53 protein-coding genes are annotated in these 55,145 nt (G+C 74.4%); 18 read left to right on the plus strand and 35 right to left on the minus strand.

Translation table 11 applies throughout. The features are described 5' to 3' along the window. The 7 genes from ACWDBB_RS05415 to ACWDBB_RS05445 all read right to left on the minus strand — a co-directional run. Positions 1–1,632 (minus strand): DoxX family membrane protein (locus ACWDBB_RS05415; protein ID WP_449788310.1); only part of this gene is annotated, 1,632 nt, incomplete at its 3' end. Positions 1,633–1,836: 204 nt separating this feature from the next. Then, on the minus strand, positions 1,837–2,829 hold the full coding sequence (gene rlmB / locus ACWDBB_RS05420; RefSeq protein WP_449788311.1) for a 23S rRNA (guanosine(2251)-2'-O)-methyltransferase RlmB: 993 nt from the start codon (positions 2,827–2,829) through the stop codon (positions 1,837–1,839). 137 nt (positions 2,830–2,966) lie between these two features. Further along, complete coding sequence (gene cysS, locus ACWDBB_RS05425; RefSeq protein WP_449788312.1) at positions 2,967–4,361, minus strand: cysteine--tRNA ligase; 1,395 nt, start codon at positions 4,359–4,361, stop codon at positions 2,967–2,969. A gap of 94 nt (positions 4,362–4,455) precedes the next feature. Then, a complete protein-coding gene (locus tag ACWDBB_RS05430) occupies positions 4,456–4,851 on the minus strand; it encodes a PPOX class F420-dependent oxidoreductase (protein WP_449788313.1) in 396 nt (131 codons plus the stop codon). Positions 4,852–4,992: 141 nt separating this feature from the next. Further along, positions 4,993–5,523: a 2-C-methyl-D-erythritol 2,4-cyclodiphosphate synthase gene (gene ispF / locus ACWDBB_RS05435; RefSeq protein WP_449788314.1), complete on the minus strand. Its 531-nt coding sequence runs from the start codon at positions 5,521–5,523 to the stop codon at positions 4,993–4,995. Then, positions 5,513–6,268: a 2-C-methyl-D-erythritol 4-phosphate cytidylyltransferase gene (ispD, locus tag ACWDBB_RS05440; protein ID WP_449788531.1), complete on the minus strand. Its 756-nt coding sequence runs from the start codon at positions 6,266–6,268 to the stop codon at positions 5,513–5,515. The genes ispF and ispD overlap by 11 nt, the downstream gene beginning before the upstream one ends. Positions 6,269–6,565: 297 nt before the next feature. Then, positions 6,566–7,048, minus strand: a complete 483-nt coding sequence (locus ACWDBB_RS05445) for a CarD family transcriptional regulator (RefSeq protein WP_014136563.1) — start codon at positions 7,046–7,048, stop codon at positions 6,566–6,568. Between the two features lie 427 nt (positions 7,049–7,475). Between ACWDBB_RS05445 and ACWDBB_RS05450 the strand changes: the two genes are divergently transcribed. Next, complete coding sequence (locus ACWDBB_RS05450) at positions 7,476–8,132, plus strand: DUF461 domain-containing protein (protein ID WP_449788315.1); 657 nt, start codon at positions 7,476–7,478, stop codon at positions 8,130–8,132. Positions 8,133–8,233: 101 nt separating this feature from the next. Here the strand turns inward: ACWDBB_RS05450 and ACWDBB_RS05455 are convergent, their stop codons facing one another. Further along, complete coding sequence (locus tag ACWDBB_RS05455; RefSeq protein ID WP_392867887.1) at positions 8,234–8,929, minus strand: response regulator; 696 nt, start codon at positions 8,927–8,929, stop codon at positions 8,234–8,236. Between the two features lie 2 nt (positions 8,930–8,931). Then, positions 8,932–10,317, minus strand: a complete 1,386-nt coding sequence (locus tag ACWDBB_RS05460; RefSeq protein ID WP_449788316.1) for a sensor histidine kinase — start codon at positions 10,315–10,317, stop codon at positions 8,932–8,934. 306 nt (positions 10,318–10,623) lie between these two features. Here ACWDBB_RS05460 and phoU point away from each other — a divergent pair, with 306 nt between their 5' ends. Beyond that, on the plus strand, positions 10,624–11,313 hold the full coding sequence (gene phoU, locus ACWDBB_RS05465) for a phosphate signaling complex protein PhoU (protein WP_449788317.1): 690 nt from the start codon (positions 10,624–10,626) through the stop codon (positions 11,311–11,313). A 219-nt stretch (positions 11,314–11,532) separates the two neighbouring features. Continuing rightward, positions 11,533–11,712, plus strand: a complete 180-nt coding sequence (locus ACWDBB_RS05470) for a hypothetical protein (protein ID WP_030288526.1) — start codon at positions 11,533–11,535, stop codon at positions 11,710–11,712. Positions 11,713–11,796: 84 nt separating this feature from the next. On the opposite strand, the gene ACWDBB_RS05475 is transcribed toward ACWDBB_RS05470, so the two are convergent. Both ACWDBB_RS05475 and ACWDBB_RS05480 read right to left on the minus strand, forming a co-directional pair. Then, positions 11,797–12,393, minus strand: a complete 597-nt coding sequence (locus ACWDBB_RS05475; protein ID WP_449788318.1) for a lytic polysaccharide monooxygenase — start codon at positions 12,391–12,393, stop codon at positions 11,797–11,799. A gap of 276 nt (positions 12,394–12,669) precedes the next feature. Further along, entirely contained in the window at positions 12,670–13,428 is a 759-nt protein-coding gene (locus ACWDBB_RS05480) for a phosphoglyceromutase (RefSeq protein ID WP_449788319.1), read from the minus strand. 149 nt (positions 13,429–13,577) lie between these two features. Between ACWDBB_RS05480 and ACWDBB_RS05485 the strand changes: the two genes are divergently transcribed. Further along, positions 13,578–14,867, plus strand: a complete 1,290-nt coding sequence (locus ACWDBB_RS05485; protein ID WP_449788320.1) for an MDR family MFS transporter — start codon at positions 13,578–13,580, stop codon at positions 14,865–14,867. 9 nt (positions 14,868–14,876) lie between these two features. Here ACWDBB_RS05485 and ACWDBB_RS05490 read toward each other — a convergent pair whose 3' ends face one another. Then, complete coding sequence (locus ACWDBB_RS05490) at positions 14,877–15,473, minus strand: YbjN domain-containing protein (RefSeq protein WP_449788321.1); 597 nt, start codon at positions 15,471–15,473, stop codon at positions 14,877–14,879. A gap of 71 nt (positions 15,474–15,544) precedes the next feature. Further along, positions 15,545–16,918, minus strand: a complete 1,374-nt coding sequence (mshA, locus tag ACWDBB_RS05495; protein WP_449788322.1) for a D-inositol-3-phosphate glycosyltransferase — start codon at positions 16,916–16,918, stop codon at positions 15,545–15,547. 214 nt (positions 16,919–17,132) lie between these two features. Here mshA and ACWDBB_RS05500 point away from each other — a divergent pair, with 214 nt between their 5' ends. Continuing rightward, on the plus strand, positions 17,133–17,966 hold the full coding sequence (locus tag ACWDBB_RS05500; protein WP_449788323.1) for a class I SAM-dependent methyltransferase: 834 nt from the start codon (positions 17,133–17,135) through the stop codon (positions 17,964–17,966). Between the two features lie 259 nt (positions 17,967–18,225). Here ACWDBB_RS05500 and ACWDBB_RS05505 read toward each other — a convergent pair whose 3' ends face one another. Beyond that, positions 18,226–18,789, minus strand: a complete 564-nt coding sequence (locus ACWDBB_RS05505; protein WP_449788324.1) for an O-acetyl-ADP-ribose deacetylase — start codon at positions 18,787–18,789, stop codon at positions 18,226–18,228. Between the two features lie 234 nt (positions 18,790–19,023). Here ACWDBB_RS05505 and ACWDBB_RS05510 point away from each other — a divergent pair, with 234 nt between their 5' ends. Then, on the plus strand, positions 19,024–20,520 hold the full coding sequence (locus ACWDBB_RS05510; RefSeq protein ID WP_449788325.1) for a PP2C family protein-serine/threonine phosphatase: 1,497 nt from the start codon (positions 19,024–19,026) through the stop codon (positions 20,518–20,520). Positions 20,521–20,647: 127 nt separating this feature from the next. Here the strand turns inward: ACWDBB_RS05510 and ACWDBB_RS05515 are convergent, their stop codons facing one another. The 8 genes from ACWDBB_RS05515 to ACWDBB_RS05550 all read right to left on the minus strand — a co-directional run bounded on the left by ACWDBB_RS05515 (position 20,648) and on the right by ACWDBB_RS05550 (position 28,564). Further along, positions 20,648–20,917, minus strand: coding sequence for a DUF2516 family protein (locus ACWDBB_RS05515; RefSeq protein WP_392868765.1), 270 nt, complete (start codon positions 20,915–20,917; stop codon positions 20,648–20,650). A 198-nt stretch (positions 20,918–21,115) separates the two neighbouring features. Next, positions 21,116–21,631 carry a hypothetical protein gene (locus tag ACWDBB_RS05520; protein ID WP_449788326.1) on the minus strand — a complete coding sequence of 172 codons (516 nt, stop codon included), beginning with the start codon at positions 21,629–21,631 and terminating at the stop codon, positions 21,116–21,118. Positions 21,632–21,633: 2 nt separating this feature from the next. Beyond that, on the minus strand, positions 21,634–22,041 hold the full coding sequence (locus ACWDBB_RS05525; RefSeq protein WP_449788327.1) for a helix-turn-helix domain-containing protein: 408 nt from the start codon (positions 22,039–22,041) through the stop codon (positions 21,634–21,636). Between the two features lie 138 nt (positions 22,042–22,179). Continuing rightward, on the minus strand, positions 22,180–22,983 hold the full coding sequence (locus tag ACWDBB_RS05530; protein ID WP_449788328.1) for an alpha/beta fold hydrolase: 804 nt from the start codon (positions 22,981–22,983) through the stop codon (positions 22,180–22,182). A gap of 61 nt (positions 22,984–23,044) precedes the next feature. Then, positions 23,045–24,199, minus strand: a complete 1,155-nt coding sequence (locus tag ACWDBB_RS05535) for a DNA polymerase III subunit beta family protein (protein WP_449788329.1) — start codon at positions 24,197–24,199, stop codon at positions 23,045–23,047. Continuing rightward, positions 24,196–25,143: an RNA polymerase sigma-70 factor gene (locus ACWDBB_RS05540; RefSeq protein WP_449788330.1), complete on the minus strand. Its 948-nt coding sequence runs from the start codon at positions 25,141–25,143 to the stop codon at positions 24,196–24,198. Before ACWDBB_RS05540 ends, ACWDBB_RS05535 begins: the two co-directional genes overlap by 4 nt. A 41-nt stretch (positions 25,144–25,184) precedes the next feature. After that, positions 25,185–25,391, minus strand: coding sequence for a hypothetical protein (locus tag ACWDBB_RS05545; RefSeq protein ID WP_449788331.1), 207 nt, complete (start codon positions 25,389–25,391; stop codon positions 25,185–25,187). Beyond that, complete coding sequence (locus ACWDBB_RS05550; RefSeq protein WP_449788332.1) at positions 25,388–28,564, minus strand: SNF2-related protein; 3,177 nt, start codon at positions 28,562–28,564, stop codon at positions 25,388–25,390. Before ACWDBB_RS05550 ends, ACWDBB_RS05545 begins: the two co-directional genes overlap by 4 nt. A 182-nt stretch (positions 28,565–28,746) precedes the next feature. Between ACWDBB_RS05550 and ACWDBB_RS05555 the strand changes: the two genes are divergently transcribed. Continuing rightward, positions 28,747–29,361, plus strand: coding sequence for a YceI family protein (locus ACWDBB_RS05555; protein WP_449788333.1), 615 nt, complete (start codon positions 28,747–28,749; stop codon positions 29,359–29,361). A 103-nt stretch (positions 29,362–29,464) separates the two neighbouring features. On the opposite strand, the gene ACWDBB_RS05560 is transcribed toward ACWDBB_RS05555, so the two are convergent. Further along, positions 29,465–30,454, minus strand: coding sequence for a LysR family transcriptional regulator (locus tag ACWDBB_RS05560; RefSeq protein ID WP_449788334.1), 990 nt, complete (start codon positions 30,452–30,454; stop codon positions 29,465–29,467). Positions 30,455–30,569: 115 nt separating this feature from the next. On the opposite strand from ACWDBB_RS05560, the gene ACWDBB_RS05565 reads away from it, so the two are divergent. Continuing rightward, positions 30,570–31,853 (plus strand): MFS transporter, encoded by a 1,284-nt coding sequence (locus ACWDBB_RS05565; protein ID WP_449788335.1) that lies wholly within the window; start codon positions 30,570–30,572, stop codon positions 31,851–31,853. Between the two features lie 9 nt (positions 31,854–31,862). Then, the gene (locus ACWDBB_RS05570; protein WP_449788336.1) at positions 31,863–32,342 is read left to right on the plus strand and encodes a macro domain-containing protein; all 480 of its coding nucleotides are present in this window, start codon (positions 31,863–31,865) and stop codon (positions 32,340–32,342) included. Between the two features lie 21 nt (positions 32,343–32,363). Here the strand turns inward: ACWDBB_RS05570 and ACWDBB_RS05575 are convergent, their stop codons facing one another. After that, positions 32,364–32,936 (minus strand): N-acetyltransferase family protein, encoded by a 573-nt coding sequence (locus ACWDBB_RS05575; protein ID WP_449788337.1) that lies wholly within the window; start codon positions 32,934–32,936, stop codon positions 32,364–32,366. A 32-nt stretch (positions 32,937–32,968) separates the two neighbouring features. Here ACWDBB_RS05575 and ACWDBB_RS05580 point away from each other — a divergent pair, with 32 nt between their 5' ends. Together ACWDBB_RS05580 and ACWDBB_RS05585 are read left to right on the plus strand one after the other, a co-directional pair. Next, entirely contained in the window at positions 32,969–33,106 is a 138-nt protein-coding gene (locus ACWDBB_RS05580) for a hypothetical protein (RefSeq protein ID WP_449788338.1), read from the plus strand. Between the two features lie 10 nt (positions 33,107–33,116). Next, positions 33,117–33,929 (plus strand): TetR family transcriptional regulator, encoded by an 813-nt coding sequence (locus ACWDBB_RS05585; RefSeq protein ID WP_449788339.1) that lies wholly within the window; start codon positions 33,117–33,119, stop codon positions 33,927–33,929. A gap of 62 nt (positions 33,930–33,991) precedes the next feature. Here the strand turns inward: ACWDBB_RS05585 and ACWDBB_RS05590 are convergent, their stop codons facing one another. Together ACWDBB_RS05590 and ACWDBB_RS05595 are read right to left on the minus strand one after the other, a co-directional pair. Then, entirely contained in the window at positions 33,992–35,272 is a 1,281-nt protein-coding gene (locus ACWDBB_RS05590) for a GNAT family N-acetyltransferase (RefSeq protein ID WP_449788340.1), read from the minus strand. Positions 35,273–35,313: 41 nt separating this feature from the next. Further along, positions 35,314–35,835: a GNAT family N-acetyltransferase gene (locus tag ACWDBB_RS05595; protein WP_449788341.1), complete on the minus strand. Its 522-nt coding sequence runs from the start codon at positions 35,833–35,835 to the stop codon at positions 35,314–35,316. A 127-nt stretch (positions 35,836–35,962) separates the two neighbouring features. Here ACWDBB_RS05595 and ACWDBB_RS05600 point away from each other — a divergent pair, with 127 nt between their 5' ends. Further along, on the plus strand, positions 35,963–36,289 hold the full coding sequence (locus tag ACWDBB_RS05600) for a hypothetical protein (RefSeq protein WP_449788342.1): 327 nt from the start codon (positions 35,963–35,965) through the stop codon (positions 36,287–36,289). Between the two features lie 89 nt (positions 36,290–36,378). On the opposite strand, the gene ACWDBB_RS05605 is transcribed toward ACWDBB_RS05600, so the two are convergent. The 7 genes from ACWDBB_RS05605 to ACWDBB_RS05635 all read right to left on the minus strand — a co-directional run bounded on the left by ACWDBB_RS05605 (position 36,379) and on the right by ACWDBB_RS05635 (position 47,778). Further along, on the minus strand, positions 36,379–37,644 hold the full coding sequence (locus ACWDBB_RS05605) for a C40 family peptidase (RefSeq protein ID WP_449788343.1): 1,266 nt from the start codon (positions 37,642–37,644) through the stop codon (positions 36,379–36,381). 309 nt (positions 37,645–37,953) lie between these two features. Next, positions 37,954–39,036, minus strand: coding sequence for a hypothetical protein (locus tag ACWDBB_RS05610; protein WP_449788344.1), 1,083 nt, complete (start codon positions 39,034–39,036; stop codon positions 37,954–37,956). 88 nt (positions 39,037–39,124) lie between these two features. Continuing rightward, the gene (locus ACWDBB_RS05615; RefSeq protein ID WP_449788345.1) at positions 39,125–40,879 is read right to left on the minus strand and encodes a threonine/serine exporter family protein; all 1,755 of its coding nucleotides are present in this window, start codon (positions 40,877–40,879) and stop codon (positions 39,125–39,127) included. Between the two features lie 206 nt (positions 40,880–41,085). Further along, complete coding sequence (locus ACWDBB_RS05620; protein ID WP_449788346.1) at positions 41,086–41,739, minus strand: DedA family protein; 654 nt, start codon at positions 41,737–41,739, stop codon at positions 41,086–41,088. Between the two features lie 202 nt (positions 41,740–41,941). Next, entirely contained in the window at positions 41,942–44,299 is a 2,358-nt protein-coding gene (locus tag ACWDBB_RS05625) for a hypothetical protein (RefSeq protein WP_449788347.1), read from the minus strand. Positions 44,300–44,360: 61 nt separating this feature from the next. Then, positions 44,361–46,316 (minus strand): ATP-binding protein, encoded by a 1,956-nt coding sequence (locus ACWDBB_RS05630; RefSeq protein ID WP_449788348.1) that lies wholly within the window; start codon positions 46,314–46,316, stop codon positions 44,361–44,363. Positions 46,317–46,572: 256 nt separating this feature from the next. Then, the gene (locus ACWDBB_RS05635; RefSeq protein ID WP_449788349.1) at positions 46,573–47,778 is read right to left on the minus strand and encodes a TetR/AcrR family transcriptional regulator; all 1,206 of its coding nucleotides are present in this window, start codon (positions 47,776–47,778) and stop codon (positions 46,573–46,575) included. Between the two features lie 202 nt (positions 47,779–47,980). Here ACWDBB_RS05635 and ACWDBB_RS05640 point away from each other — a divergent pair, with 202 nt between their 5' ends. Further along, positions 47,981–49,138, plus strand: a complete 1,158-nt coding sequence (locus ACWDBB_RS05640; protein ID WP_449788350.1) for an acyl-CoA dehydrogenase family protein — start codon at positions 47,981–47,983, stop codon at positions 49,136–49,138. A 90-nt stretch (positions 49,139–49,228) separates the two neighbouring features. Here ACWDBB_RS05640 and ACWDBB_RS05645 read toward each other — a convergent pair whose 3' ends face one another. Further along, positions 49,229–49,495 carry a hypothetical protein gene (locus tag ACWDBB_RS05645; protein WP_449788351.1) on the minus strand — a complete coding sequence of 89 codons (267 nt, stop codon included), beginning with the start codon at positions 49,493–49,495 and terminating at the stop codon, positions 49,229–49,231. Positions 49,496–49,676: 181 nt separating this feature from the next. Between ACWDBB_RS05645 and ACWDBB_RS05650 the strand changes: the two genes are divergently transcribed. Continuing rightward, positions 49,677–49,994 carry a cupin domain-containing protein gene (locus ACWDBB_RS05650; RefSeq protein ID WP_392914342.1) on the plus strand — a complete coding sequence of 106 codons (318 nt, stop codon included), beginning with the start codon at positions 49,677–49,679 and terminating at the stop codon, positions 49,992–49,994. Here the strand turns inward: ACWDBB_RS05650 and ACWDBB_RS05655 are convergent. Beyond that, complete coding sequence (locus ACWDBB_RS05655; protein ID WP_449788352.1) at positions 49,984–50,589, minus strand: TetR/AcrR family transcriptional regulator; 606 nt, start codon at positions 50,587–50,589, stop codon at positions 49,984–49,986. The two genes, ACWDBB_RS05650 and ACWDBB_RS05655, sit on opposite strands and share 11 nt — an antisense overlap. A gap of 83 nt (positions 50,590–50,672) precedes the next feature. On the opposite strand from ACWDBB_RS05655, the gene ACWDBB_RS05660 reads away from it, so the two are divergent. The 4 genes from ACWDBB_RS05660 (at position 50,673) to ACWDBB_RS05675 (ending at position 55,100) form a co-directional block, all read left to right on the plus strand. Next, entirely contained in the window at positions 50,673–52,223 is a 1,551-nt protein-coding gene (locus ACWDBB_RS05660; RefSeq protein WP_449788353.1) for an MFS transporter, read from the plus strand. A gap of 196 nt (positions 52,224–52,419) precedes the next feature. Next, a complete protein-coding gene (locus tag ACWDBB_RS05665) occupies positions 52,420–52,989 on the plus strand; it encodes a methyltransferase family protein (RefSeq protein ID WP_449788354.1) in 570 nt (189 codons plus the stop codon). A gap of 240 nt (positions 52,990–53,229) precedes the next feature. After that, a complete protein-coding gene (gene tatA, locus ACWDBB_RS05670) occupies positions 53,230–53,514 on the plus strand; it encodes a Sec-independent protein translocase subunit TatA (protein WP_449788355.1) in 285 nt (94 codons plus the stop codon). Between the two features lie 149 nt (positions 53,515–53,663). Next, entirely contained in the window at positions 53,664–55,100 is a 1,437-nt protein-coding gene (locus tag ACWDBB_RS05675; RefSeq protein WP_449788356.1) for a hypothetical protein, read from the plus strand. The last annotated feature ends 45 nt before the right edge of the window (positions 55,101–55,145 follow it).

Below are 55,145 nucleotides of genomic sequence, written 5' to 3' on the forward strand. Positions count from 1 at the left end.
GGCCCGACCGCCGGACAGGTCGGGCAGCGGCGCGCTGCCCAGCACCCCGCCGAGCAGCCCGCCGGGGTTCGGGCTGGCCTTGGAGCCCGACCCCGCGCCGCCGGCGCCCGGGGTGCCGCGCGACGCGGGAGCGGTGCCGCCCGAGCCGCCCGCCGGGGGCGACGCGGCCGGGGAGGTGCCCGACCCGGCGTCCGCCTTGCCCGGGTGCCCCTTGCCGCTGGGCGTGGGGGTGGCCGGCTTGGCGGACGGCGTGCCGGGCGGCGGGGTGGTCGCGCTCGGGGTGGGGGTGGCGGGGCGCGGCGCGGCGGGCGGGGGCGTGGTGGACGTACCCTTGCCGCCGGGGGCGCCGGACGGGCTGCCGGACGGCCAGACCGGAGTGCCGTAGTCGGTGGCCGGGCGGTCCGGCGCCTGGTGCGCCCGGGCGCCGGTGCGGACGGCGGCGCCGAGCATCGAGCCGAGCAGCAGGGTCAGCCCGACCACGACCGTGGTGACGACGGCGCCGCGGCGCAGCACCCGGCGGCGCAGCGCCCCGGGCGCGTCCGCGCCGAACCGGCGCCAGGCCTCCAGGTTGAGCCGCCCGTCCAGCGAGGCGAACGGCGCCCCGGCGATCAGCAGCGGGCTCCACGCCGCGAGGAAGATCAGGTCCGGGGTGTCGTAGACCGGAACGGCCCGCCAGCTGACGGTGAACAGCAGCGCGGCGGAGAGCGCCATCGCCGCACCGGCGGCGAACCGCTGCCAGAGGCCGAGGACGGTCAGCACGCCGACCACGATCTGGGTGAACGACACCACCAGGCCGGCGCCCACCGGGTGCGCCATGGCGAAGGCCAGCAGCGGCTCGGCGACCTTCCAGGGGTGCAGCGAGGAGAGCCAGCGCATCATCGAGCCGCGTTCGCCGCCGTCGAAGTACACCGGGTCGCAGAGCTTGCTGAACCCGGCGTAGACCGAGAGCGAGCCGAGGACGGCGCGCAGCGGCAGCAGCACCAGGCCGAGGTCGACCCGGCGGCCCGGGTACCAGGGCTGCCTGCCCTCGGCGTCGGCGGCGGAGACCTCGGGCAGCTCGCCGCTCGGGGCCCAGCCGTGCGGCTCGCCGACCGGTCCGACGCCCGCGTGGGTGGCGGTGCCGGCGCCCTCGCGGGGCTGGCGCGGGAGGGTCCTGACGCCCGCGAGGGAGGGGAGCACCTGGGTGTCCGCCTCGGCCAGGCGGACGCCGCCGGCCGGGGTGCCGCGCACGGCCTCCAGCAGCCGGGTGGCCGCCATGTCCCCGGGGGGCGCCTGGCCGGTCCAGGTGACGGCGGTGACCCGGCCCTTGCGGCGCGGCGCGCCGCCGGCCCCGGCCCCGGCCAGCGCCGGGACGGCGGAGGCGGGCACGACGACCTGCGGGGTGACCAGCGGACGGCGGATCAGGCCCTGGTTGGCGTACGGGTCGCCGAACGCGGCGCCGGTGGACAGCAGTCCGGCCGGGGCCTCGATCAGCGGCGCCACCGGGGCGCCGAGCCGGAGCCGGAAGCTCGCCTGGGTGCTGCTGAGCCGCGAAGGGTCCGACTCCACCTTGACGGTGTTGAGGCCGGGGCCCGCGTCTATCCCGGTGCTGCCGTCGCCGAACAGGGGGCGCCGAGGTGTTCTGGTGTCCACGCCCGTCTAACCGGGTGACGGCCGCTTAGGACACTCTCCCGAGTGGATGGACGGCACACACTTGAAGTGATCATGAAAAAAGCGATCGGGCCCGGTCGGGCCCGATCGCCTTCACTCTGTTTGCGGGGAATTCGGAAGATCGCCTGCGTTCCGGACCCCGGCCGTGCTGGGCCCCGGGCGCCGCTCAGCGGCGCCCGACGGTGCTCAGCGCTTGGCCCGCAGCCGCGCGGCCTCGTACAGCACGATGCCCGCCGCGACACCGGCGTTCAGCGACTCGGTCAGGCCGGACATCGGGATCCGGACCCGCATGTCGCAGGTCTCCGAGACCAGGCGGGACAGGCCCTTGCCCTCGCTGCCCGCGACGATCACGACCGGCCCGTTCAGCAGGTCCAGGTCGCCGATCTCGGCCTCGCCGTCGGCGGCCAGGCCGACCACCATCAGGCCGGCCTTCTGGTAGGCCTCCAGGGTGCGGGTCATGTTGGTGGCCCGGGCGACGGGCAGCCGGGCCGCGGCGCCGGAGGAGGTCTTCCACGCACCGGCGGTCATGCCGGCCGCGCGGCGCTCGGGGATGACCACGCCGTGCGCGCCGAAGGCGGCTGCGGAGCGGACCACCGCGCCCAGGTTGCGCGAGTCGGTCACGCCGTCCAGCGCGATGATCAGCGGGTCCTGGCCGGCGTCGGCGGCGTCCGCCAGCAGGTCCTCGGGGTGCGCGTACTCGTACGGGGGCACCTGGAGCACCAGGCCCTGGTGGTTCATCCCGCCGGTCATCTGGTCCAGCTGGGGCCGCGGGGCCTCCATCAGCGGGATGCCGCGGTCGTTGGCGGCCTGGAAGGCGTCGCGGACCCGGTCGTCGGTGTCGATGAACTGCTGGACGTACAGCGCGTTGGCCGGCACGTCGCCCTGCAGGGCCTCGACCACGGAGTTGCGGCCGAAGACCAGCTCGGCGCTGCCCGCACCGCCGCGGCCGCCGCGACCGCCGCCGCCGGCCCGGCGCATTCCGGCCCGGGCCTTGGCGTCCCGCTCGCGCTTGAGCGCGGCGTTGGCGGCGCGCTGCTTCGGGTGGCCCTTGCGCTCCTCGCCGGGAGGGGTCGGGCCCTTGCCCTGGAGGGCCTTCCGGCTGTGCCCGCCGGTACCGACAGACGCGCCCTTCTTCGATCCGGGGTTGCGGCGGTTCCTGCGCTGGCTGTTGCCGGCCATGGCTGTACTTCCTGTCTGTCCGGCATGCCCCGGCCGCCCCGGTCTGCCCGGTGGCGGTCGACGGCATGCGCTACGTCATGCGGGAGGGCCGTACCGGTCCGGTACGGCCCACCCATCACCCCGATCGTCGGATGGGGTTACTGGCTGTTGATCGTCCAGCGCGGGCCGGACGGGGTGTCCTCGATCGCCAGCCCGGCCAGGCCGAGCTGGTCGCGGATGGCATCCGCGGTGGCGAAGTCCTTGCGCTCGCGCGCCGCCTGCCGCTGGTCCAGGACCAGGCGGACCAGCGAGTCGACCACACCGTGGAGGTCCTCGCCGCGCTCCGCCCCGGCCCACTGCAGGTCGAGCGGGTCGAGGCCCAGTACACCGAGCATCGCACGGACCTCGGCGAGTCGCGCCACCACGCTCTCCTTGTCGTCCGCGTTCAGGGCGCTGTTGCCCTGGCGGACGGCGGTGTGCACGACGGCCAGCGCCTGCGGCACGCCGAAGTCGTCGTCCATCGCCTCGGCGAAGGCCGGCGGCACCTCGGGCGCCGCGTCGACCGTCCCGCAGCGCTCGACGGCGCGCTGGACGAAGCCCTCGATCCGGCCGAAGCCGGCCTCGGCCTCGCGCAGCGACTCCTCGCTGTACTCGATCATCGAGCGGTAGTGCGGGCCCGCCAGGTAGTAGCGGAGCACGATCGGCCGCCACGCCCGGACCATCTCGGAGACCAGCACCGAGTTGCCCAGCGACTTGCTCATCTTCTCGCCGGCCATGGTGACCCAGGCGTTGTGCACCCAGAAGTTGGCGAAGTCGTCGCCGTAGGCCTTGGACTGGGCGATCTCGTTCTCGTGGTGCGGGAAGATCAGGTCCAGCCCGCCGCCGTGGATGTCGAAGGCGGCGCCCAGGTACTTGTGGGCCATCGCCGAGCACTCCAGGTGCCAGCCCGGCCGCCCGCGGCCCCACGGGGTCTCCCAGCTCGGCTCGCCCGGCTTGGCGGCCTTCCACATCGCGAAGTCGCGCTGGTCCCGCTTGCCGGTCTCGCCCTCGCCCTCGGGCTGGCGCAGGTCGTCCAGCTTCTGGTTGGAGAGTGCCAGGTAGTCCGGGTACGAGCGGACGTCGAAGTAGACGTTGCCGTCGGCCGCGTAGGCGTGGCCCGTCTCGATGAGCCCGCGCATCATCTCGATCATCTCGGGGATGTGCCCGGTGGCCCGCGGCTCGACGGTCGGCGGCAGGCAGCCCAGCGCGTCGTAGCCGTCGTTGAAGGCGCGCTCGTTCTGGTAGCCGATCTGCCACCACGGCGTGCCGAGCTCGCGCTCCTTGGCGATGATCTTGTCGTCGATGTCGGTGACGTTCCGGACGAAGGTCACCTGGTAGCCGCGGTAGGCGAACCACCGCTGCATGATGTCGAAGTTGAGCCCGGACCGGATGTGCCCGATGTGTGGCGCCGACTGGACGGTAGCGCCGCACAGGTAGATCGAGACACAACCCGGTACAAGCGGGACGAAGTCGCGTACCTGGCGGGTGCTGGTGTCGTACAGACGAATGCTCACAGCGTCAAGCGTAGTGGGCAGCAGGGGGTGCCCCGCCACATTCCCCCGGGAAACGGTGGGCTGTGGCGGGGTCGGACGCTGCCGCGGACGCGGCTCAGATGTTGCCGAGCACCTTGCTCGGGGCGAGCCGGACGGTCACCCGGACGTCGTCCGGGCCGTCCATCGTGTACTTGTCCTGGCCCATGTACTTGCCGGCCAGCTCGTCGATCAGCTCCCGGCCGCCCTCGGTGGTCATCGAGACCTCCCCGCGCGCCTCCAGGTACTCGTACGGGCTGTCCGCCGGGTTGATCAGGATCGAGACCCGCGGGTCCCGCACCAGGTTGAGGTGCTTGCGACGGCCCTGGACGGTGGAGAACAGGATGTCGTCGCCCTCCCGCTTGACCCAGACCACGGTGGACTGGGGGCTGCCGTCGGGCTGGATCGTGGAGACCACGGCGAAGCTCTTGGTGTCGAGCAGGGCCTTGGCGCGGTCGGAGAGCTGGGCGGACACGGTTTACCTCTTCTCGTCGGCGGTGCGGCCCGAGCGGAAGTCCCGTACGGGCCCGAGCCGAACAGTAGCGACTCGGGCCCCGCGGACACCGGGTGAACACCCGTCAGGGACGGTTTCTTCCCGCCGCTCGGCGCGGCCGGCTCAACGCCGCTCGTACACCAGGGCGGTGGCGATCGCGGCCAGACCCTCGGCCCGGCCGGTCAGCCCCAGCCCGTCGGTGGTGGTGCCGGAGACGGACACCGGGGCACCGGCCGCCTCGGACAGCGCGGCCTGCGCCTCGGCCCGGCGCCTGCCGATCTTCGGCCGCACGCCGATCACCTGGACCGAGACGTTGCCGATCTCGAAGCCCGCCGCGCGGACCAGCCGGGCCGCCTCGCCGAGCAGCTTCACCCCGGACGCGCCGGCCCACTCCGGGCGGTCGGTGCCGAAGTGGGCGCCCAGGTCGCCGATCCCGGCGGCCGAGAACAGCGCGTCGCAGGCGGCGTGCGCGGCGACGTCGGCGTCCGAGTGCCCGGAGAGCCCGATCCCGGCGTCCGGCCACTCCAGCCCGGCCACCCAGAGCGGGCGGCCGGCCTCGAAGGCGTGCACGTCGGTGCCGATCCCGACGCGGGGGATCACCGGGGCCTGCGGGGCGGCGGGCACCGGAGCGGCGGTCGTCGGGTCAGTAGGCATCGGCGGCCCTCCTGCGGGCGAGTACGGCCTCGGCGAGCACGAGGTCCAGCGGACGGGTGACCTTGAACGCCTCCTCGTGGCCGGGCACCACGACGACCCGGCCGCCGTAGCGCTCGACCAGGCCGGCGTCGTCGGTGACCGCGGGCGCGTCGGCGGTGCCCGCGCTCTCATCGGCCAGCGCCTTGGCGTGCACCTCGACCAGGGTGGCCCGGTCGAAGCCCTGCGGGGTCTGCACCGCGCGAAGGGTGGCGCGCTCGGGCGTGTCGAGCACCGGCTCGGGGCCACCCGGGTTCGGCTCGACCCGCTTCACCGTGTCGGCCAGCGGCACCGCCGGCACCACCGCCCGCGCCCCGGCCCGGACGGCGGCCGCGACGGCGTCCACCACCTCGACCGGGACCAGCGGGCGGGCCGCGTCGTGCACCAGCACGATCCCGACCTCGTCCGGGATCGCGGCCAGGCCCAGCCGGACCGACTCCTGGCGGGTCGCCCCGCCGGCCACCACCCGGATGTCCTTGTCGTCCAGCCCGTGGCTGTCCAGCAGGGCGACCACCTCGGCCACCCCGTTGGCGGGCGCGGCGACCACGACCAGGCCGACCGCCCGGCTGCGGGCCAGGGCCCGGACGGCGTGCACCAGGAGCGGCACGCCCCCGAGCTCCCGCAGGGCCTTCGGGGCCCCCGGCCCCAGCCGCTCACCGCGTCCGGCGGCGGGCACCACTGCTGCTGCGACTGCTCCTGACGCGTTCAGGTTTCACTCCTTCGGCGAAGTGGGTATGGCCATGGCGTGCCCGGCGGGCGCACCGGGCCCCTTCCGAAGAACCACGGTCCACCGCCCGCCGCACAGCTCCGCAAGCTCCGCACGACAACGGGTGCAGAAACGCTCTTGCAGGCCTGGGCCGGCTGGGGCGGGTGGCGTGGTCCGGACATGCCTCAGCGCCCGAAGTGCCACTGCACCACTCGCGAACGGTTCGTCCGCGGAGTGGTGCGTCGGCACCGGGCGCTGTGAGCGTTGGGCGGCAGCCCGACCGCACTGCGGTGGCGTGCGCTACGAGGCGAGGACCTCGTCGAGCAGCGTCTCCGCCTTGTCCTCGTTGGTGTTCTCCGCCAGCGCGAGCTCGCTGACGAGGATCTGGCGCGCCTTCGCGAGCATCCGCTTCTCGCCGGCCGAGAGGCCGCGCTCGCGCTCGCGGCGCCACAGGTCGCGGACGACCTCGGCGACCTTGATGACGTCGCCCGAGGCGAGCTTCTCCAGGTTCGCCTTGTAGCGACGGGACCAGTTGGTCGGCTCTTCCGTGTACGGCGCCCGCAGCACCTCGAAGACCCGGTCCAGACCCTCCTGGCCGACTACATCGCGCACGCCGACGAACTCCGCGTTCTCGGCGGGCACGCGGAGCGTCAGGTCTCCCTGCTGCACCTTGAGCACCAGGTAGGTCTTGTCCACACCTTTGATCTGGCGAGTTTCGATGGCCTCGATCAGCGCGGCCCCGTGATGGGGGTAGACCACCGTGTCGCCAACCTTGAACGTCATGTGACAGGACCCCTTCCGTGGCTTTCCAGAATAACACGCTTCTCGGCCCACCCGAAGGGCGTTTTCGCAGGTCAGGGCCGGTCTCGGGGCTTGACAAGGACCCCCATGACGTGCTGCGACCAGTGTTCGAGAGGGGCTTCCCGCAGGTCGGAGGCGGTTCCGGGGTTCGGCGAAACCCTTGCGCAACACCCCCGCAACCGTGATTGGATCTTGAGCTTTCACCCCTTTCCGGGTCGCGGCCGAATCGTTATTCGATCTTGGTCGAAGCTTGTCCGTCACGTGACCCGAACATGCCGACCGTACCGCCGGACGGCCCCCGGCGGGCCCCGGGAGCGCGACACGGGGACCACCCCGTGAGGAGCGCATAAACGAGGTCGATAATCTGAGACCTGACCTACCGACACGTGACCTAGGAGAAGCCGCCGCCGTGAGCCGCAGCCTTCGACGCGGCAGCATCGCCGCCATCGCCGCCATCGCCATCGCCTCGCTGTCCTCCTGCGCCGCCGGCAACACGCCGGACACCCTGCAGATCAAGCCGGACAACGCGGCGGCGACCATCGGAACGCACCTCCGACTGAACAACATCGTGGTCGTCACCGGTCAGGGCGCCGTCGGCGACCACACCGGTCCCGCGAACGTGGTCGTGAACATCGCGAACACCGCGGACACCCCGGCCGAGCTCCAGTCCGTCACCGTCGGCGGTGCCGCCACCACCTTCGCGGACGCCGCCGGCGCGCCGCTGTCCGGCATCGTCGTCCCGGCCGGCGGAGCCGTGGCGATCGGCGGTCAGGGCAACCCGACCGCCACCGCCTCCTCCGCGACCGTCCACGTCGGCGGCTTCGCCCCGACCGTCTTCACCTTCAAGGACGGCCAGAAGGTCGAGGCCCAGGCCGCCGTGAGCCCGGACTCGGGCGAGCACGGCCACGGCCTCTACCAGGGTTACGGTCCGACCCCGTCGCCGACCGCCACCCCCGCCAAGACCACCACCCCCGGTGCCACCGCCCCGGCCGCCGGCACCACCCCGGGCGCGCCGACCACCGGTGGCGCCGTCCCGGCCGGCACCACCGCCCCGGCCGCGCACTGACGCCGCACTCCGCTCCGGTGGGCCCGCCCTGGCCCGCCTGAGCGACGCGAAGGCCCCCTCCGGCTGCTGCCGGCGGGGGCCTTCCGCGTGGTCGGGGCGGTTTACGGCTCGAACTTGTAGCCCAGGCCGCGGACGGTGACCAGGTAGCGCGGCGCGCCCGGGTCCGGCTCGATCTTGGCCCGCAGGCGCTTCACGTGGACGTCCAGGGTCTTGGTGTCGCCGACGTAGTCCGCGCCCCACACCCGGTCGATCAGCTGCATCCGGGTGAGCACCCGGCCCGCGTTGCGCAGCAGCATCTCCAGCAGGTCGAACTCCTTGAGCGGCAGGTCGACCTTGGCGCCGTCCACCGTCACCACGTGGCGGTCGACGTCCATCCGGACCGGGCCCGCCTCGAGGGCGCCCGGGCCGTTGCCGTTGTCCCCCGCGCCGCCGTCCTCGCCGCGGCGGCGCAGCACCGCGCGGATCCGCGCGACCAGCTCGCGGGTGGAGTACGGCTTGGTGACGTAGTCGTCAGCGCCTATCTCCAGCCCGACGACCTTGTCGATCTCGCTGTCCTTGGCGGTCACCATGATCACCGGGACGTTGGAACGCACCCGGAGCTGGCGGCAGACCTCCGTGCCGGGCAGGCCCGGCAGCATCAGGTCGAGCAGGACGAGGTCGGCACCATTGCGTTCGAACTGCTCCAGGGCGTCGGGGCCGGTGGCGGCGACGGCCACCTCGAAGCCCTCCTTGCGGAGCATGTACGAGAGGGCGTCACTGAACGACTCCTCGTCCTCGACCACCAGTACTCGGGTCACGATCAGGCCTCCGGGGCAAGCTGAGGGGTTGTGTCTGACAGGTGTTGTTCCCGCTCCCCGGCGGGGAGCGAACGGGCCTTGCGGTCCGTGGTGAGGGTCGGGGGTGCGGCGGGGTCGCCGCCCGGCGCGTGGTCCGTCCCGTCGTCGAACTCGTCGTCGGGCTCGTCCTCCACCGGGGCCCGCCCGGCGGGCAGGCGGACGGTGAAGGTCGAACCCTGGCCCTCGACGCTCCACACCGAGACGGTGCCGCCGTGCGAGGCCGCGACGTGCTTGACGATGGACAGGCCCAGACCGGTGCCGCCGGTCGCCCGGGAGCGGGCGGGGTCGACGCGGTAGAACCGCTCGAAGACCCGCTCGCGGTCCTTCTCGGAGATGCCGATGCCCTGGTCGGTGACCGAGATCTCGATCAGCTCGCCGTCCGCCTCCCCGAGCGCCGCGGCGCTGGAGATCCGGCGGGTGGCGATGGCCACCCGGGTGCGGGGCGGGCTGTAGTTGACGGCGTTCTCGACCAGGTTGCCGAGCGCGGCGGCGAGCTGGCCGCGGTTGCCGTGCAGGTAGAGGCCGGCGATGCCGCCCGCCGCGATCAGGATCTGCTTGGCGGCGGCCTGCTGGCGGCAGCGGTCGATCGCCTCGACGATCAGCTCGTCCACCGCGACCGGCTCCGGGTCGACCATCAGCCGGTCGTCCTGGACCCGGGAGAGGTCGATGATCTCCTGGACCAGGCTGGCCAGTCGGGCCGCCTCGACCTGCATGCGGCCGGCGAAGCGCTGCACCGCCTCCGGATCGTCGGACGCGTCGACGACCGCCTCGGAGAGCAGCGACAGGGCACCGACCGGCGTCTTGAGCTCGTGGCTGACGTTGGCCACGAAGTCCCGGCGGACGGCCTCCACCCGGCGCCGCTCGGTCTGGTCCTCGACCAGCACCAGCACCAGTCGGGAGCCCAGCGGGGCCACCCGGACGGAGACCGCGAGCGGCTCCGCCGCGCGGGCCGCGCCCGGCCGGGGCACCTCCAGTTCGACCTGGCGGATCTCGCCGTCCCGGCGGGTGGAGCGGGCCAGCGAGAGCATCTGGTCCACGGCGACGGCGCCACCGCGCACCAGGCCCATCGCGTACGCCGCCGAGCTGGCCTTGACCACCTCGTCGCCCTCGCCCAGCACGATCGCGCAGGAGCGGAGCACGGAGAGTACGGTGTCGACCCCGGGCGGCAGCGGCGGCTCGGGGTGGCCGGTGCCCAGGGACTGGTACCGGCCGGGGTTCCTGCCGCCGGTTCCGCTGTACCTGCCCTTGGCCTGCTCGCGCTCGCTCCAGCGGAAGGCGATGGAGGCGGTGAGGCCGACGCCGAGCCCGGCTATGGCACAGGCAGCGGCGGCGGCCACGTTCACGTCCATGTGGCCAGCGTAAGCGCACGGCCAGGGCACTCCCCAAGCCTGGGATCAAGGCATCGACCACGCGTTGCCGAGAATTCACCTTCAGGTAGCTGCCGATTCACCGGAGCGGCCGTGCACCGTCGCCCTGACGGCGGAAAGTTGGCCAGGCAGCCCGTGTGGGACAGATCGGTGTGCCGAACAGCGGCCACCGGCTCGGGTGTGCGCGTACGATGCGCGCCACCAGCAGCGGTCTCCCGGACGCCGGAACGACGGTCGGACGGGTTGACCGGTCGGCACCGCCACCGACACAGCTACTGAGGAGAGAACATGCGCGACGCGTACCACGAGGAACTCGATGCGATCGGCGACAGCCTGGTCGAGATGGCCCGGCTGGTCGGATCGGCGATGGGCCGGGCCACCACCGCCCTCCTCGACGCGGACCTGGCGCTGGCGGAGAGCGTGATCGCCGCCGACGAGAAGGTCAACGACCTCCACCACGAGCTGGAGAACCGGGCCATCGACCTCCTCGCCCGCCAGCAGCCGGTCGCCACCGACCTGCGCATCGTCGTCACCTCGCTGCGGATGAGCGCCGACCTGGAGCGCTGCGGCGACCTCGCCCGGCACGTCGCCAAGGTCGCGCGGATGCGCTACCCCGACACCGCGGTGCCGGGCGACCTGCAGTCCACCGTCCTGGAGATGGGCCAGCTCGCCCAGCGCCTGGTGGCCAAGGCCGGCCTGGTCATAGCCACCAAGGACGTCGACAAGGCCCTGGAGATGGAGCAGGACGACGACGCGATCGACTCGCTGCACCGCGAGCTGCTGTCGCACCTGATCGACGAGCGCTGGCACCACGGCATCGAGACCGCCGTCGACATCACCCTGGTCGGCCGCTACTACGAGCGCTTCGCGGACCACGCGGTGTCGGTCGCCAAGCGCGTGGTGTACCTGGTGACGGGCGAGCACGTGGCCGAGTTCGTGGCCGCCACCGAGGCCGCCGAGGCCGCGCCGGTCGACTGACCGCCGGTCCCGGCACCGGCGGGGGCGGGGGCGGTACCGGCGGGCGCCGTGGCCGCCCCGGCTCCCCCCGAGGGGTGTGTAAACCCGTGACGAGGGTGGTGCGGGCGCACGGTCCTCCGTGCGCCCCACCACTGCGCGCCCGTTGACGCCCCCTCCGTTCGGCGGTTTCACTCGACGGTGGGGGCACAGGAGTGCGCCCGTCCTTAGGAGGGAAGCTCGATGAAGGCCAACCCGACCCGACCGGCAACCGCCCACGACACCGTCGAGCCGCCCGCCCCGAAGCTGCTCCCCGTCCTCGCCGCCGGCTGCGGCTGCGGCCCGGGCTGCGGCTGCGGCTGCCAGTCCGGCGCTCCCTGCCAGTGCGGCGGAGCCGACGGCGGCTGCTGCGGTGGCCACTGAGCGGCCCGCCGACCACGGAGTCCCCGAGGTGCACGGTCTTCCTGCGGCCGTGCACCTCGCTCGTGTCGCCGCCCCCTCGCGGGGTCAGAACCTGACGTCGGTGCAGGAGTAGAAGGCGTTGCCGGTGTCGGCGATCGTCCAGACCGCGACGACCACCTGGTGCCCGGTGCGCCCGCTCGGGATGGTCGCGGTGTGGCTGAGCGTGCTCGGCACCTGCACCCCGCCGTACGGGACGGTCAGGAAGGGCGTCAGGTCCAGGTTGGCCCGGGTGACGGGCTGGCTCGCGTCGTAGCCCGGCTTGGTCATGTAGTACCGGAAGTCCGTGGTCGCGTGCCGGGCGGTGAACGTCCAGGTGAAGGTGAGCTGCCGGCCCGCCGTCACCGGGGTGGTCGGCCAGGCGCCCGCGTGGGGGTCGTCCAGCTCGGCGAAGCGCGCGTTGCCGCCGGCACAGATGGCGCCGTCCGAGGGGCCGAGGGCCGGGAAGCCCTTGGGGCCCTCGACGCTCTGCGGCTCCCACTGGATGTCGCCGCAGTCCCACGGGACGCCGTCGACGTGGGTGTCGCAGAGCGCGGCGCGGCTGGGCGGGGTCGAGATCCAGCCGTGGGACGAGGCCGGGAAGGCGAGGGTCAACGGGATCGCCAGCGCGGCGACGGCCGCCCCGACGATGTGGTGTGTGCGCATGGTGCTCCTCCGTGGGGGTGGATGGAGTGTGCGCCGGGGCGCAGACGCGCGCGTTGGGGGTGCGGCGGCCCGGACGGGGGGAGATCCTGGCATGCCTGCGCCGGTCCGGTGCCTCACGGTAGGAGCCGCCGGCCGAGCCCGTCAATGGTCTGAACCACTTTGCCGGCCTTCCCAACTCCCTTGCCAAGCAATCGAGTTGGCCTCGAACCGACCGAAAACGAACGAAGGCCCCGCCGCCCGGTCTACCCGGGCGGCGGGGCCGTAGCGGCAAGTGGCCTACTTCTTGCCCTGGTTCTTGACCGCCTCGATCGCGGCCGCGGCGGCGTCCGGGTCGAGGTAGCGGCCGCCCGGGGTGACGGGCTTGAAGTCGGCGTCCAGCTCGTACACCAGCGGGATGCCGGTCGGGATGTTCAGGCCGGCGATGGCCTCGTCGGAGATGCCGTCGAGGTGCTTGACCAGCGCGCGCAGGCTGTTGCCGTGGGCGGTGACCAGGACGGTCTTGCCGCCGGCGAGGTCCGGGACGATGGCGTCGTACCAGTACGGGAGCATCCGCTCGACGACGTCCTTCAGGCACTCGGTGCGCGGACGCAGCTCGCTCGGGATCTCGGCGTAGCGGGCGTCACCGGCCTGGGAGTACTCGGCGTCGTCGGCCAGCACCGGCGGCGGGGTGTCGTACGAGCGGCGCCACAGCTGGAACTGCTCCTCGCCGAACTCGGCCAGGGTCTGGGCCTTGTCCTTGCCCTGGAGCGCGCCGTAGTGGCGCTCGTTCAGCCGCCAGCTGCGGCTGACCGGGATCCAGTGCCGGTCGGCCTTGTCCAGGGCGATCTGCGAGGTGCGGATGGCGCGGCGCAGCAGCGAGGTGTGCAGCACGTCGGGAAGCAGGCCCTCGGCGGCCAGGAGCTCGCCGCCACGGGCGGCCTCCTTCTCGCCCTTCTCGTTGAGGTCGACATCGACCCAACCGGTGAACAGGTTCTTCTGGTTCCACTGGCTCTCGCCGTGGCGGAGCAGGATGAGTCGGTACGTCGTGTCAGCCATGGCCCCAGCTTAGTGGGGGGCCGGAAAACCCCTGGTGGGGACCTACGACCGCTGTGTAATGTGTGCCCAGCGCATCTGACACTTACATCCGTCGGCTGACCGGGCCTGCCCGCGCCGCTCAGCGGACGCCTGCCCTCGGGAGCCCCCACATGCTCGTCACCGCCCGGTTCCGAAGAGTGCTCCAGGAGACGGCGGGCGGGCTGCCGCGCCAGTTCTGGTGGCTCTGGGTGAGCACCCTGGTGAACAAGCTGGGCGCGTTCGTCGTTCCGTTCCTGGCGATGTACCTGACCAAGGACCGGGGGTACTCGGCCTCCTACGCGGGCCTGGTGGCCTCGCTGTTCGGCCTCGGCTCGGCCGCCGCGGCACTCCTCGCGGGCGTGCTGACCGACCGGATCGGGCGACGCCCCACGCTGCTGGGCGCCCAGCTCGGCACCGCGCTGTTCACCACCGTGCTCGGCTTCACGGACGGCCAGGTGGCGATCGCCGTGGTGGCCTTCCTGGTGGGCCTGTTCAACAACGCCACCCGGCCGCCCACCTCGGCCGTCATCGCCGACCTGGTGCCGCCCGAGGACCGGGTCCGCGCGTACTCGCTGAACTACTGGGCGGTCAACATCGGCTTCGGCCTCTCGGCCGCCCTGGCCGGTCTGATCGCCACCCACGGGTACCTCACGCTCTTCCTGCTGGACGCGTTCTCCACCCTGGTCTGCGCGCTGGTGATCTTCGTCCGGATCCCGGAGACCAGGCCGCAGGTCGCCCCCGACCAGTCGGCGGACTCCGCCGAACCCCGGATCAGCCTGCTCTCGGTGTTCCGGGACGCCCCGTTCATGGCGCTGGTCGGGCTGACCCTGATGCTCGCGCTGGTCTTCCAGCAGGGCAGCACCACGCTGGCCGTGGACATGGGCGCGGCCGGGATCACCTCCACCGAGTACGGCCTGGTCATCGGCCTGAACGGGCTGCTGATCGTGGTCCTCCAGATCCCGCTCACCCGGTGGATGCAGGGCCGTTCGCGGACCGGGCTGCTGATCGCCAGCTGTCTGCTCACCGGCTGGGGCTTCGGGCTGGCGGCGGTGGCCGGGTCCTCGGCCTGGCTGTTCGCGCTCTCGGTGGCGGTCTGGACGGTCGGCGAGATCCTCAACACGCCGGTGATGATGGGACTGGTCGCCGAGCTGGCGCCGGCCCACGGGCGCGGTCGCTACCAGGGCGTGTTCAGCCTCTCCTGGTCGCTCGCCTCGTTCCTCGGCCCGGCGGGCGGCGGGCTGCTGCTCCAGCACGCCGGGCCGGTGGTGCTCTGGACGACCTGCGGGGCGGTCGGAACCGCCACCGCGGCCGGGTACCTGGTGCTGGCCCGCCGGACGGGCGCGGTGGGGCGCCCCCGGCCCGTGGCGACGGAGATCGCGGCGCCCGCGGCGGAGCCGGAGAAGGCCCCGGCGGGCGCCTGAGCGGACGGGTCAGCCGGCGTCCGGGGCGTCGGCCCCGGGGGCGGGGGCGTCGGCCCCGGGGGCGGGGGCGTCGGCCCCGGGGGCGGGGGCGTCGGCCCCGGGGGCGGGGGCGGCCAGGTGGGCGAAGGCGGCCAGGTTGCGGGTGGACTCCCCGCGCTTGGTCCGCCACTCCCACTCCCGCCGGATCGCCGTGGCGAAGCCCAGCTCCAGCAGGGTGTCGAACGGCTCGTCGGCGTTCTCCAGCACCGTCCCGAGCAGCCGGTCCACGACCTGCGGGGTGAGCGCCTCCAGCGGCAGCCGGCCGGCCAGGTAGACGTCGCCGAGCGCGTCGATCGCGTACCCGACGCCGTACATCCGGGTGTTGCGTTCCAGCAGCCAGCGGTAGACGGCCTCGTGGTTCTCGTCCGGGCGGCGGATCACGAAGGCGTTCACCGAGAGGGTGTGGTCGCCGACCCGCAGGGCGCAGGCGGTGCTCAGCTTCCGGGTGCCGGGGAGGGCCGCCACCAGCGTGTACGGGTCGGCGGCGGCCGGCTCCCAGGCCACCCCGGCGTCGTCCAGGGCGGTGCGCAGGAGGGTCAGGGCCTCGTCCTTGGTGCGGATTGCCATGAGGGTGACGTTACTCGCCGGTACCGGGCGGGCGCAGCCCAGACGCCCCCCGACCTCACCCGCTCGCGGCCTCAGGCCAGGCGCTGCCTGGCCCCGGCGAACCGGCCGCCAGGGCGGGCCATGCTGCCGGCGTACACCTCGGCGGTGGTCGCCGCGGCGGTGTCCCAGCCGAAGGCGGCCGCGTGCCGGGCCGCCGCCTCGCCGCGCCGGGCCACCAGGCCCCGGTCGGTGACGTACGGCTCCAGCGCGTACGACCAGTCCAGCGGGTCGTGGCCCTGCACCAGGGAGCCGGTCTCGCCGTCCCGCACCGCGACCGGCAGGCCGCCGACCGCGGCCGCCACCACCGGGGTGCCGCAGGCCTGCGCCTCCAGCGCGACCAGCCCGAAGGACTCGCTGTACGAGGGCATCACCAGCGCCGTCGCCGCGCGGTACCAGTCCGCGAGCTGCGGCTGGCCGACCGGCGGGTGGAACCGCACCACGTCGCAGATGCCCAGCTGGGCGGCGAGCTTGTGCAGGCTCTCCGGCCGGGCCAGCCCGGTGCCGGACGGACCGCCGACCACCGGCACCACCAGGCGCTCGCGCAGCTCCGGACGGCGGGCCAGCAGCGCGGCGACCGCCCGCAGCAGCACGTCCGGGGCCTTCAGCGGCTGGATCCGGCCGGCGAACAGCAGCACCGCGGCGTCCTGCGGCAGGCCCAGCCGGGCCCGCGCGGCGGCGGACGTCCGCGGCCCGCCGGGGCGGAAGACGTCCAGGTTGACCCCCGGGTGGACGACGGCCAGCTGGTCCGGCCGGGCGCCGTAGTGCCGGGCCAGCTCGGCGGCCTCCTCGGTGGTGTTGGCGATCAGCCGGTCGGCCGCCTCCACCACCTGGGTCTCCCCGATCACCCGGGCCGCGGGCTCGGGCGTGTCGCCCACGGCCAGCGCGGCGTTCTTGACCTTCGCCATGGTGTGCATGGTGTGCACCAGCGGCACCCCCCAGCGCTGCGCGGCCAGCCAGCCGACCTGCCCGGAGAGCCAGTAGTGCGAGTGCACCAGGTCGTAGTGGCCGGGGCGGTGGCCCGCCTCCGTCCGCAGCACCCCGTGGGTGAAGGCGCACAGCTGGGCCGGCAGGTCCTCCTTGACCAGGCCCTCGTACGGCCCGGCGGTGACGTGCCGCACCAGCACGCCCGGGGCCAGCTCGACCGTCGGCGCGTCGTCCGAGCAGATCGACCGGGTGAACACCTCGACCTCGATGTCGAGGTCGGCCAGGCGCTTGGCCAGCTCGACGATGTAGACGTTCATCCCGCCGGCGTCACCGGTGCCGGGCTGGTGCAGCGGCGAGGTGTGGACGCTCAGCATGGCTATCCGGCGCGGGCGGCGGCGGCCGGGGACGAGCGACTGGAGCCGGCCGCGCGCGGGGGCGGCGGACTGGGCACGGCGTACCGAACGGACGGGGTGCTGGATCACCTGGCTGAAGCCTCCTCTGTGCGGCCCGTCTAGGCCGCCCGCGCCGGGCCGCCCGTTGTCCGGTGTGCGCTGCCCCGTCCTGGGCACACATCACCACCAGTGTGCCAACCACACGGACCGCCCGGGGCATTCCCGCCGCCGCCCACCGGCCGGACCGAGGACCATCGCCCCAGGTCAGCGCGGTCGGCCCGGCGGCCCGACTACCCTTCTGGGCATGGCTGCCTCCTTCGACCCCGCTCCCGCCGCGCCCGCCCGCGGACGGACCGGACGCCCGGTGGGAACGGTCACCCGGGGCACCACCAACACCAACCGGCTGCGCCGGATGGACCGCTGGATCGCCCACACCCTGGGCCGCGCGCTGCGCGCCGCCGACCGCCCGCCGGTCGCGGTGGACCTCGGTTACGGGGCCGCGCCGTGGACCGCCGTCGAGCTGGCCGGGCGCCTGCGCACGGTGCGGCCGGACGTCCGGGTGGTCGGGATCGAGATCGAACCGGAGCGGGTCGCCGCCGCGCTGCCGTACGCCGAGCCGCCGCTGCTCACCTTCCGGCGCGGGGGCTTCGAGGTGCCGCTGGACGGGGGCGCGCCGGCCCAGCTGATCCGGGCCGCCAACGTGCTGCGGCAGTACGACGAGTCGGCGGTGGCCGGGGTGTGGGAGCGGCTGTGCGCGCGGCTCGCCCCGGACGGGCTGCTGGTCGAGGGCACCTGCGACGAGGTCGGACGGCGGCACGTCTGGGTCGCGCTCGGCCCGGAGGGGCCCCGGACGGTGACCTTCGCGGCCCGGTTGGGCGGCCTCGGCCAGCCCTCCGACCTGGCCGAGCGGCTGCCGAAGGCGCTGATCCACCACAACGTGCCGGGGCGGCCGGTGCACGCCTTCCTGGCCGACTTCGACCGGGCCTGGGCGGCGGCCGCGCCGTACGGGGCGTTCGGGGCGCGGCAGCGCTGGGCGGCGGCCTGCGCGGCGCTCTCGGGCAGCTGGCCGCTGGTGGACGCGCGCGGCCGGTGGCGGCAGGGCGAGGTCACGGTGCCCTGGTCGGCGCTCGCGCCGTAGCGGGCGGCCGACCGGACCGGACCGACCGGGGAGCCTGCGAGCGCGGGGACGCACGGGAGTTCGCGACAGGCCCGGGAGCGCGCGGAAGGTTGGTGCACGCCGGATCTGGTGAGCGATCCGACGCATTCACTCGAACGAGTTATCGAATACCTATGGCGTGTTGACGCCCCGGCACGCCACGATGGTGCCGACCGAGCGGTGGCACCACACGCCGCTCGGTCGGCACCACGCCCCACGCAACACGCCCCACGCTCCACCGTCAGCCGTCCTGCTCGGACAGCTCCCCCCGAGCCCGCTCGAACACCTCGTACATCTCCGACCCGAACAGCACGAACCGCACCTCCGCCAGCTCCGCCCCCGCCTGCGCGTCACCGCCGTCCAGCACCTCCGCGACGGTGCCGAGCGCGATCCGGGCCGCGTCCGCCGGCGGCCAGCCGTAGATCCCGGCCGACACCGCCGGGAAGGCCACCGTGCGCGCGCCCAGCGCCGCCGCGGTGCGCAGCGACTCCCGATAGCAGGAGGCCAGCAGCCCCGCCCGCTCCTCGTACTCCTCCGCCCGGTACACCGGCCCGACGGTGTGCACCACCCACCGGGCCGGCAGCCGCCCGGCCGTCGTCGCCACCGCCCGACCGGTGGCCAGCCCCTTGCCCCAGTGCGAGGCCCGCAGTTTGCGGCACTCCTCCAGGATCTGCGGCCCGCCCTTGCGGTGGATCGCTCCGTCCACCCCGCCACCGCCCAGCAGGGACGAGTTGGCGGCGTTCACCACCACGTCCACCGACTGTTCCGTGATGTCACCCTCCGCCAGAGTGATCCGTGTCGTCATCGCCCGTTCCTCTCCCCCGGCCGCCCGGCTCCCGCCGGGCCGGGGCCGATTCGCCGTCCTCGTCCAGTCACCACACCGCCACCGGCGTGGCAATAACCACAACGGCGCCGGTCGGCCAGAGAAATCCCCGGAGATCACGTTATGGTCGCGAGAAGTTCCCCGACGCGCGGTGCCAGGCGGGCACTGCGGGCGGACGCCGACCGTTACGCAGTCAGGGAAAGGGAGGAACCACCGATGCCCGCAACGGGAGACGGGCGGGCACCTGGTGCCGCGGACCTGTCGGGCGCCCATGACGGCGCCCCCGTCGGTCATGCCCGCAGCCGCGCCACGACCGGACCGGCCACGACGGCTCCTCCGATACCCCACCCCCGCTCACGGGCCGCGCACGCCTCCCACCCGTCCCACGTCTCCGACCCGGCCGGCCCGCCGGCCGCGGACGGACCGGCCGACGGCGCGCCGCTGCGGCTGCTGGTCATCGAGGACGACGACTCGGACGCCCAGCTGATCAAGGCCGCGGTGGCCGACAGCGGCACCTCGATCGAGATCCACTGGGCCCGCGGCCTGGACCAGGCCACCGAACTGCTCGCCCCGCCCGCGCCCTGGGCCCGGCGCGGCCGCTCCCGCACCCCCGAGTTCGGCTGCGTGCTGCTCGACCTCGCCGCGGCCGCCGACCTGCCGCACCCGTCCGACTCCTCGGACGGGCTGGAGGGCCTGCACGAACTGCTCCGCCGGGCCCCGCACACCCCGGTCGTGGTGCTCACCGACGCCGCCGGGGCCGAACTCGGCGCCGCCGCCGTCGCGGCCGGCGCCCAGGACTTCCTGCTCAAGCACGAGACGGACGGCCCGCTGCTCGCCCGCGCCCTGCGCTACGCCGTCGAGCGCAAGCGCGCCGACGAGTCCCAGCGCCGCCTGGTCGAGGCCGAGTTGCGCGGCCAGGAGAACGCCCGCCTCCAGCGCCACCTGCTGCCCACCCCGCTGCTCGACGGCGCCGGGCTCTCCTTCACCCGGCGCTACCGCCCCGGCCGCCGCCGCGCGCTGCTCGGCGGCGACTTCTACGATGCCGTGCGCACCGACGACGGCGCCGTCCACGTCGTGATCGGCGACGTCTGCGGCCACGGCCCGGACGAGGCCGCGCTCGGCGTCGCGCTCCGGATAGCGTGGCGCACCCTGGTCTTCGCCGGCCTCACCGGCGAGGCCCTGCTCACCACCCTCCAGCACGTGCTGGAGCACGAGCGGCGCAGCGACGAGATCTTCGCGACGCTCTGCATGCTGGTCATCGAGCCCGGCGGGGTCGGCAGCGACCTCGACTCGCTCGGCGCCGCCGAACGGGCCCGGCTCTACCTCGCCGGGCACCCGGCGCCGCTGCTGCTCGGCCGGGACCACGCCCCGATCACCCTGCCCGCCGACCTCGCCGGGCCTGCGCTCGGCCTGCTTCCGTGCCACGACGGGCAGGCCGCCTGGCCCGCCCACGAGCTCGAACTGCGGCCCGGCTGGCGGCTGTTGCTCTACACCGACGGGCTGATCGAGGGACGGGTCGGGGCCGGGTCGCGCCGCCTGGGCCAGGAGGGGCTGGCGGACCTGGTCGGCGACCACCAGGCCGCCGGGCTGACCCGGGGGCGGCTGGTCGACAGCGCCATCGCCGAGGTCGAGGAGCTGAACGGCGGCGCGCTGACCGACGACGTCGCGGTGCTGCTGCTGGAGCGCAACCCGGTGCAGCTGATCCTCGGCTGACGGGCTCGGCGGCGCGAGCGCGGACGCCTGGGTGCGAAGGCCCGGGCGCGAAGGCCCGGGCGCGCAAACGCGGCGGCCCGGGCGGGTGAACTCACCGCCCGGGCCGCCGCGTTGTCCGGCGCAGGGCCTACCAGGGGCCGTACGGGCCGGTGTTGCTCCGGCCGCCCCGGCCACCGCCCCCGGTCAGCGCCCGGATCGCCGGGCGGACGTCCACCACGTAGACGATCGAGGCGACCAGACCGGCCAGGGTGCCGATGCCGGTGAAGAAGTTCACCCCGAACAGGAAGTCCCAGCCGAAGGAGATCGCCAGGATCGCCACCCAGAAGCCCTTGGTCTTCTTGTCGGCAGCCCGGTAGGCATCCTCCCGGCGGGTGGCCGCGTCGACCAGCGCGAACATCTTGTAGGCCAGGATGGCGATGGTCGCCCACCAGATCGGGTTCAGGTAGGAAAAGGCCAGAATCTGAAACACTCCGACCATTTCGATCTCCTCTGCTCTCGACTCCGGCGATGCGACCGCCGTCCATCCTGGCACGACGACCGTCCGCAACGGGGTCAACGTCCCACGGTCACCGGTTGTGCCCCGCGGGGCACGAGGTCACTGCGCGGCGTCGGCGGCGTCCTTGCGGGCCCGGGCGGACTTCTTCGGGGTGGGCGCGTCGTCGTTCTCCCCCACCGGCTCGGCCTCGACCCGCTCGACGGTCAGCTCGACCCGCTCGGCCTCGTCCGCCGCGCCAGGGCGGGCCTTGTCCACCACGACCTTGCCGCGCTCGGCGAGCTCGTCGTACGTCTCCTTGGCCTTCACGGCCAGCTCCACCGCGCGGGCCACCTGCTGCAGGGCGAAACCCTGGGCCCGCTCCTGCAGCGCCCTGAGGTCCGTCGGCAGGGCGGCGACGGTCTCGGTGACCCTGGCCTGTGCCCCGGTCAGCAGCGACTGCGCCTCCTGGAGCCTGGCGGTGGCCATCCCCTGCGCGCCCTTGCGGTCCGCCGCCAGCGCCTCGACCCGGCCGGGCACCTCGCGCAGCTTCTCGTAGGCGAGGTCCCCCGCGCCGGCCAGGGCGTACAGCGGGGTCGGGTCGCCGAGGGTCTTCTTGATCTCATCGGTGATGGGCATCGTTACCGATCCTCCCGGTGGGTGTTCTGGGTGGCGGCGCCGTCGGCCGTCGGGGTGGGAACCGCCGCGGCGTTCTCCTTGAGGAAGGCGTCGTAGACCGCGAGCAGCGCCTGCTTCTGCTGCTCGTTGATCAGCGGATCGGCCAGGATCGAGGCCCTGAGCTCCAGGCCCTCGCCCCGCCGCTCCTCCAGGATCCCGGCCTGGACGTACAGCGTCTCCGCGGAGATCCGCAGCGCCTTGGCGATCTGCTGGAGGATCTCCGCGCTCGGCTTGCGCAGCCCGCGCTCGATCTGGCTGAGGTACGGGTTGGACACGCCGGCGGCCTCCGCCAGCTGCCGCAGCGAGTACTGGGCGTTGCGGCGCTGCTCCCGGATGTACTCGCCCAGCGAGCCGACGTTCAGTGAGGCCATGCGGACAGCCTGCAGCACCCTGCTTGCAGATGCAAGCAGGGTGCTAGCGACAGCAAACGCGCCGGGGTGGGGCCGGGCCCTCGTGTCCGGCCGCCTGGGCGGGGACCGGGCCCTCCGACCGGCCCGTGGGTGGGGGCGTCAGGCCAGGTGGCTGAGGAGGAGTTCGGTGAGCCGTTCGGGGGTGCGCAGCGGGAGGTAGTGGTCGGCGTCCGGGACGAGGTGGCCGCGGGCGCCGGGGATGTCGGCGGCGAGCCGCCGGGCGATCGCCGCGATCTCCGGGTGGTCGCGGTCGCCGTGGACGACCAGGGTGGGCGCGGTGACGGTGCCGAGGACCGGCTCGGCCGCCCGGGCCGGGGCGCCGGCGAGGTGGTGCTCGCTGACGATCCGGCGGGCCGCGTTTTCCTCGACCATCCTCGCGATCAGCTCGCCGCCCGGTGCGGTGCGGCCCATGGCCGCCCAGACGGAGAGTTCCAGCTCGGCCAGCGCGGCCGCGTCGCCGCGCCGCCGGGCCTCGGCGTAGGCGGTGGTCTCCGGGGACGGCGGCCAGTCGTGACCGCTCACCGAGGCACCGACCAGGCCGAGCGCGGCGACCCTGTCCGGGTGGGCCAGGGCGAAGTCCAGCGCGGTCTCCCCGCCCATGCTCAGGCCGACCAGCGCGGCACTGCGCAGACCGAAGTGGTCCAGGACGGCGCCCAGGTCCGCGATGTCGTCGAAGACCTGCTCCGGCGCGCTGGAGCGGCCGAGGCCGCGGGCGTCGTAGCGGATCACGTCGTGGTGCCGGGACAGCTCCGGGACGACGGCGTCCCACAGTCGGGAGTCCATGCCGGAACCGTGCAGCAGCACCACCGGGCTGCCGGAGCCGCGGCGCTCCGCCCACAGCAGGCCGCCGCCGGGGGCGGGGACGTGGACCTCGGTGACGGGGGGTTCGATGTTCCGGCTCATGCGGTGATCATTCCAGAGCCGCTGTCAGGCCGTTCGGCCAGGCGGCCCGGGCGCAGGACGGTCAGGGCGTCTCGGGCAGCCGGATGGGCATCAGGACGGAGAAGGTGCCCGCCCGGCCCGGGGTGCGGACGGCCAACGGGGCGATCGGGCCGCCGAGTTCGAGGAGCAGCTGTTCGGGCCGCCCGGCGTCCAGGGCGTCGAGGGCGTCGAGGGCGTCGAGCAGGAAGTCCCGGTTGACGGCCAGCCGGTAGCCCTCGGGCGCCGGGTCGTCGGCGACGGTCAGGCGGCCGTCCCCGGTCAGGGTCAGGACGGTGACCTGGCAGTCGGCGCCGTCCGGGCCGGAGGGCAGGGTGCGGGTGGCGCCGGCCTCGACGGCGGCGCGCAGTCCGGCGGCGGACTGGGTGATCCGGTGCTCCGGTTCGAGCCGGGTGACGGCCCGGTGGTCGGGGTAGTCGAGGTCCGGCGCGACGCCCTCGATCCGGTGCTCCCCGACCTCGGCCCGGACCGGTCCCCCGCCGAGGGTGAGCACCACGTCCGCCGGTCCGGCGACGAGCAGCGCGCGCAGCGCGTCCACCAGCGCGGTCGGGACGATCGTGCCGGCCACCGGCCGCTCGGGCGTCCCGCCGGTGGCGGGCACCTCGGCGAGGGCCATCCGGTAGCGGTCGGTGGCGACCAGGCGCAGCACCGGGCCGTCCGGCTCGAAGAGCACCCCGGCGAGCGCGGGCAGCTCCGGGTCCCCGCAGACCGCGAAGCGGACTGCGTCCAGGGCGGCCGCGAGGTCCTCGGCCGGGACGGTGAGCCGGAGTGCGGCGGGGGTGGTGGTCATCGGCTGCTCCCTCTGGTCGATCATCGCGTGGATCAGGGAGAGTTCGCGGCGGGCGTCGGCGAGGCCGTCCTCCAGCCGTCGCAGGTGTGCGTCGAGCACCCGCCGGGCCTCGCCGCCGCCGGGTGCGGCGCCGAGCACGGCGCGGATGCCGGCCAGCGGCAGGCCGACCCTGCGCAGCCGGGCCAGCAGCCGGGCGTCGGCGAGCTGGCCGGGCCGGTACCAGCGGTAGCCGGTCTGCGGATCGACCCAGGCCGGGGTGAGCACCTCGGCGCCGTCGTAGTAGCGCAGGGTGCCGACGCCCAGGCCGCTGGCGCGGGCCAGTTCGCCGATGCTGTGCAGCTCGCTCTCCATGCCCGGTGACTCTGCGCCCTCGACCTGGTCGAGGGTCAAGCCGGGCCGGTCCGGCCGGGGGCGGACGTGGAGGCGGGGTCGGGGCGGGGGTCGGGGTCGGCGAGGTGGGCCAGCTTGTCCGGGTTGCGGACGCTGCGGATCTCGGCGATCCGCACGGTGCCGTCCGGCTGCTCGGCGAACTCGAACACCGAGACGGAGTCGACGGCGCCGTCCACGGTGATCAGCACGCCGGGATCCCCGTTGACCAGGACCGGCCGGGCACCGGCCCCCTCGCCGAGCCGGCTGAGCACCCCGAGGACGAAGCGGGCGATGTTCTCGGCACCGTTGATCGGCCGCAGCGCGGCGCGGATCACCCCACCGCCGTCCGTCCAGCCGGTGACGTCGGGGGCGAGCAGTTCCAGCATCCGGTTGAGGTCGCCGCCGACGCAGGCCGCCAGGAACTCGTCGGTGGCGCGGCGGCGCAGCTCGGGCGGCGCGTCGTAGCGCGGCCGGCCGGCGCGCACGTGCGCCCGGGCCCGGCTGCCGATCTGGCGGCAGGCGGCCTCGGTGCGGCCCACGGCCTCGGCGATCTCCTGGTAGGAGAAGCCGAAGGCCTCCTTGAGCACGAACACCGCCCGCTCCAGCGGGGACAGGCTCTCCAGCACCACCAGCAGGGCCAGCGAGACGGTCTCGGCCCGCTCGACGCCGTCGGTCGCGTCCGGCTCGGCGACCAGCGGCTCGGGCAGCCAGGGGCCGACGTAGGACTCGCGGCGGACGGCGGCCGAGTCCAGCTTGTTGAGCGCGAGGTTGGTGACCGTACGGGCCAGGAAGCCGCCTGGGCTGGCGACCGGGCCGGTGACGCCGCTCCAGCGCAGCCAGGTGTCCTGGACCAGGTCCTCGGCGTCGGCGACGCTGCCGAGCATCCGGTAGGCGATGCCGAAGACCATCCGCCGGTGCTGCTCGAAGTCGGCCAGCCGGGTGCCGGTCTCGTGGGTGTCGGTCACCCTCGCGACGTTACCGCATGGTAGCCACGGCGCTCGGGTGCTCAGCTCCGGAAGGCCTCGTAGGCGGGGCCGAGCACGGTGGCGAGGTCGCGGCCGTGCACGGTGATGCCGGAGCGGCCGAGACGGCGCAGCGAGGGCTCGTCCGGACCGTTCTCGTCCTCGTCCTCCGCCGGGGCGGGCCGCAGGGTGAAGTCGCCGCGCCAGTAGGCGGCGACGTTGACCACGGGCGGTCTGGGTTCGTCGGTCACGCGTCCTCCTCGGCCACGGCGTCCTCCCGGGTGAGGGCGACCAGTTCGCGCAGCGCCTCGACCGGCAGGTCGGTGAGCCAGCGCTCCCCCTCCCCCACCACCGTCTCGGCCAACGAGCGCTTGGCGGTGAGCAGTTCGTCGATCCGTTCCTCGACGGTGCCGACGCAGACCAGCCGGCGTACCTGGACGTCCCGGCGCTGGCCGATCCGGAAGGCGCGGTCGGTGGCCTGCTCCTCGACCGCAGGGTTCCACCAACGGTCCAGGTGGATCACCTGGTTGGCGGCGGTCAGGTTGAGTCCGGTGCCGCCGGCCCGCAGCGAGAGCAGGAACACCCTCGGCCCGTCCGGGGACTGGAAGCGCTCGACCAGCTCCTCGCGGCGCGCCCGCGACAGTCCGCCGTGCAGGTAGAGCACCTCCTCGCCGAGCCGGCGCCGCAGGTACGGGCGGAGCATCGCGCCGAACTCGGCGTACTGGGTGAAGACCAGCGTCCGGTCGCCCTCGGCCAGCGCCTCCTCCAGCAGTTCGGCCAGCCGGGCGACCTTGCCCGAGCGCCCGCCCACCGCCGAGCCGTCGTGCAGCAGTTGGGCCGGGTGGTTGCAGACCTGCTTGAGCTTGCCGATCGCGGCCAGCACGGTGCCGCGCCGCTCGACGCCCCGGATGCCCTCGACCCGCCGCAGCAGGTCGGCGACCACGGCCTGGTAGAGGCCGGCCTGCTCGGCGGTGAGGTTGCACCAGACGGTCATCTCCTGCTTGGCCGGCAGCTCGGCCGCCACGGCTGGGTCGGACTTGACCCGGCGGAGCACGAACGGGGCGGTGCGGCGCCGGAGTTCGGCGGTGCGTTCGGGGCTGCGGTGCAGCTCGACCGGGATCGCGTAGCGCTCCTTGAAGCGCTCGGCCGGGCCGAGCAGGCCGGGGTTGGCGAAGTCCAGGACGGCGTGCAGTTCGGAGAGCCGGTTCTCCACCGGGGTGCCGGTGAGGGCGATCCGGTGCCGGGTGACGGGCAGCGAGCGGATCGCCCTGGACTGCGCGGTGCCGGTGTTCTTGATGTGCTGGGCCTCGTCGGCGACCACCCGGCGCCAGCGGATCGCGCGCAGCGCCGCGAGGTCGCGCTGGACCAGCCCGTAGGTGGTGATGACCAGGTCCACGCCCCTGACGGCTGCGGCGAGTCGCTCCGCGCCGAGGCGGCCGGCGCCGTGGTGGACGTACCGCCGCAGGCCGGGGGCGAAGCGCTCGGCCTCGCGCTGCCAGTTGCCGACCAGGGACATCGGGCAGACCAGCAGGGTCGGGCCGGCGGGCCGCTCGGAGTCCTCCTCGGAGTCCTCCTCGGGGGCTTTCTCGGAGGCCTTCTCGGACGCGAGCAGGGCGAGGGTCTGGACGGTCTTGCCGAGGCCCATGTCGTCGGCCAGCACGGCGCCGAGGCCGAGCCCGGACATGGTCCTCAGCCAGGCCAGCCCGCGCTCCTGGTACGGGCGCAGCTCGGCCCGGAAGTCCGGTGGCAGCTCGGGCGCCGGGGCGGCACCGGCCCGCCCCGCGAGCAGTTCGCCGAGCGGGCCGTCCGCGCACACCGAGGTGACCGGCAGCCCGGCGACCGTCGCCGCCGGGTCCAGGGCGAGCCGCAGCAGTTCGCCGGTGGCGAGCACGCCCTCGCGCCGGTCGGCGAGGAAGGCGAGGGCGGCGGCGATCTGGGCCGGGTCGGCCTCCAGCCAGGTGCCCCGCAGCCGGACCAACCCCTGCTTGGCGGAGGCGAGTTCGGCCAGCTCCTGCTCGGTGAGCGGGCTCTCCTCCGGGCCGAGCGCGGCCTGCCAGCGGAAGGCGACCACGGCGTCCCGGTCCACCTGACTGGTGACGGCGAGCGAGCCGGGCGCGGGCGAGGTGGTGGCGCGCAGGGCGAGTCCGAGCCTGGGGCGGCGGCGCCACCAGGCGGGCAGCAGCACCCCGAAGCCGCCCTCGGCGAGGGCGGGCGCGGCGGTGCGCAGGAAGTCCAGTGCGCCGGCCCGGTCGAGCGGCAGGGCGGACGGGCGGGAGCGGTGGCGCAGCCCGTCCAGGGCGGGCCAGCGGTGGGCGGCGCGGGCGAGTTCGGCGACCAGGACGTCGACCGGGTCGGCGGCCTTGCGGGCGAGCGCGGCCTCGGCGGCGCCGCCTTCGAGCAGGTCGGCGGCGCGGACCAGCAGGGAGGGCTCGTCCACGGCCTGGAGCAGGAACTCCAGCCGCCAGGCGTCGTCGGAGGGGCTGCCCTCGGGGTCGTCCGGGTCGGGGCCGAGCGGCTCGACCAGCCGGAAGCAGAGCCGCAGCGCCGGATCGACGGGCTCGGCGGCGGCGTACCAGGCGCCGAGCCGGCGGCGCAGTTCGGCGAACTCCTCGGGCTGGGCGCCGTCGAGCCCGGCGTCGGGGGCGGTGAGGGCGTGCAGCCACCGCTCGGCGGCGGCCCCGGCCCCACCGGGCGGCGGGAAGGGCGTGTCGGCCAGCGCGGCGCGGGCCTCGGCGTCCACCAGCGCGCCCAGGGCGGCGTCCAGCAGCGCCTCGCCGCTGCCGGGCCCGTGCGGCCACTCCCCCAGCAGGACGGGCGGGCAGCCGGCGGCCAGGGCGGCGGCCTCGTGGCGCCCGGCGGGGGTGAGGTCGGGCAGCCACCGGGCCTGCGGCCGGCCGTCGGCGGCGGCCACGGGCACCGGCAGCACCCGGCCCCGGCCGACCGTCCGCCAGGCGAGGTCGTGCACCCCGGTGAGCCAGCGCAGCGAGGGGCCGTGGACCACCTCGACCCGCCCGGCTCCGGGCAGGTCGGTGCCGGTGACGGCCCAGACCGGGTCGAAGACCTCGCCGAGCAGCTGGGCGGCGGCCCCGGCGTCGAACAGCAGCGCCGGCACCCGCCAGGGGGCGAGCACGGCACCGCCGCGCGGCGGGGTGACCGGCAGGTCGGGCGAGGGCGCGGGGACGACCCCGACGGTGGGCAGCAGCAGGGTGGCCCAGCGTTCGGGGGCCTGCCCGGCGAGCCAGCCGAGGCCCGGGCCGATGCCGCCGAGCACGGCGGCCAGTTCGGCGGCCGGGCAGACGTAGGGGTGGGCGCGCGGCGCGGGGTGGTCGGGACGCGGGGCGGCGGCGCCCGGGTGGGCGCGGGCGTCCTCGGCCCAGAGCGCCAGCCGCCCGTCCGCCCGCCAGAGCGCGTGGAGGACGAACATCGGGGGCCTTCCGGGCGTACTGGGACCGTCCTTCGCAGCCTAACCGGGAGGGCCGACAGACCGGTCCGTCGAGCCGTTCGGGGGAAGCCGGGAAGTTGTGGTTGAAAGTTGAACGACATTGCCCTAGGGTGGAGCCAACAAGTTGAAGCCTAAACAACTGGCTTCGAACCAAGGAGGAAGCCATGGGCCTGTTCAACCGCACCAAGACCGTCACCGCCCCCGCCGCGACCGCCGTCCAGACCCCGGCCGGCCCGGACCTCGCCCACCTGACCGGCGACTGGACCATCGACAACACCCACAGCGAGATCGGCTTCTCCGTCCGCCACGCGATGGTCACCAACGTCAAGGGCCGCTTCACCGAGTACGACGGCAAGCTGCACCTGGACGGGACCCACCCGGGCAACTCCTCGGCCGAGCTGGTGATCAAGGTCGGGAGCATCGACACCAACCAGGCCCAGCGCGACGAGCACCTGCGCACCGGTGACTTCTTCTCCGTCGACACCCACCCGGAGATCCACTTCCGCAGCACCTCCGCCCAGCTGGTCCACGGCGACTCGTACCGGATGACCGGCGACCTCACCATCAAGGGCACCACCCGCCCGGTCGTGCTGGACCTGGAGTACACCGGCAGCGCCACCGACGCGTACGGCGCCAACCGGGTCGGCTTCGAGGGCAAGGCCGTCGTCGACCGCACCGACTTCGGTCTGACCTACAACGCGGCGCTGGAGACCGGCGGCGTGCTGATCGGCGAGAAGGTCAAGCTCAGCTTCGACATCTCCGCCGTCAAGGCGGCCTGAGCCGCCTGACCCCCAGGAGCACCGTCCCTGCCCTTCCCCCCGGGGCAGGGGCGGTTTCCAACGTTTCCCCCCGCCGCACCGCACCCTGACGGCCTCCGGCCGCCTACCCCGGCGGCGGCAGCAGCGCCGCGTCCGCCGCGGGCAGCCAGCAGCCCGCCGGGCGGCGCAGCCAGCCCTCGGCCGCGCCGAGCGCGCCCGCCGCGGCGGCCAGCGCCCGCAGCCCCGGATGACGGTCGCCGGGCCGGTGCACCAGGCTGACCAGGCTCAGCGGCACCGGCTCCACCAGCGGCACGTTCACCGTCCCCGGGATCCGCGGGCCGCCGACCGTGGTCAGCATCGGGTCCCCGTGCCGGGCGAGGTAACGGGCGGTCTCGTCCACACCCACCGGCGGCACGTACGGCGCCGCCGCCGTCAGGCCGTGCTCGCGCAGCAGCCGGGCGCCGAGGTCGGCCCACTCGGTGGTGGCCGGGTTGCCCGCGCAGACGTCCACGGGGTGCCCGGTCAGATCGGCCAGGCGCAGCGCGCGGCGGTCGGCCAGCGGATGGGTGTCCGCCATCATCACCGAGATCCGCTCCAACCGCACCGGCAGTTGGACGAGTTGGCCGCGCACCCCGGCGGGCAGCCCGGCGAAGCGGCCGAAGGAGGCGTCCAGCCGGTGGGCCAGCAGCTCGGCGGCGGCCGCGGCCAGGCCGCCGTGGAAGCGGGCCAGCAGTTCGCCCTCCGGCCAGGCGGCGCGGGCCCGTTCGAGCACCCGGTCGGTGGTCAGGTCCGGACCGGTGACGTCGCTGTTGAGGTCGATCAGCAGCGGCCGGGCACCGGCCCCGGTTCCGGTCGCCGCCTCCGCGAGGATCTCGTCGTGCAGGGCCAGGAACCGGCGCGCCCGGGGCAGCAGGCGCCGCCCGGCCGGGGTGAGTTCGACGCTGCGGGTGGTGCGGGCGAACAGCGCGTCGCCGAGCAGCCCCTCCAGGCTCCGGACGTCCCGGCTGAGCGCCTGCTGGGCGATGTGCAGCCTCTCGGCGGCCCGGCCGAAGTGCAGGGTCTCGGCGGTCGCGACGAAGCCGCGCAGCAGTCGGGGGTGCAGGTCACGGGGCATGGGCGGCAGATTAACAACGGCGTGTCGTGAGTGCGGCGAAACAGGTGTTGGACGCCCGCCCGCCGACGGCGCCAGGCTGTGGGAACCCCCGCCCTCCCCCGCTCACAGGAGCACCATGCCCTCGCCCGCCCTCCTCGCCTCCTACCGGCGGCTGTTCGCGGCCCCCGGCGCCGTCGCCTTCACCCTGGCCGGGCTGCTGGGCCGGCTGGCGCTGTCGATGTACGGCGTCTCGCTGGTGGTTCTGCTCTCCGAGCGGCGCGGCTCGTACGGGCTGGCCGGGGCGGTCTCGGCGGCCGGGCTGGTCTTCGGCGCGATCGGGATGCCGCTGATCGGACGGCTGGTGGACCGCTACGGGCAGGCGCGGGTGACGGTGCCGGCCGCGCTGTACAGCGCCGTTCCGATGGCCGCCCTGCTGCTCTGCGTGCACCTCGGCGCGCCCGACTGGACGCTGTTCCTCAGCTCCGCGGCCTGCTCGGCCACGCCCAACCTCGGCGGCATGGCCCGCTCCCGCTGGGCACACCTCTACCGGGACGACCCGGCCGCGCGACACCTGGCCAACTCCTTCGAGCAGGCGCTGGACGAGCTCTGCTTCATGGCCGGGCCGGTGCTCGCGATGCTGCTCTGCACGACGCTCGCCCCGGAGGCCGGGATGATCGCCACCGGCGCCCTCGGCACCGTCGGCGCCCTGCTCTTCGCCGCCCAGCGCCGCACCGAACCCCCGCTACCCGTCCGGGGATCCACCGAGCGGCGGCACGGCTCGCCGCTGCGGGCACCCGGGCTGCGGGTGCTGGTGCTGACCTTCCTGGCGACCGGCATGGTCTTCGGCGCGACCGAGATCACCACCGTGGCGTACGCCGACGCGCTCGGCCACAAGGCGACGGCCGGTCTGCTGCTGGCCCTGGTCGCGGGCGGCTCCTGCGCGGCCGGGCTGCTGTTCGGCCTGCTGACGCCGCGCCGGGCTCCGGGCCCCCGCTTCCTGCTCTGCGCCGCGGCGATGGCCGCGGTGCTGCTGCTGCCGCTCGCCGCCGGACTGGGCGGGGCCGGGCTCGGGGCACTCGGCGTGGCGCTGTTCGCGGCCGGCACCGCCACCGCGCCGACCATGGTGACCGGGATGACGTTGGTCCAGGAGCTGCTGCCGCAGCGGCAGTTCAACGAGGGCATGGCGATGGCGGTGTCCGGCATCGTGGTCGGCATCTCGGCCGGGGCGGCGCTCGCCGGGACGGTCGCCGAGCAGGCCGCTCCGGGCACCGGCTACGCCCTGCCCGCCGCGGCCGCCGGGCTCGCGCTGCTGATCGCGCTGGCCGGGCGGCGGCACCTGACGGTGCGGAAGGCGGCGGCGGGTTCGCCGGGCGACAGCGCGGCGGAAAATGCCGAGCAGATTGTCAGTGGCACCCTCTAACGTCGAGGCATGGGGGAAATCACCTACGTCCGAGGCGATGCCACCACGCCCCAGGGCAAGGGCGTGAAGGTGATCGCGCACGTCTGCAACGATCTCGGCGGCTGGGGCAGGGGCTTCGTGCTCGCGCTCTCCAGACGCTGGCCCGAGCCCGAGGCGGCGTACCGGCGCTGGCACCGGGAGCGGGCGAAGAACGACTTCGGCCTCGGGGCCGTCCAACTGGTCCCGGTCGATCCGCACCTCTGGGTGGCCAACCTGGTCGGCCAGCGGGGCATCCGCACGGGGCGCTCCACCGGGGTGCCGGTGCGGTACGAGGCGATCGACACCGGGCTGGCCGCACTCGGCGAGCACGCTCTCCGGCTCGGCGCCTCCGTCCACATGCCGCGGATCGGCTGCGGCCTGGCGGGCGGGCGCTGGGAGCGGGTCGAGCCGCTGGTCACCGCCCGGCTGACGGCCCGGGGCGTACCGGTGACGGTCTACGACGTCGACTGACCCGACCCGACCACTTCCACTTCACCGATCCACCGGCTCCGGCCGGTCGGGACCGGGCGCCACGCGCCCGGCCGGCCAGGCGTACACGTACTCGGGCAGCAGGAATCCGCCGGGGAACTCACCCTCCTGCGCCCGGACCCGCTCGGCGCCCTCGCGCTCGTAGAAGGCGATCGCCCGGGTGTTGTCCCGCAGCACCTCCAGGGAGAGTCCGGCCCCGGGGTGCCGCTCGGCGACATGGGCACGGCCGGCGGTCAGCAGCTCGCGGCCGATGCCGCCCCCGTTCAGGCCGGGGCGCACGTGCAGGTTGTCGATCAGCACCCCGCCGTCCGGCTGCGGGACGAGATAGATGAACCCGGCCATCGCACCGGCCTGTTCGGCCACCAGGAGCTCGGGCGTGTTCTCCGGCTCCCCGTAGTCGACTTCCAACCGCAGTTTCCACAGCTCACGCCGCTGGGCGACCATCCCGTCGCCCAGCCCCTCCGCCGGGACGATCCCCCGGTAGGTGGTGCGCCAACTGGCGGCGTGCAGTTCGGCGATGGACTCGGCGTCCTGCACTCCGCCGCGCCGGATGACGGTCCGCCCTGAACTGATCATGTGACCAGCCTCCCACAGAGATGGAGTTGAACATGTTCAACCGATACGTCTACAGTGCTGTCCAGATTTTGAACGCGTTCGAAACGATGGCGGTCATCGTGGCACCGGGTGCGGAGGGGTCGTCCGGTACCACGAACACCGACACCGGATGGAACGTCGTCTCCGGCTAGGCTCGTGCCCGTGGACGACCTGGCAGCGACGAACCGAACGGACGGCGGGAACGGCACGGCCGAGGCTTCGGCCGTGCCCGGGCCGGAGAGCGGGCCCGGGCCGGAGGCCCTGCCCGGTGGCCGGGCCAAGCCGAAGACCGACAAGAGTGAGGCCACCCGGGCCCTGATCCTCGAAACGGCCATGCGGCTGTTCCAGGAACGGGGCTACGAGAAGACCACCATGCGCGCCATCGCCACCGAGGCGGGCGTGTCGGTGGGCAACGCGTACTACTACTTCTCGGCGAAGGAATTCCTGATCCAGGGGTTCTACGACCGGATGACCTACGAGCACGCGGCCGACGCCAAGCGCCGCATGGCCCACACCCGGGACTTCTCCGAGCGGCTGCAGATCGCGCTGACCTCCTGGCTCGACACGGCCGCGCCGTACCACGAGTTCTCCGCGCAGTTCTTCCGCACCGCCGCCGACCCGACCAGCTCGCTGAGCCCGTTCTCCAACGAGTCCCACCCGGCCCGGGCCACGGCGGTCGAGCTGTTCCGCGACGTGCTCCAGGGCTCGGAGCTGGCGCCCAAGCTGGACGCCGAACTCGTCGAGCTGCTGCCCGACGTGCTCTGGCTGTACCTGATGATCGTGGTGCTCTACTGGGTCTTCGACCGCACCCCGGACACCGAGCGCACCAGGGAGTTCGTGCGGCGCTCGACGCCGCTCGCGGCCCGGGTGATCAACCTGTCCCGCTACCGGGTCTTCCGCCCGATCGTCCGTGACGCCAAGGGCCTGATCCAGGACTTCATCCTGCCCACCATCGGCAAGACCGCGGTCAAGTAGCGCCCGGGCGGACGGGAACGGCCGGCCCGCGGACGGGCCGGCCCTTCCCGTCGCAGCGGGGCTCAGAACTCGGTCGGCGTCCAGGCCTGGACCGGGGTGCGCAGCAGCAGGTCGACGGCGGCCGCCGCGCCCGGGCGCAGCTCGGCGACCAGGGCGGCCGCGGCCAGCCCGGACGCGGTCTGCCCGCCCAGGTAGAGCGAGCCCAACTCCGAGGCGCCGAGCGCCAGATCGGCCTCGTCGGTGGTCCTGGCGCAGCGACCGGTGCCGTCCTGCGCCACCTCCAGGGCCCAACGCCCCGACGCGTAGCCGAGCTTGTCGTCGACCTCCAGCACCACCCGGCCGGAGGTGTTGTACGTCCGGGCGCCGAACGCCGCCTCGACGTCCAGCACCCGCAGCCACAGCTCGTCGCCGTTGCCCTCGTACGGGGTGGCCGCGCGCGGATCCTGGAGCAGCAGCGGCAGCGGGTCGTCCGGGCCGAGCCTGGGCACCGTGACCCGGCCCACCCAGTCGACGGACAGCACGAAGCGCCACAGCTCGACCGCGGTGGGCAGGTCCAGCGCGATGAACTCGCTCACCTCGAGCGTGCAGTCGGGGTAGGCGCCGTCCCACTTGCCCTCGACCCGGTAGAGCACCAGGCCGGTGACCGTCCCGTCGGCGTCCCGGTGGACGGCGGCGAACGGCTCCTTGAAGTCGACGCCCGGCGTCCGGACCTCGCCGGTGGTGCGCAGCCACCACAGCTCGTCGCGCTCGATCGCGCCCGGCTGGGTGCGCCGCCAGCGCTCGTACAGGTCCGCGCCCAGCTCGCGCAGCTCCGTCACGCCCACGAAGTCGATCCGGCCACCGGGGACCCCCGGCAGGCCGTCGCGCAGGCCCCGGGTGCGGCGCAGGTTGACGTGCAGGCCCCCGCCCCACGTCGCCGGGCCGAAGCCGAACCGGCCGTAGATGTTGTACTCGGCGGCCATCAGGACGGCGACCGCCCTGCCGCGCTCGGCGGCGGCCGCGAGGTCCCGGCGCATCATCGCGCTGAGCAGGCCGCGGCGGCGGTGGGTGGCACTCACCGTGACGTTGGTGATGGCGTCGGCCGGGACGGCGACCCCACCGGGGACGGTCAGTTCGGTGTCGAAGCTGCGGAAGGTGGCGATCTGGCGCTCGCCGTCGAAACCGGCCAGCAGCCGACCCGGCTGCCACTGCCGACGGCGGATGTCCGTCGCCGGGGGCAGGTGCGGGCGCAGGAACCCGAAGGCGAGCGCCTTGTCCCAGGCCTCCACCTCGTCCTGGGAGACGGCTCGGACCAGGATCCCGTTCACGGTGTCGACGGCCGCGTGATCGATGCTGTTGCCCATGCGGGCCACCGTACGGCGGCCCTCCCGGGGCGGCATCCGAATTAATCCGTACCCGATCCCAGGTGCTCACCCGGCACCACCACCCAGTGGTTGGTGCGCAGGACGCGGTCCGCGAAGTCCAGGTCCCGTTCACCGAGCAGCCGGAAGCCGAGCGCCCGGCAGATCCCGTTGGACGGCCCGTTGCCCGCCCCCGGGTTGGCGTGCACCTCGCCCCAGCGGCCGTCCTCGGCGGCGGCGTCCAGCACCTGGCGCACGGCCGCCTTGGCGAGGCCGCGGCCCTGGTACCCGGGCAGCACCATCCAGCCGATCTCGGAGACCGTCACACCGCCGTCCTGGTCCGACCAGAGCGTGACCGTGCCCACCGCCTCGTCGTCCGCGGCGCCGTCCGGCACGATCATCCTGATCCAGGAGACGTCCGCGGCCACCAGGGAGAGGTCCTTGCACAGCCGCGCCTCCACCCGCTCCCGGGGCAGCGGTCCGCCCAGTTCGGCCATCATCACCGGGTCGCAGCGCATCCGGACGTACGCCTCGACGTCCCCCGCCCGAACATCCCGCAACCGCATGACGCCTCCTCAGCACCGGTCCGAGCGGCCACGCTAGCGCGGCCCACCGACAGTGGCGTCCGGACGGCCCGGGCTGGCATCCTCGTGCCGGTTCAGGCACAGACGATCCGCATCCCGGGGGGAATCCATGGAGGACGAGTACTTCCGCAAGCTGAAGGAGTACGAGGGCCGGTCGTCGACCGCGAAGCTCGTCGGCGCGCTGGCCGTCGCCTGCTGGCTCTGGGCGCTCTGGCTGGTCTTCGTCCCCGGCAACGGGCTCTGCGGCTCGCCGGCCTTCTACGAGCCGACCGGCTTCCACATGCAGGAGGCCTGCGACTCCGAGATGATCGGCCGGATCGGCGGCGCGGTCGCCGTCCTGCTGGTGTCGCTTCCGCTCGCCGCCGCCTGGGGCTGGGCCGTCCTGCGGCTGCGCGACAGCCGCAAGGAGCTGGCCGCCGCCCTGAACGGCCGCTGACCGTCCCGCGCCGCCGCGGCACCCGACACCGCGGACCCGACGCCGCGGGGCCCGGCGGCGCCCCGCGGACGCGAGTTCGAGGACAGGCGCTACGGCCTGGCGTAGAAGTTCGGGATGCCCATGATCCAGAGGCTGGCCTGCTTGATCGGCATGCCGGCCCGCGGGGCCTCGATCATCTGGTCGTCGCCGATGTAGAGCCCGACGTGGTGGATGTCGGCGGCGCGCCCGGTGTCGGTCCAGAAGACCAGGTCGCCGGGGCGCAGTTGGCGGTAGCCGATCGGGGTGCTCTGGGCGTACTGGTCGGCGGCGAAGTGGTTGAGCTGCCGGCCGCCCTCGCGCCAGGCCATCATCGTCAGCCCGGAGCAGTCGTAGCCGCCCGGGCCCTCACCGCCCCAGACGTAGGGCAGGCCGATCTTGGACCTGGCGAAGGCGACGGCGGCGGCCGCGCCCTCGGCGGACCACGGACGGGAGGGCGGCGTCTGGGCCCTGGTGCCGGCCGAGGCGGCCTCCGCCTCCCGGGCGGCCTGCTCGGCGGCGGCCCGGGCGGCGGCCTCGGCCTCGCGGGCGGCGATCGCCTCCAGGGCCTCGCGGCGTTGGCGCTCCAGCTCGACGGTGGTGTCCCGGGCGGCGGCCAGCTCGACGAGCAGCTGCTCGCGGCGCTGCGCCGCGGCCGTCACCTCGGCCTGCTGGGCCGCCAGCCGCTGTTCCGCCCGGACCTCGGCCGCGCCGACCTCGGCGGCGGCCCGCCCGGCGGCCTCGGTGGCGGCCCCGGCGGCGGCGGACGCACTGCGGGCGGCGGCGGCCGTGGAGGTGGCGGCGTCCAGGACGTGCCGGGTGCGTTCGCTGACCTGGCCGATCGCGGCGGCGCGGTCGCCCGCCTCGCGCGGACCGTGGGAGCCGAGCAGCGCGTTGAGCGCGGAGAGTTCGGCGCCCGCGCCCTGCCGGTACGTCTCGGCCGCGAGCCGGGCCGCGTCATCGGCGGCGGCCGCCCGCTCGGTCTCGGCGGTGGCGGCGCGCCGTACGGCGGCCGCCTCCTCGGCGCGGGCCCGGGCGAGTGCGAGCTGGGCGCCGTTGTAGGCCTCGACGGCCTGCTCGGCGGCGCGTCCGGCCCGGTCCAGGTCGGCCCGGGCGGCGGTGAGCGCGGCCTCCAGGGCGGCGGCCGAGGAGGCCTTGCCCTCGGCCTCGGCCCCGGCCCGGTCGATCTCCTCGGTGGTCGGGTACGGGTCCTCGTCCGCGGCCCGGCCGACCGTCGGCGCGGGGGCCGCGGGGGCCGCGGGGGCGGCCTGGGCGGCGGGGAGCAGCCCGAGCAGGGCGGTGAGGGACAACAGGAGGGCCGGCAGGATCCTGCGCGCCACGCGGCATCCCTTCTGACGGGTCCGGAGGGGACGGCGTCGGACGGTGCGCGGCCCGCGGGTGGACGGCGGCCGGGGCGGCGGGAGGTCCGATGAATCATCCCATCACGTGACAGAACGGTCACATGGCGCTCATGTTCTCAATTCCGGCGGCCTTCACACCTGGAAAATGCTCGGCGGGTCGGGTGACTATCAGATGATCTGACTAATCTCGCCATTGGCTGAGCGAACAGGCCCAGCGCGACAACCGAGCGAACAGCCGGGCACGCCGGGCCGTCGCACCGGCACCCGGCGCGCGCGGAGCGCCGCGGGCTACCGGCCGATCCGTCGGGTGTGCTTCCGCAGCCGGGGCTGCCGCTCGGGCCGGCTCTCCGGCCCGGCCGGCGCGACGGCGAAGGCCCGGCTGCGCCCGGCCCGGACGGTACGGCGGCGCTGCTGCGCCTGGCGGGAGCGGGCCGGACCGGCCTCGGCCACCCCGGGCGCCGGGTCCACCGCGCCCGGGCGCCGGTCCCCCGCCCCCGCCGCGGCCGCCGAGCGGCGGTCGACCAGCCGGGCCTGTCGGCGGGCCAGCGCCCGGGCGGCGTGCGCGTCGAGGTGGGCGGTGGCCCGGGCGGCCATCCGCTCGGCCACCCGGTGCGCGGCCGGGTGGTTGGCCGGCACCTTGTCGGGAGCCCCGGCGATCAGGTCGAAGAGCCAGGTGCGGGCCAGGTCCGCGCGCCGGTGCAGCAGGCGCTCGCGCCGGAGCGCGCGCGCCCGTCGGCGGGGGCGCGTGGCATACCGCCAGCGGGCCCACGGGCTACTCGGGCGGGCCAGCCGGATCGCCCCGATCCAGGACAGGCCGGGGACCATGATCCCGAGCAGGCCGGTCCACACCTTCCCCTTGATCAGGGTGATCACCGAGGCCAGCGCGTTCACCGAGAGGATCGTGACCAGGCCCCATCTGGTCTCCTCGCCGGGCACCACGCCCAGCGGCACGTACCCGACCAGCAGCAGGGAGGTGAACAGGATGCCGAAGATCACCGCGTCCACCGACTTGCGGCCCTGCTCGCTCCAGTACACGTCGTCCAGGTGCAGGATCAGCGCGAACTCGTCCAGCACCAGGCCGCAGCCGATGCCGAAGGCCAGCCCGAACCAGTTGATCCACGGGTGCCCGCCGTAGGTGGCGAACACCCCGATGCCGCCGAGCAGCAGGAAGCCCAGGCCGAACACCATGTGGTGGATGTGCAGGCCGCCCGGGGTCACGTTGCCCGGCCACCAGCGCACCTGGGCGCGGATCATCCGGACGCTGAACCGGATGCAGACGAAGGAGGTGATGAATCCGACCAACAGCAGGAACAGCGGTTGCTTGTGCGCGGCGACGATGTGCTCGCGGTAGCCGTCCAGCAGTGTCGTCATGGGTCTTACCTTCGTTCCTGGTCCTGCGTCCTGCCTGACGTGACGTGGCCCGGGGCCCGACCCGCCCCCGGCACCGGCCGACGTCAGGTCAGAATCCTCGGGTGCGCTTGGCCGCCCGGCGCGGCATGGCCGGGTAGAGCGACGGGAGCTCGGCGCCGACCGGCAGCTTCATGAACAGCCGGGCGATCTCCCCGCCCAGGTTCACCCCGACCGCCAGCGCCATCGCGATCGCCGCCGCCCGGAAGACCGACACCAGGCCGGCGCTGGAGTGGCCCTGGGCGAAGGCGAGCATCCCGAGGTAGAGCGCCGAACCGGGCATCAGCGGGCCGATCGCGGCGGTCACGTACGGCAGCGCCGAACCGTTGCGGTAGCGCGCCATCAGCTGGCCGAAGAGGCCGACCAGGCCGGCCGCCACGCCGGTCGCCGCGATCGGGTTGACGCCCGCGTTGTACACCAGCGCGCCGTAGCTGGCCCAGCCGATGCCGCTGTTGACGGTGACCAGGGCCAGGGCGCGGCGGTCGGTCTGGAGCAGTGTCGCGAAGGCCAGGGTCAGCACCATCGCCGCGACCATCTGGACCGGCGGGTAGTTGACGCCCACCAGGCTCTCGTCCGGGCGCAGGTTCGCCTCGAAGCCGACGCCCAGGTAGAGGATCACCATCACGCCGATCACGATGCCCGCGACCAGGTAGACCACTTCCAACAGGCGTGCGGCGGCGGTGATGTAGAAGCCGGTCAGGCCGTCCTGCACGGCGGCGACCAGGGCGCGCCCGGGCAGCAGGGCGAACAGGCCGCCGGTGATCACGACCGAGCCGCGCAGGCCCCAGTCGTTGAGCGAGAGGATGATCCCGGAGGCGGCGGCCGGCATCGCGGCCGCCACGAACTGGTAGAACTCCGGCAGCCGGCGCTTGGCCAGCGCGGAGGCCAGCCGGTCGCCGAGGACGGCGGCGACGAAGGCGCTCGCGAACACCAGCCAGCCCTTGTCGTCCATCTTCCCGCCGACCAGGAAGGTCGCCGCACCGGCCAGCAGGCCGGTGGTCAGGGCCAGGAACCAGGCCGGGTACGGGTGCCGGTTGCGGCGGATCACCGCGAGCCGGCGGTAGGCGTCGTTGACCGTCACCTTCTCCGCGGTGATGTCCGCGACCAGCTCGTACACCGCGTCGAGCCGGGTGTAGTCGGAGGTGCGGCGGCGCACCACGCGGTCGGCGGTGACCGGCGGCTCGACCAGCGAGGGCTGGTACGAGATGCCGATCAGGGTGAAGGTGACCTGCGGCTCGCAGCGGTCCAGCCGGTAGGCGTGCGCGATGCCGAGCATGGCCGCCTCGACGTCCTCGGCGGCCTCGCCGCTGGCCAGCAGCAGCTCGCCGATGCGCAGCGTGAGGTCGAGGATGCGCGGGACGTTGCGGGTGACGCCCGAGGAGGGGTGCATCTCGCGGGCGGTGCGCTCGAAGGCGGGCCGCTCGGACATCGGGGTGCGCAGCAGGGTGCGCATCCGGTCCGGCCAGGGCGCCTCGCCGGGAGCGCCGGCGGTCAGCTCCGGTATGGGGATGCCGGTGGGCGGGGTGTAGCCGGCCGCCCGCCACTCCTCGGGGGTGAGGGTGTCCTCGGCGACCGAGCGGCGGCGGACCGGGCGCTCGGCCTCGGTCCGTCCGGCCTCGGCCCGCCCGGTCTCGGTCCGGCCGGTCTCGGGGCGGGCCGCCGACGCGGGCACCGGTTCGGGCTCGGGGGCCAGCAGCCCCTTGGTCTCAGGGACGGGCGGGGCGAGCGGGACGACGGTGGTGGGCTCGACCGGCGGGGCGGCGTGGCCGAGCAGGCCCTCCGTCGGCGGGGCGTCGGCGGGGTGCACCGGCGTCGGGGGTGTCTGCCGCGCCTGTCGGACCGCCCGGCCTCCCCTCGCCCGCTTGCCCGCTCCCGGTCGGCCCCGCTTAGGCACTTCCGCTCCTCGCCACCCCTGGCGGCCGTCTGCCGCCGCTCGATCTCGGGTTACACCTTGCCTGATCGAACAGCTTGACGCACATGTACGCGGCGTCCCGTGGCCGGAGCGGCGGACGCCTACCCGGCGCGGTGGCGGGCGGCCCGCGCCGCGCCGGAGCGGCGCACCCGCAGCAGCTCGATCGCCACCGGGATCACCGAGACCAGCACGATGCCGACCAGGATGGCCTCGATGTTGTCCCGGACGAACGGGATCCGGCCGAGGAAGTAGCCGAGCACGGTGACGCCGCCGCCCCACAGCACCCCGCCGAGCACGTTGAACACCACGAAGCTTCGGTAGTTCATCCTGCTCACCCCCGCGACGATCGGGGTGAAGGTGCGCACGATCGGCACGAAGCGGGCCAGCACGATCGCCTTGGGCCCGTGCCGGTCGAAGAACGCGGCGGCCTTCTCGACGTTCTCCTGCTTGAAGACCCGGGAGTCGGGGCGGCGGAAGAGGCTCGGGCCGACCTTGCGGCCGAAGAGGTAGCCGACCTGGTCCCCGGCCACCGCGGCAACCACGACCAGCGCGCAGACCGACCAGAGCGGCTGGTGCAGGTAGGTGCCGCCGGCCACCAGCAGGCCGGTGGTGAACAGCAGCGAGTCACCCGGCAGGAAGAAGCCGATCAGCAGACCGGACTCGGCGAAGACGACGGCCAGGATGCCGATCAGGCCGAAGGTGGAGATCAGGGTGGTCGGATCGAGCCAGGACGGGCCGAGGGCGAGGCTGGTCACGGTGCGGCACTCCGGGAGGGTCGAGTCTTGGCAATGAAACAGTAAAGCATTGACAAAGACTCGGCGGGGGGCCGGATGGTTCCCTGGCCGGGACCACGGACGGGACGCAGCCGGGAACGCGGACGGGACGCGGACGGAAAGCACGCGGCCCCGGCGGGGGCCCGGGAGGGCCGGCCCACCGGGGCCGCGTGGTCGGGGGCGGTCAGAGCCCGTAGCGCTCGACCGTCTCCTCGTGCCGGGCGAGGTCCGCGCCGGCCGCCTTGGCCAGCGCCGGCCAGGCGAGCGGGTGCGCCAGGCCGTCGGTCAGCCGCAGCAGCAGGGCGTCGGCCTCGGCGGCCGAGGCGGTCGGCGGCACGCCGAGGGCCGCGTAGACGCCGGGCAGGGTGTCGCCGCCGTCCGCCGGGTCGGTGATCCGGTACTGGTCCCCGCTGTAGACCCAGACCGCGTAGCCGGCGTCGTGCAGTTCCTCGCGCAGGGCCGACCACCGCTCGTCCCCGGGCCAGGCGCCGTCGATCCAGTACGTGGTGTACCCGGCCGGGTCGAGCAGGGTGAGCAGCTCGAACACCGGGCGCCAGTGCCGCCGCTCCTCCTCGGGCGCGTCCTCGGCCGGCGGGCGCTCCAGCAGGGCCGGGGCGAAGACCACCACGTCGCCGTGGTTGAGCGTGAGGTCGTCGCCGAGCACCGGCAGGATGCGGGCGGTGGCCGGGCCCGTCCGGAGCGCGGGCAGGTCCGACGTGGCGCCGTTGGTCCGGGTGGCGCGGATGGTGACGAGCTGCCACTCCTCGTCCACCGGGCCCTCGGGCTCGTCGAACTCGATGTCGAGCAGCGCGCCGGTGGAGCGGACCACGGCCCAGTCGCGGTTGGCGGTGGCCGCGGTGATCAGGTGCCACAGGTCCGGCTCCTGGACCTGCCGGTGGCCCTCCCCCTCGGCGGCGCCGTCGGCCGGCGCCGCGCGCTCCAACAGCTCCAGGTACATCCGCTGCGCGGTGGCGTGGTCCCCCAGCTCGGTGGCGGCGTGGGCGGCGAGGCGGCGGGTGTTGATCACCTCGTCGTCCAGTGCCAGGATCGTCCGGCACCGCTCCAGCGCCTCGGCCCAGCGGCCCTCGGTGGCGGCCCAGCGGGCGCGGATCCAGTGCCCGTCGGCGGGGGCGGTGGCGGACACCCGGTCGGCGAGCCGGCGGATGCCCTCGGCGTCCCTGGCCTCGATCAGCATCTCGCCGAGCGCGCCGGTCAGCTCGCGGTCCGCCGCGTCCTGCTCCACGTACCGCCACAGCAGCTCGGCCGCGGCCCGGGCGTGGCCGAGGCCGCCCAGCACGGTGGCCAGGAGCACCGCCAGCCCGGTGGCGCCGGCCTGCTCACCCCGGTACCGGTCCAGGGCGACGGAGAGCAGGTCGGCGCCGGTCTCGTAGGGCACCCCGGTCTCGGCCAGGTGCGCCGTCAGCTCGCCCGGCGGGACGGGCAGCTCGGGCTCCGGCAGTGCCTCGGCGGCCGCGCGCAGGGCCGCGACCTGCTCCGACACGCCGTCGGTACGACGCAACCGGGTGAGCTTACGCTCTCCCGTCGCGGCGAGCGTCAGCGCCACCGTGCGGGCGCCCCGGGCGAGCGCGAGCCGACCCGCCGCCAGCAGCAGGTCCACGCACGGGCGGTGCGCGCCGACGCCGTCCAGGTAGCCGACCCAGCCGGCCAGGACGGCGCCCAGCTCGGCGTCGTTCTCCCGTGCTCCGGCCGCGACCAGCAGCTCGACCGTCTGCGTCCAGGCGGGGCGCAGGTCTGCGTGGCGCTCGGCCTCGGCCCGCTCGGGCAGCAGGGCGAGCGCCTCCTCGGTGCGGCCGAGCGAGGCGAAGGCGCGGGCCCGCAGCAGGGCGCCCCAGCGCTGGTCGCGCTCGTCCAGCCGGCGCCCCTGCGCCTGCTCGGCCCGCTCGGCGGTGTCCAGCAGCTCCAGCACCTCCTCGTGCCGGCCCAGCAGGTGCAGGGTGCCGGCCCGGGCCTGGTGGAAGCGGAGCGAGACCGACTGGCCGGCCGCCCGCATCCGGTTGGCCGCGGAGTCCAGGTGGTCCAGCGCCTCGCCCGCCCGGCCGTCGTCCTCCAGGGCGTCGGAGTACTCGCGGGAGAGGCAGTCGTAGCAGGCCCGGTCGGGCTCGATCCGGCCGAGCGTCTCGCCGACCACGGCGAGGCGCTCGGCCACGTACCCCGGTCCGTCGACCCGGGCGTGGCAGATCGCGAAGTCCTGCACCACGCAGACGGACTGCGGGCAGCCCGCCGTCTCCTCCCGGTGCGCGAAGTCCAGCAGGTCGACCGCCTCGGGCAGCACCGCCTCGCCCTGCTGGCGCTTGTTCAGCAGGTTCTGCATCCGCCAGTGCCGCAGGTAGACCTCGACCCAGGGCAGGCCGAGCGCCCGGGCGGCGGCCACCGCCTCCGGGTAGAGCGCGTCCAGCTGCTCGTTGCGCCCCTCGGTGGCGTGCTCGGGCAGCTCGACGATGGCGTCGGCCAGCCGGTGATGGCCGGCCTCGGCGAGCTGCCGGTGGGTGTCGCGCACCCAGGCCCAGATGTCGGTGGTCATGCCCGTTCCCCCTGCGTCGTGCTGATGAGTTGTCTACCGCACCCCACTGACAGTCCGTCCGTCACGGCTCCTCCGAGAGGACGCCGGGGCTGTCCGGGACCTCCGGCAGACCGGCCGGGACGGCGGCGGTCAGGGCGGACACCGCCGTGCCGATGCCGTTCAGCGCGGTGGTGAGGTCGCCCTCGGACGGGCCGGACGAGGCCGCGGCCATGATCACCTTGATCGAGCGGAGCAGCCCGGCCGCCGTCGCGCTGCCGGTGTGCCCGGCGCGGTAGGCGGCGAGCAGGTCGTGGACCGCCGGACTGTCCAGGTTGAGGTACAGCCGGGCCCGGACCCCGCCGTCGGTGCGGGCGGTGAAGGCGCGGGCCAGCCGCAGGGCGGCGGACGGGATCCGGGCGTCCGCCTGGTCGTCCTCGATCCTGGCCTTCAGCTCGGCCTCGCGGTCCGGCACCAGCACCAGCGGCAGGCCGGGCGGGTCGAAGCGGGCCGGGACGAGCTGCTCGCCCGGGTCGGCGAGGGCGCCCGCCAGCCAGGCCGCCTCGTGCTGCGGCAGCGGGTGCTCCGGGTCGCGGAACAGCTCGCGGTCGCCCTTCTCGCTGCCCAGCTCGACCACCCGGCAGCCGCGCAGTTCGGCGTAGCGGTGCAGGAACGGCCGCACGGCGTAGCGGTCGCCGCGCGCGATCGGCACCCGCATCGCCCGGTACAGCATCTCCTCGAAGCCGCCGCCGCTGCCGATCGCGAGGTGCACCGCGCCGCCGCCCGCCGCGCGCAGCGCGCCGGCCGTGAGGTCGCCCTGGGAGGTGGGCACCGGGACGTCGTCGGCGAGCAGGGTGAACAGCCGCTCGTCGCAGAGCGCGGCGCCGAGCAGGTCGGTGCCGTGCCGGGTGAGGATGCGGCGCCACGCGGCGGGCCGCAACCGGGCGGTCTCGTAGAGGCCGTCCACGATGGCGTCGGTGAGGACCTTCCGGAGCGCGTGGTAGTGCTCGTCGCGCTGGAGGTCCTCACGGCTGGCGGTGGGGGTGAGCCGGTTGGACTCGACCACGCCGCCGATGAACCCGGCCCAGCGGGGCAGCAGGTCGCGGGCGTCCTCGGCGAGCAGCATGCCGCGCAGGTAGACGGCGAGGTCGCGGTTGTCGCTGGTGCCGTAGCTGCCGCCGTCCTGGACCCAGAGCAGGCCGACCGCGTCGGTCACTCCCTCGACCGGCTGGACCGGGAAGGCGGTGAGCGGCTCGAAGCGGCGGCCGAACGCGGCGGCGAAGCGCATCCGGGCGGCGTACTGCTCGCCGTCGGAGGGGCGGCGCGAAGCGTCCCGGCGGGGGGTGGCAGTGGGCGACGGGAGGGCCTGCTGCCGCCAGGGCACCTCGACGGAGTTGACCGGCCGCTCGTCCGCGCCGACGTACACCGGGATCGACAGCAGCACGCAGTAGCGGCCGAGCACGTCGCGCAGGACGTCCTCGTCGGCGAGGTGGCCGTGCTCGGGCTTGAGCGCCAGCTCGACCACCGTGCCCGGGTGGGGCCGGGCGGGCACCGGATCGACCTGGTACTGCTCGCCGCCGCGGCTGCGGTAGCGGTGGCCGAGCCGCGGTTCGCGGTGCGAGGTGGTGGTGACGGTGACCTCGTCGGCGATCGAGAAGGCGGAGAGGAAGCCCAGGCCGAAGGCGCCGATCAGCTCCTGGTTCCCGGTCAGTTCGCGCAGCATCCGGGTGTAGCCGGTGCCGACGGTGGCCAGGTAGGAGTGGATCTCGGGTTCGGTGAGGCCGGCGCCGGTGTCCTCGATGGCGACGGTGCGCCGGGCGGCGTCGGCACGCACCCGGATCAGTGGGCGGTGGTCACCGTCCGGGTCCTCCAGGAGCCGGCGGGTGTGCGAGTCGTGGGCGTTCTGGACGAGTTCGCGCAGGGCGACCAGCGGGGTGGAGTAGAGGTGGGTGGCGAGGACGTTCACCAGGCCGCCGAGATCGACCTCGGTCGTCCGCAGCTCCTCGTCGGGGGTGGGCTCGGGCGGGGCACCATCAGACATGGGTCCTCAGTGTGCCAGTGCGACTATCCGTCGACCATTTCTTTCTCCTGCAGGCCACCAGCCCAACGGCCTCGCGGTGACGGCCCCGACGGCGGGAACGTCGGCGCCCGGCAGAGCAACGGCGGGACGGCCGACGCCCGGCAGGGCGACGACGGGAACGCGGGCACCACCCGGTCCGACCGCGGCGCCGACGCGCGGGACCACTACCCCCACGTCCTCCTCCGCCACGCCCCTGCGCCGCTTCGCCGCTCGCCGCTCAGGGCGCCCCTTCCCCGGGAACACCAAGCACCGCCCGACCGAGCCGCAGCAGGCAGTCCCCGAGGTCCGGCCGGGCACAGTGCGGACGGTTCCGCACCCCGTCGTTGACCAGCGCGAACAGCGCGTGCACCCGGATCCGGGCGGTCGCCGCGTCGTACCCGGGGCGCACCTGCCGCAGCAGTCCGACCCAGGTGCGCAGGAAGTCCCGACGGAAGTCCACCGCGGCCCGGCGGTCGGGCGGGGCCAGCCGCTCCGTCTCGCTGAGCATCGCGCCCAGGTAGTCGCCGTTGCGCAGCGCGAAGCCGACGTACGCGCCCAGCCCGGCCTCCAGCGCCGCCCCGGGCCCGGCGGCGGCCCGGATCGCGCCGTCCACCTCGTGCCAGAGCCGTTCGCGGCTGCGCACCAGCGAGGCGGCGAGCAGCTCGGCCTTGCTGTCGAAGTGCCGGTAGACGCTCGGGCCGGATATGCCGACGGCGGCGCCGAGTTGGTCGGTGCTGACGTTGTCGAAGCCGCGCTGGTGGAACAGCCGCACGGCCGCCGCGAGCAGCTCCTCCCGGCGCGCCCGCGCTCTGGGCTCCGGCGCCGGCCGCGCCACCGGCCGCGGCACCGGTACGCCGACGGACCCTGTGGCCGCACCGTCCGGGGGAACCGCACCGTCCAGGCGGACCGCGAGGACGGCCGCGACCATCTCGCGCAGCAGCGCCTCGGCCCGCCGGGGCTGCGGCGCCGCCGACTGGTAGGACAGCCCGGCGCAGGCCGAGAGCGCCGACCAGCAGAGCAATTCGGCGTCCTCAGCGACCAGTTCGGGCCGTTCCGCGCGCAGCACCGCGGCCATCAGCGCGACGTCGGCGCGCAGTTCACGGCGCAGCGCCGCCCGCCGGGCCGGCGGCAGCAGCCGGGCGTCGCGCTGCACCAGGGTGCCGAGCGGACGGTGGCCGACCGCCACGGCGGCCAGCGCGGTGCCGAGGTCGGCGGTGGTACGGGCCGCGCGCAGGCCTTCGGCGAGCGCGTCCAGGCCTAGGAGGACGGCCCGGTCGAGCAGTTCGGGCTTGCCGCGGAAGTGCCGGTAGAGCGCCGGCGCGGTGATCCCGACGCCGGCGGCGACCTCGGTCATCGAGACCTGGTGGTAGCCGCTGCGGTGGAAGCGGTCGGCGGCCACGGCCAGGATCTGGGCGCGCCGCCCGGGCGGCCGTCGGACCATCATGGCGGGCCCCCTCTCCTGCGAGCGTCGACGGAAGGCTAGCAAGGATTCACTTCACGCCCCTCCAGGCCTTTCCCCACGGGCTTTTCACCCCCGGCCGACTCTGGACAGCCGAAGCTAGCCCCGATTAACTTGTGGGGCCATCACCAGGCATGTTCCGCTCCGGTCGGCAGCTCCGGCCGGTGCCGTCGAAGGGAGCGCCGCCGTGCGCCGCACCGTGTTCAACGAGGACCACGAGGCCTTCCGGGAGACCATCCGGGACTTCATCGCCAACGAGGTCGTCCCGGTCTACGAGAGCTGGGAGGCCGAGGGCCACCCGCCGCGCGACTTCTACCGGCAGCTCGGCGCGCTCGGCGTCTACGGCATCGAGGTGCCGGAGGAGTACGGCGGCGCGGGCGAGAGCGGGTTCAAGTACCAGGCGGTGATCGCCGAGGAGACCGCCCGGGCGGGCGTCAGCTTCGGTTCCTCCGGCGTTCACACCGGCCTGGTGCTGCCCTACCTGCTGGAGTACGCGAACGAGGAGCAGAAGCGGCGCTGGCTGCCCGGCTTCGTCTCCGGCGACATCATGACCGCGATCGCGATGACCGAGCCGGGCGCCGGCTCCGACCTCGCGGGCATCTCCACCACCGCGCGGCTCTCCGAGGACGGCACCCACTACGTCCTGAACGGCGCCAAGACCTTCATCACCGGCGGCGTGCTGGCCGACCTCGTCCTGGTGGTCTGCCGCACCGCCCCGCACGACCCGGAGAACCGCCGGGCCGGGCTGTCCATCCTCTGCGTGGACACCGCCTCCGCGGGCTACACCGTCGGCCGCAAGCTCCAGAAGATCGGCCTGCGCACCTCGGACACCGCCGAGTTGGCGTTCGACGACGTCCGGGTGCCGGTGGAGAACCTGCTCGGCGAGGAGGGCCGGGCGTTCTCCTACCTGACCCACAACCTGGTGCAGGAGCGCCTCGCGATCGCCGTCGGCGCGTACGCGGCGGCCGCGGCGGCGGTGCGGTTCGCGGTGCAGTACGTCAAGGACCGCAAGGTGTTCGGCAAGGCGGTCGCCGAGTTCCAGAACACCAAGTTCACCCTGGCCGACTGCGAGGCCCAGGTGGTGGCGCAGCAGTCGATGGTGGACCGGGCGCTGGAGCTGTACCAGAACGGCGAGTTGACCGTCGCGGACGCGGCCGCGGCGAAGCTGTTCTGCACCGAGTCGGCCTCCACCGTGATCGACAAGTGCCTTCAGCTGCACGGCGGTTACGGCTACATCCTGGAGTACCCGATCGCCCGGCTCTACACCGACAACCGGGTGTTCCGGATCTACGGCGGCACCAGCGAGGTCATGCGCAGCATCATCGCCAAGTCGCTCGGCCTGTAGGGCTGTTCAGGCCATTCGAACGCTGCGGCGGGTCGCCCTCGGGCGGCCCGCCGTACCCGTACCGGCACCCTCACCGGCGGCCGTCCCGGATCAGTTGGGCGAGCCGTGCTCGGCGCGCCAGGCCTCCCAGCCCGCCGTGGACGCCACCCGCGCCTCGCGCAGGGCCCGTTGGGCCATCGCGGCCGGTCGCGTCTCCAGGCCGCGCACCCACGTGCGCCCCGCGGCGAGCAGGGCCACGCAGACCATCGTCGCCCCGGCCGCACTGAGCACCGTGCCGATCGCGGTGAGCGCCACGCCGCCGGCCAGCACCGGACGGTTGACCTGGAAACCGCTGAACATTCTCTGGTTGGTCGCCATGCCTCCACGATGCGGGCAGTCGGCGGGGGCCGCACCTCGGACTGCTCGGGCGGGACGGCCGGGGCCGGCCCCCCTGGATTCCGTCGGATCAGGGCGCGGCGCCTCCGGGTGCGGGCCGCCCGGGCGTCCGCGACCCTGGGCACACGGAGTGCGCCCGGACCCGGAGCGAGGAGGAGGCGCGATGCCCGATCTCGAACAGCTCGCCGTGGAGCACGCCGCCCGGGCGGCCGAGAGTCCGCACGGGCGCAGCGCCCACCTGGTCCTGCACGACGGGATGCTGCGGCAGACCGTGATCGCGCTGACCGCGGGCACCGCACTGGACGAGCACAACCCGCCCACCGCGGGCAGTGTCCAAGTGCTGCGCGGCCGGGTCTCGCTGACCATCGCCGGCCGGCGGCTGGAACTGCCGGCCGGCCACCTGGAGCCCGTCCCGCAGGAGCGGCACGGGCTGCTGGCGCACGTCGACTCGGTGGTGCTGCTGACCGCCGTCACCGCGTAGCGGGCGGGGGCTCCACGGGGTTGAACACGCTGTCGCTGACCAGCCGCAGTCCGCGCAGGAAGTCCTGCCCGCTGGGCACGAGTTCGGGCGCGGCCAGCCACTGGGCGCAGTAGCCGGCCAGCAGGGTCTGGCAGAAGGCCCCGCGGGCGACCTCCTCCTCGGTGTCCGGCACCTCGGACACCCCCTGGAACACGGCGGCCAGCCCGAGCCGTCCCTCCTTCTGCGCCTCCGCGAAGGCCTGCGCCAGGTCGGGGGCGTGCCCGGCCTGGGCGAGCGCCTCGAACTGGGCCGCCCAGAGCCCGCGGTGCTCGACAAAGACGCCCCGCAGGCCGTCCCAGACGGCGGCGAAGCGCACCTCCGGGTCGTCCGACACCCGGTTGGCGGCGATCACGACCGCTCCCATGGCCGCCCCCATCTCCCCGATCGCCTCGATCATCGCCGCGTTGAGCAGCGCCTCCTTCGAGCCGAAGTGGTAGCCGATCGCGGCCAGGCTGACGCCGGAGGCGGTCGCGACGTCACGGGCGGTGGTGCGCCCGTAGCCCTTCTCGTACAGACAGCGCTTGGCGCCGGCCATCAGGTCTTCGCGGTTTCCCATGCCCTGATCCTACGGAAGTCCTGGACGGATGTCTTGCACATTTGTACTAGACAGGCGTCTGACACATTCGTACCGTCTACCCCATGACCGCAACCACCGGCCGCGCAGGCCGCCGCGAATGGATCGGCCTGGCCGTCCTCCTGCTCCCGACCCTCGTCCTCACCATGGACATGGGTGTGCTCTTCTTCGCCGTCCCGTACATCTCCACCACGCTGGCGCCGAGCGGCACCCAGCAGCTGTGGATCATGGACATGTACTCGTTCCTGCTGGCCGGGCTGCTCATCACGATGGGCGCCCTGGGCGACCGGATCGGCCGCCGCCGGCTGCTGATGATCGGCGCCGCCGGCTTCGCGGGCGCCTCGCTGCTGGCCGCCTGGTCGCACGACGCCGGCCAGCTGATCGCGGCCCGCGCGGTGCTCGGCGCGGCCGGGGCCACCGTGATGCCCTCGACGCTCGCGCTGATCCGCAACATGTTCCACGACCCCAGGCAGCGGCAGATCGCCCTCGGCGCCTGGGGCGGCGTCCTCACCGCGGGGGCCACCCTCGGCCCGGTCGCCGGCGGCCTGCTGCTGGAGCACTTCTGGTGGGGCTCGGCCTTCCTGCTCGCCGTCCCGGTGATGGCCCTGGTGCTGCTGGCCGCGCCCGTCCTGCTCCCCGAGTACCGCTCCCCCGGTCGCACCGGCCGCTTCGACCTGCTCGGCGCCGCGCTCTCACTGGCCGCGATCCTGCCGCTGGTCTACGGCGTCAAGACGGTCGCCGTCGACGGCTGGAGCCCGCTGCCGGGGCTCGCCATCCCCGTCGGGCTGCTGCTGGCCGCCGCCTTCGTCCGGCGCCAGCGCACCGCCGCCGACCCGCTGCTCGACCTGAGCCTGTTCCGGATCCGCACCTTCAGCGGCGCGATCAGCGTCAACAGCATCGCGATGTTCGCGATGATGGGCTTCTCGCTCTTCACCTCGCAGTACCTCCAGCTGGTCAAGGGCATGAGCCCGCTGACCGCCTCGCTCTGGTCGCTGGTGCCGAGCCTGGGCGTCGGCGCGGCGGTCGGGATCAGCTCGGCGCTGGCCGGGAAGGTCCGCCCGGCGGTGCTGATGGGCGGCGGGTTCCTGGTCGGTTCGGCGGGCTTCGCGATGATGACCCGGGTCGGGGCGCACTCCCCGCTGGCGCTCATCCTCACCGCGGCGGGCGTGCTGGCCGCCGGGACGGTCGGCACCATGACGATGACCGCCGAGATGGTCGTCTCCGCCGCCCCGGTCGAACGGGCCGGCGCCGCCTCCGCCACCTCCGAGACCGCCGTCGAGCTCGGCAGCTCGCTCGGCATCGCCCTGCTCGGCGCGGCCGGCGCCGCGGTCTACCGCCACCGGCTGGACGGTGCCCTCCCGGCCGGCGTCGACGGCGAGGCCGCCCGGGCCGCCCAGGACACCCTCGGCGGCGCGGTCACCGTCGCCGGCCACCTGCCCGGCCGGGTCGGCGCCGACCTGCTGGAGACCGCCCGCACCGCTTTCACCGATGGCCTGCACGTCGCGGCCGTGGTCGGCCTGGTCTTCGCACTGGGCGCCGCGACCCTGGCCTACCGCCTGATGCGCCACCTCCCGGCCGCCACCACCGCGCCCGCCCCCGAGCCCGCCACCGTCTGACCCACCCGGCCGATCCACGCGAGTCACGGCCCGCCGGAACTCCACCCGGAGGTGGATCGCGGCGGGTCCACCCCCGGGTGGGTGTGCCGGCGGCCCGGTCGGAGGATCGCGGCGGGTCCACCCCCGGGTGGGTGTGCCGGCGGCCCGGTCGGAGGACCGTGGAGGCACACCTCGGATCCGACCGCCGGGAGCCCTGATGTCCCTGCCCTCCCTCCTCTCCCTCTTCGGCCTGCTCTGCTGGATCGCCTACGAGCTGCTGCTGCGCCGGCGTGAGGACGCCTCCGCCGGCACCTGGCACGCCGACCGCCGCGACCGCGGGTCGACCCGGCTGCTGCTCGGCTGCTACCCGGCCTCGGTCCTGGTCGTGGTGCTGTTCGACCACGCCGGGATCGGCGAACTGCCCGCCTGGGCACGCTGGTTCGGGGTCGCCATGGTGGCCGCCGGGCTGGCGCTGCGGGCCTGGGGCATGCGCACCCTGGGCCGGTACTACACCCGCACCCTGCGCACCGTGGAGACCCAGCAGCTGGTCCGCGGCGGCCCGTACCGGCTGATCCGGCACCCCGGTTACACCGGCAGCCTGCTGGTCTGGGCCGGCTACGCGGTCGGCACCGGCAGCTGGGTGGCCGCCCTGGTGGCCGCGGCGCTGCTGCTGGCCGGGTACGGCTGGCGGATCTCCGCCGAGGAACGGCTGCTGCTGGACGCCTTCGGCAGCGAGTACGAGGAGTACCGTCGGGTGTCGAAGCGTCTGGTGCCGTTCGTCTACTGAACGCGCCGAACGCACCGGTGAACGCGCCGAACGCACCGACACGAGCGGCGCATGTGAGCTTCGGCACCCGTATTCGGCCAGCCGGGCACCGCGGTCCTCGCGATCCGCCTGAACGGCACCTGGTTTTTGGCCAGCGTTTCCCGGCCGGTGTATCCGTTCTCCGTCAGGGCCAGGCATACTGGCCAGCACGGGCGCTAGCGCCCGCCATGACTCTAGACAAGAAGGGACCGGTGGCCAGGGATGCTGCGGAACGGTCTTGAGCCCTGGCACATTCTCGTGGTGCTGGCGGTCGTAGTCCTGCTGTTCGGATCGAAGAAGCTGCCCGAGATGGCCCGTGGCCTGGGCAAGTCCATGCGCATCCTGAAGGCCGAGACCAAGGCCATGCGCGAGGACGACACCCCGGTGGACGCCGCCGGTACCGCGCAGAGCACCGCCGCTCCCCAGCAGAGCGCCGACCGCCCGGCCGTCACGCCGACCAACGTGACCAAGGCCACCGAGACCAAGCGGCCCGAGACGGCCGCCTGATCCTGCCTCCGTGACTCCGGAAAGCCCCTGGTGACCCACCAGGGGCTTTCCGCGTTCCGGGGCCGTCCGGGCATCCGGCCCCTCCCGACTGGCCGTCCGATCTGATCCGTTGTCTCCTGGGTGCACCACCGGAGGAACGGAGTCCCGGCATGCCCACCGACGAGCCCGGCGGCGAGCGCGACGGTAAGCGTGAGGGCGAGCCCGGTGCCGGTTCCGGTCCCGGCGACGGGTCCGGCGACGGTCCCGGCGACGGTCCCGGTGACGGGTCCGGTGACGGACTGGCCGAGCTGCGGGCCCGGCTGAGCGCCGTCGAGGCCCAGGAGGCGCGGCTCGCCGAGCAGTTGGCGGCCGGCTCGGCAGCGCGCCCGCCCCGGCACCTGGTGCGCTCCTTCCTCGCCGCCCTGCTGATCGTGCTGGCCTGTGTGCTCACCCCGCTCGGCGCCCTCGCGCTCTGGGCGAGGTCCGAGATCAGCGACACCGACCGCTACCTCGCGACCATGGCCCCGCTGGCCGAGGACCCCCGGATCAAGGCGGCCGTCACCGACCGGGCGACCGCGGAGATCATGAAGAAGCTCCCGCTCGACTCGCTGCTCGACGGCCTCGCCCCGGCTGACAAGCCCAAGCTCGGCGCGCTGCTGGGCGGCGTCGGCCAGGCCCTGGAGGGCGGACTCAGCGGCTTCGTCCACACCCAGGTCGAGCGGCTGGTGGACAGCGACGCCTTCGTCACCCTCTGGACGGACGCCAACCGGGACGCGCACGCCGCCGTCGTGCAGATGGTGACCGGGCAGGGCGGCGGCGCCGTCGAGGTGCACGGCGACACCGTGGTGCTCGACCTCGCCCCGGTGATCGCCCGGGTGAAGTCCAAGCTGGTCGACCAGGGGATCCCGCTGGCCTCCCGGATCCCGGAGATCCACACCTCCTACCCGCTGGTGCAGTCCGACGCCCTGCCGGAGATCCGCACCACCCTGCGGATCCTGAACCTGGCCGGGTTCTGGGTGCCGGTGCTGGCCGGCGCCTGCGCGCTCGGCGGGGTGCTGCTCGCCGCGCGGCGCCGCCGGGCCGTGGTGGTGGCGTCCCTCGGCATGGCGGGCGGGGCGCTGCTGCTGGGCGTCGGGCTGAGCGTGTTCCGGGCCGTCTACCTGGACCGGCTGCCGGCCGACGTCGACCAGGCGGCCGCCCAGGCGGTGTACGACACCCTGGTGCGGTACCTGCGCTCGGCCGTCCGGGTGGTGGTCACCCTCGGTCTGCTGGTCGCGCTCGGCGCCTGGGTCACGGGCCCGGGGCGCTGGGCGCGCACCGTCCGGGGCGGCTGGCGCGCCGGGCTGGGCGGGGTACGGCGGGTGGCCGGACGGGCCGGCCTGCGGCTCGGGCCGGTCGGCCGGTTCGTCCACCGCTGGAAGGCCCCGCTGGGCTGGCTGGCGGTCGCGCTCACGGCACTGGCCTTCGTACTGTGGAGCTACCCGACGGTGCTGGTGACACTCTGTCTGGCGCTCGGGCTGCTCGCCGTCCTGGCGGTGCTGGAGCTGCTGGACGAACCGGGGGCCGGACGGGCCGAGCGGGCCGGGCCTCCTCGGCCGGTGGCCTGAAGGGGAGCCCGGGTCCGGCGGGGCTCGCCCGGTCGGAGCAGGCGG

Source organism: Kitasatospora sp. NPDC001095, from assembly GCF_053598615.1.

What these genes read in the sequence shown, in the direction of transcription:
- rlmB (WP_449788311.1), bottom strand. Translation starts at nt 2,829, where the DNA reads ATGGCCGGCAACAGCCAGCGCAGGAACCGCCGCAACCCCGGATCGAAG.
- ispF (WP_449788314.1), bottom strand. Translation starts at nt 5,523, where the DNA reads ATGCCTACTGACCCGACGACCGCCGCTCCGGTGCCCGCCGCCCCGCAG.
- ACWDBB_RS05445 (WP_014136563.1), bottom strand. Translation starts at nt 7,048, where the DNA reads ATGACGTTCAAGGTTGGCGACACGGTGGTCTACCCCCATCACGGGGCC.
- ACWDBB_RS05460 (WP_449788316.1), bottom strand. Translation starts at nt 10,317, where the DNA reads ATGGACGTGAACGTGGCCGCCGCCGCTGCCTGTGCCATAGCCGGGCTC.
- phoU (WP_449788317.1), top strand. Translation starts at nt 10,624, where the DNA reads ATGCGCGACGCGTACCACGAGGAACTCGATGCGATCGGCGACAGCCTG.
- ACWDBB_RS05470 (WP_030288526.1), top strand. Translation starts at nt 11,533, where the DNA reads ATGAAGGCCAACCCGACCCGACCGGCAACCGCCCACGACACCGTCGAG.
- ACWDBB_RS05475 (WP_449788318.1), bottom strand. Translation starts at nt 12,393, where the DNA reads ATGCGCACACACCACATCGTCGGGGCGGCCGTCGCCGCGCTGGCGATC.
- ACWDBB_RS05480 (WP_449788319.1), bottom strand. Translation starts at nt 13,428, where the DNA reads ATGGCTGACACGACGTACCGACTCATCCTGCTCCGCCACGGCGAGAGC.
- ACWDBB_RS05485 (WP_449788320.1), top strand. Translation starts at nt 13,578, where the DNA reads ATGCTCGTCACCGCCCGGTTCCGAAGAGTGCTCCAGGAGACGGCGGGC.
- ACWDBB_RS05490 (WP_449788321.1), bottom strand. Translation starts at nt 15,473, where the DNA reads ATGGCAATCCGCACCAAGGACGAGGCCCTGACCCTCCTGCGCACCGCC.
- ACWDBB_RS05500 (WP_449788323.1), top strand. Translation starts at nt 17,133, where the DNA reads ATGGCTGCCTCCTTCGACCCCGCTCCCGCCGCGCCCGCCCGCGGACGG.
- ACWDBB_RS05505 (WP_449788324.1), bottom strand. Translation starts at nt 18,789, where the DNA reads ATGACGACACGGATCACTCTGGCGGAGGGTGACATCACGGAACAGTCG.
- ACWDBB_RS05510 (WP_449788325.1), top strand. Translation starts at nt 19,024, where the DNA reads ATGCCCGCAACGGGAGACGGGCGGGCACCTGGTGCCGCGGACCTGTCG.
- ACWDBB_RS05515 (WP_392868765.1), bottom strand. Translation starts at nt 20,917, where the DNA reads ATGTTCGCGCTGGTCGACGCGGCCACCCGCCGGGAGGATGCCTACCGG.
- ACWDBB_RS05520 (WP_449788326.1), bottom strand. Translation starts at nt 21,631, where the DNA reads ATGCCCATCACCGATGAGATCAAGAAGACCCTCGGCGACCCGACCCCG.
- ACWDBB_RS05525 (WP_449788327.1), bottom strand. Translation starts at nt 22,041, where the DNA reads ATGGCCTCACTGAACGTCGGCTCGCTGGGCGAGTACATCCGGGAGCAG.
- ACWDBB_RS05530 (WP_449788328.1), bottom strand. Translation starts at nt 22,983, where the DNA reads ATGAGCCGGAACATCGAACCCCCCGTCACCGAGGTCCACGTCCCCGCC.
- ACWDBB_RS05550 (WP_449788332.1), bottom strand. Translation starts at nt 28,564, where the DNA reads ATGTTCGTCCTCCACGCGCTCTGGCGGGCGGACGGGCGGCTGGCGCTC.
- ACWDBB_RS05555 (WP_449788333.1), top strand. Translation starts at nt 28,747, where the DNA reads ATGGGCCTGTTCAACCGCACCAAGACCGTCACCGCCCCCGCCGCGACC.
- ACWDBB_RS05560 (WP_449788334.1), bottom strand. Translation starts at nt 30,454, where the DNA reads ATGCCCCGTGACCTGCACCCCCGACTGCTGCGCGGCTTCGTCGCGACC.
- ACWDBB_RS05565 (WP_449788335.1), top strand. Translation starts at nt 30,570, where the DNA reads ATGCCCTCGCCCGCCCTCCTCGCCTCCTACCGGCGGCTGTTCGCGGCC.
- ACWDBB_RS05570 (WP_449788336.1), top strand. Translation starts at nt 31,863, where the DNA reads ATGGGGGAAATCACCTACGTCCGAGGCGATGCCACCACGCCCCAGGGC.
- ACWDBB_RS05575 (WP_449788337.1), bottom strand. Translation starts at nt 32,936, where the DNA reads ATGATCAGTTCAGGGCGGACCGTCATCCGGCGCGGCGGAGTGCAGGAC.
- ACWDBB_RS05580 (WP_449788338.1), top strand. Translation starts at nt 32,969, where the DNA reads ATGTTCAACCGATACGTCTACAGTGCTGTCCAGATTTTGAACGCGTTC.
- ACWDBB_RS05590 (WP_449788340.1), bottom strand. Translation starts at nt 35,272, where the DNA reads ATGGGCAACAGCATCGATCACGCGGCCGTCGACACCGTGAACGGGATC.
- ACWDBB_RS05595 (WP_449788341.1), bottom strand. Translation starts at nt 35,835, where the DNA reads ATGCGGTTGCGGGATGTTCGGGCGGGGGACGTCGAGGCGTACGTCCGG.
- ACWDBB_RS05600 (WP_449788342.1), top strand. Translation starts at nt 35,963, where the DNA reads ATGGAGGACGAGTACTTCCGCAAGCTGAAGGAGTACGAGGGCCGGTCG.
- ACWDBB_RS05610 (WP_449788344.1), bottom strand. Translation starts at nt 39,036, where the DNA reads ATGACGACACTGCTGGACGGCTACCGCGAGCACATCGTCGCCGCGCAC.
- ACWDBB_RS05625 (WP_449788347.1), bottom strand. Translation starts at nt 44,299, where the DNA reads ATGACCACCGACATCTGGGCCTGGGTGCGCGACACCCACCGGCAGCTC.
- ACWDBB_RS05630 (WP_449788348.1), bottom strand. Translation starts at nt 46,316, where the DNA reads ATGTCTGATGGTGCCCCGCCCGAGCCCACCCCCGACGAGGAGCTGCGG.
- ACWDBB_RS05635 (WP_449788349.1), bottom strand. Translation starts at nt 47,778, where the DNA reads ATGATGGTCCGACGGCCGCCCGGGCGGCGCGCCCAGATCCTGGCCGTG.
- ACWDBB_RS05645 (WP_449788351.1), bottom strand. Translation starts at nt 49,495, where the DNA reads ATGGCGACCAACCAGAGAATGTTCAGCGGTTTCCAGGTCAACCGTCCG.
- ACWDBB_RS05650 (WP_392914342.1), top strand. Translation starts at nt 49,677, where the DNA reads ATGCCCGATCTCGAACAGCTCGCCGTGGAGCACGCCGCCCGGGCGGCC.
- ACWDBB_RS05655 (WP_449788352.1), bottom strand. Translation starts at nt 50,589, where the DNA reads ATGGGAAACCGCGAAGACCTGATGGCCGGCGCCAAGCGCTGTCTGTAC.
- ACWDBB_RS05660 (WP_449788353.1), top strand. Translation starts at nt 50,673, where the DNA reads ATGACCGCAACCACCGGCCGCGCAGGCCGCCGCGAATGGATCGGCCTG.
- ACWDBB_RS05665 (WP_449788354.1), top strand. Translation starts at nt 52,420, where the DNA reads ATGTCCCTGCCCTCCCTCCTCTCCCTCTTCGGCCTGCTCTGCTGGATC.
- tatA (WP_449788355.1), top strand. Translation starts at nt 53,230, where the DNA reads ATGCTGCGGAACGGTCTTGAGCCCTGGCACATTCTCGTGGTGCTGGCG.
- ACWDBB_RS05675 (WP_449788356.1), top strand. Translation starts at nt 53,664, where the DNA reads ATGCCCACCGACGAGCCCGGCGGCGAGCGCGACGGTAAGCGTGAGGGC.